General features: G+C 70.6%; 56 protein-coding genes (1 of these 56 only partly in view). 25 read left to right on the forward strand and 31 right to left on the reverse strand.

Annotation, left to right across the window (positions count from 1 at the left end):
* Positions 1-154: 154 nt before the first annotated feature.
* A complete protein-coding gene (locus C466_RS13600; RefSeq protein WP_004599286.1) occupies positions 155-1573 on the forward strand; it encodes a phosphoglucomutase/phosphomannomutase family protein in 1419 nt (472 codons plus the stop codon).
* An 11-nt stretch (positions 1574-1584) separates the two neighbouring features.
* Here the strand turns inward: C466_RS13600 and C466_RS13605 are convergent, their stop codons facing one another.
* On the reverse strand, positions 1585-2859 hold the full coding sequence (locus C466_RS13605; RefSeq protein ID WP_004599285.1) for an RNA-guided endonuclease InsQ/TnpB family protein: 1275 nt from the start codon (positions 2857-2859) through the stop codon (positions 1585-1587).
* 302 nt (positions 2860-3161) lie between these two features.
* On the opposite strand from C466_RS13605, the gene C466_RS13610 reads away from it, so the two are divergent.
* A complete protein-coding gene (locus C466_RS13610; protein WP_004599284.1) occupies positions 3162-3539 on the forward strand; it encodes a hypothetical protein in 378 nt (125 codons plus the stop codon).
* A 61-nt stretch (positions 3540-3600) separates the two neighbouring features.
* A complete protein-coding gene (locus C466_RS13615; RefSeq protein WP_004599283.1) occupies positions 3601-4344 on the forward strand; it encodes a DNA polymerase sliding clamp in 744 nt (247 codons plus the stop codon).
* A gap of 52 nt (positions 4345-4396) precedes the next feature.
* Here C466_RS13615 and C466_RS13620 read toward each other — a convergent pair whose 3' ends face one another.
* The 3 genes from C466_RS13620 to C466_RS13630 all read right to left on the reverse strand — a co-directional run bounded on the left by C466_RS13620 (position 4397) and on the right by C466_RS13630 (position 8276).
* Complete coding sequence (locus C466_RS13620; RefSeq protein WP_004599282.1) at positions 4397-6199, reverse strand: sensor histidine kinase; 1803 nt, start codon at positions 6197-6199, stop codon at positions 4397-4399.
* 62 nt (positions 6200-6261) lie between these two features.
* Complete coding sequence (locus tag C466_RS13625; RefSeq protein WP_004599849.1) at positions 6262-7647, reverse strand: MFS transporter; 1386 nt, start codon at positions 7645-7647, stop codon at positions 6262-6264.
* Positions 7648-7682: 35 nt separating this feature from the next.
* Positions 7683-8276 (reverse strand): DUF7474 family protein, encoded by a 594-nt coding sequence (locus C466_RS13630; RefSeq protein ID WP_004599280.1) that lies wholly within the window; start codon positions 8274-8276, stop codon positions 7683-7685.
* 133 nt (positions 8277-8409) lie between these two features.
* Between C466_RS13630 and mdh the strand changes: the two genes are divergently transcribed.
* The 3 genes from mdh to C466_RS13645 all read left to right on the forward strand — a co-directional run bounded on the left by mdh (position 8410) and on the right by C466_RS13645 (position 10147).
* Positions 8410-9324: a malate dehydrogenase gene (gene mdh, locus C466_RS13635; protein WP_004599279.1), complete on the forward strand. Its 915-nt coding sequence runs from the start codon at positions 8410-8412 to the stop codon at positions 9322-9324.
* A 66-nt stretch (positions 9325-9390) separates the two neighbouring features.
* Positions 9391-9579 (forward strand): DUF7554 family protein, encoded by a 189-nt coding sequence (locus C466_RS13640; RefSeq protein WP_004599278.1) that lies wholly within the window; start codon positions 9391-9393, stop codon positions 9577-9579.
* A 13-nt stretch (positions 9580-9592) separates the two neighbouring features.
* Entirely contained in the window at positions 9593-10147 is a 555-nt protein-coding gene (locus C466_RS13645; RefSeq protein WP_004599277.1) for a 2'-5' RNA ligase family protein, read from the forward strand.
* A gap of 382 nt (positions 10148-10529) precedes the next feature.
* On the opposite strand, the gene C466_RS13650 is transcribed toward C466_RS13645, so the two are convergent.
* From C466_RS13650 to C466_RS13660, 3 genes are all read right to left on the reverse strand, one after another.
* Entirely contained in the window at positions 10530-10715 is a 186-nt protein-coding gene (locus C466_RS13650; protein ID WP_004599276.1) for a hypothetical protein, read from the reverse strand.
* A 3-nt stretch (positions 10716-10718) separates the two neighbouring features.
* Positions 10719-12113, reverse strand: coding sequence for a cytochrome P450 (locus C466_RS13655; protein ID WP_004599275.1), 1395 nt, complete (start codon positions 12111-12113; stop codon positions 10719-10721).
* A 126-nt stretch (positions 12114-12239) separates the two neighbouring features.
* Positions 12240-13862 carry a methyl-accepting chemotaxis protein gene (locus C466_RS13660; RefSeq protein ID WP_004599274.1) on the reverse strand — a complete coding sequence of 541 codons (1623 nt, stop codon included), beginning with the start codon at positions 13860-13862 and terminating at the stop codon, positions 12240-12242.
* Between the two features lie 182 nt (positions 13863-14044).
* On the opposite strand from C466_RS13660, the gene C466_RS13665 reads away from it, so the two are divergent.
* The 3 genes from C466_RS13665 to C466_RS13675 all read left to right on the forward strand — a co-directional run bounded on the left by C466_RS13665 (position 14045) and on the right by C466_RS13675 (position 18350).
* A complete protein-coding gene (locus C466_RS13665) occupies positions 14045-15811 on the forward strand; it encodes an excinuclease ABC subunit C (RefSeq protein WP_004599273.1) in 1767 nt (588 codons plus the stop codon).
* Positions 15812-16188: 377 nt separating this feature from the next.
* Positions 16189-16800 (forward strand): RNA 2',3'-cyclic phosphodiesterase, encoded by a 612-nt coding sequence (gene thpR, locus C466_RS13670; RefSeq protein WP_004599272.1) that lies wholly within the window; start codon positions 16189-16191, stop codon positions 16798-16800.
* A gap of 89 nt (positions 16801-16889) precedes the next feature.
* Positions 16890-18350 carry a HEAT repeat domain-containing protein gene (locus tag C466_RS13675; RefSeq protein WP_004599271.1) on the forward strand — a complete coding sequence of 487 codons (1461 nt, stop codon included), beginning with the start codon at positions 16890-16892 and terminating at the stop codon, positions 18348-18350.
* Positions 18351-18443: 93 nt separating this feature from the next.
* On the opposite strand, the gene C466_RS13680 is transcribed toward C466_RS13675, so the two are convergent.
* Both C466_RS13680 and C466_RS13685 read right to left on the reverse strand, forming a co-directional pair.
* Positions 18444-19274: a DUF7504 family protein gene (locus tag C466_RS13680; protein WP_004599270.1), complete on the reverse strand. Its 831-nt coding sequence runs from the start codon at positions 19272-19274 to the stop codon at positions 18444-18446.
* A 112-nt stretch (positions 19275-19386) separates the two neighbouring features.
* Positions 19387-20688: a hemolysin family protein gene (locus C466_RS13685; protein ID WP_004599269.1), complete on the reverse strand. Its 1302-nt coding sequence runs from the start codon at positions 20686-20688 to the stop codon at positions 19387-19389.
* A 170-nt stretch (positions 20689-20858) separates the two neighbouring features.
* Here C466_RS13685 and serA point away from each other — a divergent pair, with 170 nt between their 5' ends.
* Positions 20859-22463 (forward strand): phosphoglycerate dehydrogenase, encoded by a 1605-nt coding sequence (gene serA, locus C466_RS13690; protein ID WP_004599268.1) that lies wholly within the window; start codon positions 20859-20861, stop codon positions 22461-22463.
* A 13-nt stretch (positions 22464-22476) separates the two neighbouring features.
* Here the strand turns inward: serA and C466_RS13695 are convergent, their stop codons facing one another.
* On the reverse strand, positions 22477-24243 hold the full coding sequence (locus C466_RS13695; RefSeq protein ID WP_004599267.1) for a histidine kinase N-terminal 7TM domain-containing protein: 1767 nt from the start codon (positions 24241-24243) through the stop codon (positions 22477-22479).
* A 174-nt stretch (positions 24244-24417) separates the two neighbouring features.
* Here C466_RS13695 and C466_RS13700 point away from each other — a divergent pair, with 174 nt between their 5' ends.
* Both C466_RS13700 and C466_RS13705 read left to right on the forward strand, forming a co-directional pair.
* Entirely contained in the window at positions 24418-25224 is an 807-nt protein-coding gene (locus C466_RS13700) for an N-acyl homoserine lactonase family protein (RefSeq protein WP_004599266.1), read from the forward strand.
* Complete coding sequence (locus C466_RS13705) at positions 25221-26534, forward strand: hydroxyacid-oxoacid transhydrogenase (RefSeq protein ID WP_004599265.1); 1314 nt, start codon at positions 25221-25223, stop codon at positions 26532-26534. Before C466_RS13700 ends, C466_RS13705 begins: the two co-directional genes overlap by 4 nt.
* Before the next feature lie 18 nt (positions 26535-26552).
* On the opposite strand, the gene thrC is transcribed toward C466_RS13705, so the two are convergent.
* From thrC to C466_RS13725, 4 genes are all read right to left on the reverse strand, one after another.
* On the reverse strand, positions 26553-27836 hold the full coding sequence (thrC, locus tag C466_RS13710; RefSeq protein WP_004599264.1) for a threonine synthase: 1284 nt from the start codon (positions 27834-27836) through the stop codon (positions 26553-26555).
* A gap of 108 nt (positions 27837-27944) precedes the next feature.
* Positions 27945-28160 carry a DUF7569 family protein gene (locus C466_RS13715; RefSeq protein ID WP_004599263.1) on the reverse strand — a complete coding sequence of 72 codons (216 nt, stop codon included), beginning with the start codon at positions 28158-28160 and terminating at the stop codon, positions 27945-27947.
* 74 nt (positions 28161-28234) lie between these two features.
* A complete protein-coding gene (upp, locus tag C466_RS13720) occupies positions 28235-28912 on the reverse strand; it encodes a uracil phosphoribosyltransferase (protein ID WP_004599262.1) in 678 nt (225 codons plus the stop codon).
* Positions 28913-29026: 114 nt separating this feature from the next.
* Positions 29027-29263, reverse strand: a complete 237-nt coding sequence (locus C466_RS13725) for a hypothetical protein (protein ID WP_004599261.1) — start codon at positions 29261-29263, stop codon at positions 29027-29029.
* 92 nt (positions 29264-29355) lie between these two features.
* Here C466_RS13725 and C466_RS13730 point away from each other — a divergent pair, with 92 nt between their 5' ends.
* On the forward strand, positions 29356-29670 hold the full coding sequence (locus tag C466_RS13730) for a hypothetical protein (protein ID WP_004599260.1): 315 nt from the start codon (positions 29356-29358) through the stop codon (positions 29668-29670).
* 72 nt (positions 29671-29742) lie between these two features.
* Positions 29743-30009: a hypothetical protein gene (locus C466_RS13735; protein WP_004599259.1), complete on the forward strand. Its 267-nt coding sequence runs from the start codon at positions 29743-29745 to the stop codon at positions 30007-30009.
* Between the two features lie 109 nt (positions 30010-30118).
* Here the strand turns inward: C466_RS13735 and C466_RS13740 are convergent, their stop codons facing one another.
* Positions 30119-31432, reverse strand: coding sequence for a CobW family GTP-binding protein (locus tag C466_RS13740; protein ID WP_004599258.1), 1314 nt, complete (start codon positions 31430-31432; stop codon positions 30119-30121).
* 125 nt (positions 31433-31557) lie between these two features.
* Between C466_RS13740 and C466_RS13745 the strand changes: the two genes are divergently transcribed.
* The 3 genes from C466_RS13745 to C466_RS13755 all read left to right on the forward strand — a co-directional run bounded on the left by C466_RS13745 (position 31558) and on the right by C466_RS13755 (position 33154).
* The gene (locus C466_RS13745) at positions 31558-31764 is read left to right on the forward strand and encodes a hypothetical protein (RefSeq protein WP_004599257.1); all 207 of its coding nucleotides are present in this window, start codon (positions 31558-31560) and stop codon (positions 31762-31764) included.
* Between the two features lie 96 nt (positions 31765-31860).
* Positions 31861-32157, forward strand: a complete 297-nt coding sequence (locus tag C466_RS13750) for a hypothetical protein (protein ID WP_004599256.1) — start codon at positions 31861-31863, stop codon at positions 32155-32157.
* Between the two features lie 28 nt (positions 32158-32185).
* Complete coding sequence (locus C466_RS13755) at positions 32186-33154, forward strand: ArsA family ATPase (protein ID WP_004599255.1); 969 nt, start codon at positions 32186-32188, stop codon at positions 33152-33154.
* On the opposite strand, the gene C466_RS13760 is transcribed toward C466_RS13755, so the two are convergent.
* Positions 33137-34438 (reverse strand): RNA-guided endonuclease InsQ/TnpB family protein, encoded by a 1302-nt coding sequence (locus C466_RS13760; protein WP_004599254.1) that lies wholly within the window; start codon positions 34436-34438, stop codon positions 33137-33139. The two genes, C466_RS13755 and C466_RS13760, sit on opposite strands and share 18 nt — an antisense overlap.
* Positions 34439-34838: 400 nt before the next feature.
* On the opposite strand from C466_RS13760, the gene C466_RS13765 reads away from it, so the two are divergent.
* Positions 34839-36695, forward strand: a complete 1857-nt coding sequence (locus C466_RS13765; RefSeq protein WP_004599253.1) for a carbon starvation CstA family protein — start codon at positions 34839-34841, stop codon at positions 36693-36695.
* A gap of 60 nt (positions 36696-36755) precedes the next feature.
* On the opposite strand, the gene C466_RS13770 is transcribed toward C466_RS13765, so the two are convergent.
* Positions 36756-37430, reverse strand: a complete 675-nt coding sequence (locus tag C466_RS13770; protein ID WP_004599252.1) for a hypothetical protein — start codon at positions 37428-37430, stop codon at positions 36756-36758.
* The gene (locus C466_RS13775) at positions 37423-37803 is read right to left on the reverse strand and encodes a cupin domain-containing protein (RefSeq protein ID WP_004599251.1); all 381 of its coding nucleotides are present in this window, start codon (positions 37801-37803) and stop codon (positions 37423-37425) included. Before C466_RS13775 ends, C466_RS13770 begins: the two co-directional genes overlap by 8 nt.
* Positions 37804-37976: 173 nt before the next feature.
* Between C466_RS13775 and C466_RS13780 the strand changes: the two genes are divergently transcribed.
* The 4 genes from C466_RS13780 (at position 37977) to C466_RS13795 (ending at position 39827) form a co-directional block, all read left to right on the forward strand.
* The gene (locus tag C466_RS13780; protein WP_004599250.1) at positions 37977-38237 is read left to right on the forward strand and encodes a hypothetical protein; all 261 of its coding nucleotides are present in this window, start codon (positions 37977-37979) and stop codon (positions 38235-38237) included.
* A 104-nt stretch (positions 38238-38341) separates the two neighbouring features.
* Positions 38342-39028, forward strand: a complete 687-nt coding sequence (locus C466_RS13785) for a DUF5828 family protein (protein WP_004599249.1) — start codon at positions 38342-38344, stop codon at positions 39026-39028.
* Positions 39029-39143: 115 nt separating this feature from the next.
* A complete protein-coding gene (locus tag C466_RS13790) occupies positions 39144-39383 on the forward strand; it encodes a hypothetical protein (RefSeq protein ID WP_004599248.1) in 240 nt (79 codons plus the stop codon).
* A gap of 69 nt (positions 39384-39452) precedes the next feature.
* Positions 39453-39827 (forward strand): helix-turn-helix domain-containing protein, encoded by a 375-nt coding sequence (locus tag C466_RS13795; RefSeq protein ID WP_004599247.1) that lies wholly within the window; start codon positions 39453-39455, stop codon positions 39825-39827.
* A 22-nt stretch (positions 39828-39849) separates the two neighbouring features.
* On the opposite strand, the gene C466_RS13800 is transcribed toward C466_RS13795, so the two are convergent.
* The 5 genes from C466_RS13800 to C466_RS13825 all read right to left on the reverse strand — a co-directional run bounded on the left by C466_RS13800 (position 39850) and on the right by C466_RS13825 (position 47270).
* Positions 39850-41958 carry a S9 family peptidase gene (locus C466_RS13800; RefSeq protein WP_004599246.1) on the reverse strand — a complete coding sequence of 703 codons (2109 nt, stop codon included), beginning with the start codon at positions 41956-41958 and terminating at the stop codon, positions 39850-39852.
* A 90-nt stretch (positions 41959-42048) separates the two neighbouring features.
* Positions 42049-42642 (reverse strand): IMP cyclohydrolase, encoded by a 594-nt coding sequence (locus C466_RS13805; protein WP_004599245.1) that lies wholly within the window; start codon positions 42640-42642, stop codon positions 42049-42051.
* A 356-nt stretch (positions 42643-42998) separates the two neighbouring features.
* Positions 42999-43616 (reverse strand): KEOPS complex subunit Cgi121, encoded by a 618-nt coding sequence (cgi121, locus tag C466_RS13815; protein ID WP_004599244.1) that lies wholly within the window; start codon positions 43614-43616, stop codon positions 42999-43001.
* On the reverse strand, positions 43613-46069 hold the full coding sequence (locus C466_RS13820; RefSeq protein ID WP_004599243.1) for an ATP-dependent DNA helicase: 2457 nt from the start codon (positions 46067-46069) through the stop codon (positions 43613-43615). Before C466_RS13820 ends, cgi121 begins: the two co-directional genes overlap by 4 nt.
* A gap of 523 nt (positions 46070-46592) precedes the next feature.
* Positions 46593-47270, reverse strand: a complete 678-nt coding sequence (locus C466_RS13825; protein ID WP_004599242.1) for a class I SAM-dependent methyltransferase — start codon at positions 47268-47270, stop codon at positions 46593-46595.
* Between the two features lie 66 nt (positions 47271-47336).
* Between C466_RS13825 and C466_RS13830 the strand changes: the two genes are divergently transcribed.
* Positions 47337-47780, forward strand: a complete 444-nt coding sequence (locus C466_RS13830) for a DUF2391 family protein (protein WP_004599241.1) — start codon at positions 47337-47339, stop codon at positions 47778-47780.
* A 21-nt stretch (positions 47781-47801) separates the two neighbouring features.
* Here C466_RS13830 and C466_RS13835 read toward each other — a convergent pair whose 3' ends face one another.
* Positions 47802-48377 (reverse strand): magnesium transporter, encoded by a 576-nt coding sequence (locus C466_RS13835; RefSeq protein ID WP_004599240.1) that lies wholly within the window; start codon positions 48375-48377, stop codon positions 47802-47804.
* Positions 48374-48946, reverse strand: a complete 573-nt coding sequence (locus tag C466_RS13840; RefSeq protein WP_004599239.1) for a magnesium transporter — start codon at positions 48944-48946, stop codon at positions 48374-48376. Before C466_RS13840 ends, C466_RS13835 begins: the two co-directional genes overlap by 4 nt.
* A gap of 252 nt (positions 48947-49198) precedes the next feature.
* Between C466_RS13840 and C466_RS13845 the strand changes: the two genes are divergently transcribed.
* On the forward strand, positions 49199-49777 hold the full coding sequence (locus C466_RS13845; protein ID WP_004599238.1) for a DUF7090 family protein: 579 nt from the start codon (positions 49199-49201) through the stop codon (positions 49775-49777).
* Positions 49778-49808: 31 nt separating this feature from the next.
* Here the strand turns inward: C466_RS13845 and C466_RS13850 are convergent, their stop codons facing one another.
* The gene (locus tag C466_RS13850) at positions 49809-50723 is read right to left on the reverse strand and encodes a DUF7089 family protein (protein WP_004599237.1); all 915 of its coding nucleotides are present in this window, start codon (positions 50721-50723) and stop codon (positions 49809-49811) included.
* On the reverse strand, positions 50723-50812 hold the full coding sequence (locus C466_RS17675) for a hypothetical protein (protein ID WP_421644314.1): 90 nt from the start codon (positions 50810-50812) through the stop codon (positions 50723-50725). The genes C466_RS13850 and C466_RS17675 overlap by 1 nt, the downstream gene beginning before the upstream one ends.
* 89 nt (positions 50813-50901) lie before the next feature.
* On the opposite strand from C466_RS17675, the gene C466_RS13855 reads away from it, so the two are divergent.
* Positions 50902-51369: a hypothetical protein gene (locus C466_RS13855; protein WP_004599236.1), complete on the forward strand. Its 468-nt coding sequence runs from the start codon at positions 50902-50904 to the stop codon at positions 51367-51369.
* Between the two features lie 121 nt (positions 51370-51490).
* Here C466_RS13855 and C466_RS13860 read toward each other — a convergent pair whose 3' ends face one another.
* The 4 genes from C466_RS13860 to C466_RS13875 form a co-directional block, all read right to left on the reverse strand.
* Complete coding sequence (locus C466_RS13860) at positions 51491-51871, reverse strand: truncated hemoglobin (RefSeq protein ID WP_004599235.1); 381 nt, start codon at positions 51869-51871, stop codon at positions 51491-51493.
* Between the two features lie 172 nt (positions 51872-52043).
* Entirely contained in the window at positions 52044-53225 is a 1182-nt protein-coding gene (locus C466_RS13865) for an aspartate kinase (protein WP_004599234.1), read from the reverse strand.
* A 349-nt stretch (positions 53226-53574) separates the two neighbouring features.
* Entirely contained in the window at positions 53575-54231 is a 657-nt protein-coding gene (locus tag C466_RS13870) for an OapC/ArvC family zinc-ribbon domain-containing protein (protein WP_004599233.1), read from the reverse strand.
* Positions 54232-54408: the final stretch of a DUF2073 domain-containing protein gene (locus tag C466_RS13875; RefSeq protein WP_004599232.1), read on the reverse strand. Its footprint extends 237 nt past the window's final position; only the last 177 of its 414 coding nucleotides appear in the window; its start codon lies off the right edge, out of view; the stop codon is at positions 54232-54234.

Raw genomic sequence — 54408 nt, forward strand, 5'->3', positions numbered from 1 at the left:
CTCCCTCGCGCGGTGCTGTCTCGCGGCCGCCGATGGCGGCCGCTCGCAGGCACGCGCCGCCGCGGTTCATTTATAAATAGCAGGTGGCGGCTTGCCTGCGCAAGCCTCGCGACCGACACCGGGCATTATTGTCCCCGCCGCCGACGTGGCCGACATGGATCAGATCTCCTTCGGCACGGACGGCTGGCGGGCGACGCTCGACACTTTCACCGACGAGCGCGTGCGGATCGTGGGGCAGGCGGTCGCGGACCACCTCGACGCGGCGGGCCGCGACGAGCCGGTCGCCGTGGGGTACGACGCCCGCGAGACCTCGGAGGGGTTCGCCGAGAGCCTCGCCGAGGTGCTCGCCGGCAACGGCTTCGACGTGCTGCTCCCCGAGCGCGACGCGCCGACGCCCGTCATCGCGTACGCCATCGTCAACCGCGGGCTCGCCGGCGCGTGTATGGTCACGGCCTCCCACAACCCGCCCGAGTACAACGGCGTGAAGTTCATTCCCCACGACGGCGCGCCCGCGCTTCCCGACGTGACCGAGGACGTCGTCGACCGCCTCGCGGAGCCGGACCTCCTGCCCGAGGCGGAGCGCGGCGAGGTCGAACGCGTCGACCTCGTGAGCGACCACGCCGACGCGGCCCGCGAGGTCGTCGGGCGCGTCGCCGGGAGCGGGACCGGGGGCGACGGCGGTGCGGTCGACCTCTCCGGGCTCACGGTCGCGTACGACGCGATGCACGGGAGCGGACGCGGCGTCACCGACGCGCTCCTCGAATCCGCCGGCGCCGAGGTCGTCCGCCTGCGCTGCGAGCGCGATGTGACATTCGGCGGCGACTCCCCGGAGCCCTCGGCGGAACACCTCGAAGGACTGGCCGAGCGCGTCACCGACCCCGAAAGCGACGTGGACCTAGGAATCGCCAACGACGGCGACGCCGACCGGATCGCGGTCGTCACGCCCGAGCGCGGCGTCCTCGACGCGAACCTCTTCTACGCGGCCTGCTACGACCGCCTCTTGGAGACCGACTCCGGCCCCGCGGTCCGGACGGTCTCGACGACGTTCCTCGTCGACCGCATCGCCGAGGCGCACGGCGAAGCGGTGTACGAGACCCCGGTCGGCTTCAAGTGGGTCGCCGAGGCGATGGGCGAGCACGACGCGCTGTTCGGCGGCGAGGAGTCGGGCGGGTTCACCCTCCGCGGCCACGTCCGCGAGAAGGACGGCGTCCTGATGGCGCTGCTCGCGGCCGCGACGCACGGCGCCGAACCGTTCGACGCGCGCGTCGACCGCCTGCTGGACGAACACGGACACATCGCGGCCGGGAAGGTGTCGCTCGACTGCCCCGACGACCGGAAGGCGGGGGTCCTCGACGAGCTCGAGGACCACATTCCGGAGTCCGTCCGCGGCTCTCCCGTCGCGAAAGTCGTCACCCTCGACGGGTTTAAACTGCTCTTGGAGAACGGCTCGTGGCTGCTCGTCCGGCCCTCGGGCACCGAGCCGAAGCTGCGGGTGTACGCGGAGGCCGACAGCGACGAGGCGGTCACCGAACTACTCGCCGAGGGACGCGACCTCGTCGAACCGCTGATGTAAACTACCCCGCCCTACTCGCTCACGGCTTCACCGTTCGCTTCGTTGAGGGCGGGACTTTCGCGTGGACTCCCGTTCTGGCCATCGCTGGCAGGCTCGTAATCACCGTTCACGTTCAACGTCCCGCGATTCAAGCGCACGTTTACGGGTGCGCCTCCGCCCGACGACGTTTGCGCCGAGCGGAGATGCTTCACACCGATATTCTTCGCCGCGTTGTAGTCGGCATTCACTTCGTAACCGCATTTCTGGCAACAGAACCGTGCTTGCGTCTCGCGGTTCTCTCGGAGTGTCGTCCCGCACTTGGAACATCGCTGGGAGGTGTAGGCAGGACTCACCTGTTCAACCGAGACGCCGACTATCTCGGCTTTGTACTCGACGTACTCGAACAGGCGTCGGAACGCCCACGCGTGGAACTTCTTGGCGTTCGGCATCCGCTCACGAATTCCCGTCAGGTTCTCGAACGCGATCACGTCGCAGTCGTGTTCGACTGCTTCTGCGACGAGTTCCTTCGAGACGGTGTGTAAAAAGTGGTCGTAGCGTCCCGTCTCCGTGCGTCCGACCGACTGGATGGTTTCGTGAGCGGCTCGCGTCCCGCGCTGGTGGAGCGATCCGCGTCGCTTCTCGAACTCGCGGCGCCAATGGTTCAACTCCGACCCGTTCCAGAACGTACCCGTTGAAGTGACGGCGACGTTTTCGATGCCGAGGTCAACGCCGAGGACTGTGCTGTGCTCGTCGTTGCCGTCGTCGGCAGTCTCGAACTCCACGTCCGCCTTTGTGCGGACGTGAAGGTAGAACTCGCCGTCACGGTAGTGGAGCTCTGCGCCCGTTACGTCGTAGTCGTCGTTGAACAGATACTTCGAGTGGGGCGTCTCGCGGCTCTCGTCGGGAAGGACGTACTCGGCCGTGATGCGACCTTCAACGGTTGAAAGCGTCACGTGGTCGTCGTTGAACGTCGCACAGCGCTTATCATAGACGAGTGTGGGGGCGGAAAAGGACGGTTTCCCTGCGTAGTCGCCTTGTTTCCAGCGGGCGACGACGCTTTGGACGGCGTCGGCGGCCTTGTTGCGAGCGTTCTGAACGAGATTCGCTTGTAAACGTGTCTCTGCCCGCACGTCGTCGTAGGTTTCACGTTGGAGTTGGGCTTTGCTCGTCGTTTTATATTCACCTTGCCAAGCGTGGTCGACGACGTAGTTGGCAGCCCACAGGAACTCGGAGATAGTTTCATGGAGGAGATCGGCGTCACTGTCGGCCACATTGAGCTTGACAGGGACAGTGCGGCGGACCTCCATCCGTGCTTCAGATGTATTCTCTTGTTTTTATATTAGTAACGGTTCTGTGAGGAGTCGACCGACGATCGAACGTAGCTGGTGTAGTGCTTGGTCGGTTTCCTCTCCGACCTACTCGCTCGCTTCGCTCGCTTCTTGAGGTCGGAGGCTCCACCTTGTAATATGCTGAGCCGGGAGCGACCGCGCGGCGAACGCGACCCCTCCTCGCGGCGTCGACGAGTTTCAGTTTCGCCTTGCGTTCGGCTCGTTTATTTATAAATTAACCCCGTATCGTCGCGTACGGCCACCCCCGGCCGAGAGCCAACATGATCGACGAGCCACTGCCGGCCCCCGACGGCACCGACGCGGAACCGAAGCCGACCGAGCGCGGCGAAACCGCTCGGGGCGAGCCGCCGAGCCGCGATCACTCCGACCGCGACCCCTCCGACCGCGACCCCTCCGACCCGTCCCGCGAGCCGGCGGCGCCCGGCCGGGACCCGCGGGAAGAACCGGACCGCGCCACCCGCCCGCCGCCCGACCGGTCCGACGGCGACGCGGCCTGCGAACGCGACCGCGAACCGGACGGCGAGAGCGACGAGTCGGACGAATCCGAGGCCCGCGAATACCGGCTCGAACGGCTCCGACTGTGGCGGACCGTCGTCACGCTCGCGGTCGTCGTCGCCCGCCTCGTCCGGTCGCTGTGAGCGGTCGGTCGCCGCTCCGATCGGGTGCCTTTTTAGGTGATACCGCCCAAGCTGAACGTATATGTTCAAGGCCATCGTGGGCGCGTCGACGTTTCAGGACGCGCTCGATTCGGTGAGCGTGTTGGTCGACGAGTGTAAGATCCGCCTGAACGAGGAGGAGCTCTCCATCCGCGCCGTCGACCCCGCCAACGTCGGCATGGTCGACCTCACGCTGGAGGCGGCCGCGTTCGAGTCCTACGACGCCGACGGCGGCGTCATCGGCGTCAACCTCGCCCGGCTGGAGGACATCGCCGGCATGGCCAACTCCGGCGACCTGATCCACCTCGAACTCGACGAGGAGACCCGCAAGCTCCACATCGAGATCGACGGCCTCTCGTATACCCTCGCGCTCATCGACCCCGACTCGATCCGCCAGGAGCCGGACATCCCGGACCTCGATCTCGCCTCCGAGATCGTCGTCGAGGGCGCGCAGCTCGACCGCGGGATCAAGGCCGCCGACATGGTCTCCGACCACATCCGCCTCCGCGTCGACGAGACCGACGAGGCGTTCTTCATCGAGGCCGAGGGCGACACCGACGACGTGAACCTCAAGCTCGACCGCGAGGACCTCATCGCGCTCACCGCCGGCCCCGCCGACTCGCTGTTCAGCCTCGACTACCTGAAGGACATGAACAAGGCGATCCCCTCCGACGCCGAGGTCACCGTCGAGCTCGGCGAGGAGTTCCCGGTCAAGCTCCACTACGGCTTCGCAGAGGGACTTGGAAATGTGACATTCATGTTAGCCCCGCGGATTCAGAGCGACTGAAGAACGCAGATTCGGCATTTTTGAAATTGTAAGTAATCTAACTTCTCTCAGTTTACTCCGCCGCGACCACCGGAACCGACACCGTCACCCGCGTCCCTCGCGGTTCCCGGTCCGCGTACTCCACGTCGGCGCCGACGGCGGCGGCGCCCCACGCGACGACCCAGAGCCCCAGCCCCGAGCCGTGTTCGAGGGCGGTCTCGCGTCCGGACTCGACGGCGTCGACCTCGTGGTCCGGGATGCCGGGGCCGTCGTCCTCGACGGTGAGGACGAAGCGGGCGTCGCCGTCAGCCTCCCGCTCAGCGTTGCCGCCCTCCCTGCGGAGCGCGACCCGTACCCACGCCCCGCCGTCCTCGCGCTCGACGCCCTCGCCGTCGTGGTGGTCGACGGCGTTCTCCACGGTGTTCTCGACGACCGCGCGGAGCGCGTCGGGCCTGACGCGCGTGGTCCAGTCGGAGTCACCGTCCGCACCCCCCTCGACGACGAGTTCGACCGTCGTCGCGCCGTCTCGGGCGTCCGCGACGACCGATTTCAGGAGGTCGCGGACGTCCGTCTCCGCTGGATCGCTCTCGGCGAGCAGCCGCTCGACGGTGCCGGCCTTCTCGCCGAGCGCGGCCAGCGCGCCCGCCCGGCGCTCGACGGCGTCGGCCATCCGGACCAGCTCCGGGTCCTCGAGGCGGTCGCGAAGGATCTCGCCGTAGCCGTGGACGACGCCGGCGTCGTTGCGGAGGTTGTGGCGCAGGATTCGGTTGAGCACCTCCAGCTGCTGGCGGCGGCGCTCGCGCTCGGTGACGTCGGAGAGGACGACCGTGTACCCCACGTGCGTTTCGTTGGGGTCGGTCAGCCGGGAGACGGACACCGCGTACGTGCGGCGGCCGGCGGCGTCGGCCGCGTCGATCCGGACCGTCTCGCGGGAGGCGCCGTCGTCGGGGTCGGCGTCGCCGTCCGACGCCCCCGTCTCCGCCTCGTCGACTCCGACCGGCAGGTCGAGGAAGTCGGCGAGCGGCCGGTCGCGAGCGGTCTCTGCGCCGACGCCCAACACCGCCTCGGCCGCGGGGTTGAGCCGGACGACGCGGTGGTCCAGCCCGAGCGCGACGATGGGGTCCCGCAGGTCGTCGATGGCGGTGCGCTCGGCGGCGCGGCTGGTCGTCGGGTTCCGTTCGAACATCTCCGCGCGGTCGAACGCGTACGCGTCGAGCAGGACGTGCGGGACGAACATGATCGGCGCGAGCTGGAGCTGCGGGACCGGACCGAGCGACAGCGCCCACGCGACCAGGGCGAACCCCGGCGGAATGGGGCTCAGCGCGACCGCGGCGCTCTCCCGGCGGTAGAGGGGCCCGTAGCTCAGGAGGGTGTCGACGAGGAGGAACACCGCGCTGGCCACGAGGACGGTCTCCGCGGCGACGGTGAGGTACGCCCACGGCCCGAGCGCGTAAGAGACGGTCTCGACGCCGAAGGCCGGGTCGGGTCCGAAGTCGGTCCAGAAGGCGCCGTGGAGGGAGTTCGTGACCAGCAGAGTCGTCGAGAGGAGGCCGAACCCGACGATCGTCGCGAACAGGCGACTCCGAACGACGTCGCTCCGGCCGGTGTACTCCAAGGCGAAGCCGAGGAAGGTCACGCCGGTCCAGATGATGCCGAGCCACGTCGCCGTTTCGAGCAGGGCACGGAGGGCCGGGTCGGCCACGAGCAGCCCGGTCCCGTAGGCGAAACACCACGTCGCCTGCGCGGCGAACACCGCGAGGAACCAGTCGACCCCGGGGCGACCGCGGCGTTCGCGGATCGCCCACGCGAGCAGGACCGCGCCCGCGCCGCCCGCGAACGAACCGGCGACCGGCCACGCGGGGACGGCGTCGAACATGTGTCGGTCCCGAGGGCGAGCCGCGAGGTAAAACTGTCGCGGGCGGCGGCGTCCGCCCGCGCTCAGTCGGCGGACCGGGCGAACGCGATCGCCACGGGCGCGAGCAGCAGCGCGCCGATCAGGAACGGCGACGCGACGGCGACCGTGTACAGCACCGCCATCAGCGGCGGCCCGACGGTCCGGCCGAGGCTGGACGCGCCCTGGGTCACGCCGAACGCGGCCCCCTGGTCGGCGTCGTCGGCCGAGGCGGAGACGAGCGTCGCCAGCGAGACGTTGACGAGGGCGTTGCCGAGCGAGAGCGCCGCGAGCGCGGCGAGCAGCGCGACCAGCGGGAGCGTGAGCCACCCCGGGCCGCCGAGGGCGACGCCGCCCGCGACCCGGTCGACGAGGCCGGTCGCGGGGATCGCCGCGAGCGCGACGCCGAGGACGACCGATCCGACGGCGACGAGCGTCCGCGAGGGGACGACCCGCGAGAGCCGCCCGACGAGGACGCCCTGATTGATCGCGCCGAGGACGCCGACGTAGGTGAGGAGGAACGCCGCGGCCGTCGCGTCGTAGCCGAACGCGTCCGCGACGTACGGGATGAACATCACCTGAACGCCCGCGAACGCGACGGCGACGACGAAGTACGCGACCGTCAGCGGCCGGAGCGACGCGGAGGCGAGGGCGTCGCGGAACTGGCCGATCGCGGTCGTCCGGCGGCCGCGGGACCCCTCCGCGTCGCCCGCCGGACGCGTCCGGGTCGGCTCTTCGAGGAAGGCGAACCCGACGAGGACCGCGAGGAGGCTCATCCCCGCCGCCGCGAAGCTCGGGATGGAGTAGGCGGTGGCCGGGACGAACGCCGGGAGGAGGGCGTCGGCGCGGGCGACGACGGCGTCGGCGGCGAGGAGGCCGCCGATCGCCGGGCCGAAGACGAACCCGAGCGCGAACGAGGCGCCGACGAGGCCGAGCGCGCCCGCCCGCCGGTCGCGGGGCGTGATGTCGGCGACGTACGCCTGCGCGGCGGCGATGTTGCCGCCCATCGCGCCCGCGAGCGTCCGGGAGGCGAAAAGCACCGCGAGCGCGGCGACGGGGCCGAAGCGCGCCCCCGCGGCCCCGGCGTAGCCGAACGTCACCCACGCGACCCCCGCGGTCGCGAGCGACGCGAGGAGGACCGGCCGGCGCCCGATCCGGTCGGAGAGCCGGCCGAGCGTGGGCGCCGCGAGGAACTGCGCGAGCGAGTACGAGGCCGCGAGCAGCCCGATGAACGCGTCGCTGACGCCGAAGGACCTGACGTAGAAGGGGAGGATCGGGATCACGATCCCGAAGCCGACCAGGTCGATGAACACGACGCCGATCACGACCGCGAGCGCGCGGCGCGGGTTGGCGACGGCCGGGGATCGGTCGGGGCCTCCATCGGCCTCGGGATCGTCCCCGGTCGACACGGCCCCGGACTCCGGATGCGTCACGGTGGCGAGACGTCGCGCGGAGACTTAAACGGGCGCTACAGGTGCCGCTCGATGACGCGTTTCGCGGCCTGTCCCTTCTCCTTCCAGCCGTATCCCTCCTCGTACACGTGGCGCTTGGCGTCGACGAGCTCTTCGGGGGTCGACTCCTCGAAGCCGCCGCGGTCCCACGCGCCGGATTCGCGGAGCCACTCGATCACGTTCTCCCGGGTCTCGGGCCACGAGAGCCCGACCATCTCGTACCACGCCACCATCGCGAAGACGGCGTTGTCGTGGCAGCCGGGGACGGAGCCGTGCTCGTAGACGGTGCGCATCGGCTCGCGGGTCGGCTCGGAGACGCGCTCCTTGAACTCCGCGGCGGTGAGCAGGCGGAGGCGGTCGCCGTCCTCGACGACGCGCTGGTCGCGTCGGAGCGTCCCGAGCGCGGCCTTGTGGAGCCCGCCCCAGTCCGCCGGAATCGCGTCCCGCAGCGCCGCCTCCGAGAGCCCGTCGGGCTCCGCGGACAGCACCGACAGGAGGTCCGTGTACGCCTTCTCGACGGTCGGCCAGCTCACGCCCTCGAACTCGCAGTCGGCGTCGTGAAGGCTGTTCGTCGTCCGACAGCCGGGACACGGGTAGCGGAACGTCGGCACTGGATGGGTGTGTGCGGCCGCCGGAGTTAGGGTTTTCGCGACGGTTCGCCGGGAGCGACGCGCCGGGATCGGCACGGACGTTCGTGGGGGTTCCGAAACGTTTACTCGCCGCCCGACCGCGACTTCACACGGTATGACAAAAGTGAGTGTCATCGGTGCGGCGGGGACCGTCGGAGCCGCGGCCGGCTACAACCTCGCGTTACGCGACGTGGTCGACGAGCTCGTCTTCGTCGACATCCCGGACCAGCGCGAGACGACGATCGGCCAGGCCGCCGACGCGAACCACGGCGTCGCCTACGACTCGAACACGACCGTCCGGCAGGGCGAGTACGCGGACACCGCCGGCTCGGACGTCGTCGTCATCACGGCCGGCATCCCGCGCAAGGAGGGCCAGACCCGCATCGATCTGGCCGGCGACAACGCGCCGATCATGGAGGACATCGGCGCCTCTATCGCCGAGCACAACGACGACTTCGTCACGGTCACCACGTCGAACCCGGTGGACCTGCTCAACCGCCACCTGTACGAGGCGGGCGACCGCGACCGCCACAAGGTGATCGGCTTCGGCGGCCGGCTCGACTCCGCGCGCTTCCGCTACGTCCTCTCCGAGCGCTTCGACGCGCCCGTCAAGAACGTCGAGGCGACGATCCTCGGCGAGCACGGCGACGCGCAGGCGCCCGTCTTCTCGAAGGTCCGCGTCGACGGCCGCGACCCGTCGTTCGACGCCGACGAGAAGGAGGAGATCCTCGCGGACCTCCAGGAGTCCGCGATGGACGTGATCAGCCGGAAGGGCGCCACGCAGTGGGGGCCCGCGACCGGCGTCGCGCACACCGTCGAGGCGATCCTCAACGACACCGGCGAGGTGCTCCCCTGCTCCGTCGTGCTCGACGGCGAGTACGGGTACGAGGACACCGCGCTCGGCGTGCCCGCGAAGCTGGGCTCGAACGGCGTCGAGGAGGTCGTCGAGTGGGACCTCGACGAGTACGAGTCGGAGCTGCTCGACGAGGCCGCAGAGAAGCTCTCCGAGCAGTACGAGAAGATCGCGTAGGGCGCCTCTCGGAATCGATCGCCGCCAGCCACCGGATTTTTACCGCTGCCGCGCGCTCCTCGGAGCATGAACCGCGCCGAGATCGACACCGACGACCTCCTGAAGGTCGTGCTGCTGCTCGTCGTCGTGTGGCTTCTCCTGGAGATCGTCGGGGCCGTCCTCGATATCGCCTTCTGGCTGCTCGACGCCATCCCGACGCTGATCGGGGTCGCGCTCGTCGTCCTGATCGCCTTGCACCTCACCGATCGGATCTGAGGCGGGCGGCGACGTGTTCAGCCTCAACGTCCCGCTGCCGCCCGCGGTGGACCGGCTCGCGACCGATCTCCACCCGAAACGAACGGGGTTCGACAGGGTGCGCGAGCGGCGCACGCTCGTCTGTAAGCGGTTCGGGGTCGGAGACGTGCGAGACGGAGACGAAGAGACCGGCGAGCGAGGCCCTCCCCCCCGACAGGAGGCCGTCGACCGCCTGCGCGAGCGACTTCGCCGCCCCCTCGCCGCGGTCGAGCCCTTCGAGGTCGCCGTGACCGGCGTCGACGTCTTCGACGCGCCGCGGTCGGGGTCGCGGCCGGTGGTGTACTTGGCCGTCGAGAGCGACGAGCTGGTTCGGGTTCACCGGCGGCTCTGTGACGCGTTCGGCGCGGTCGAGGGCATCGAGGGCGACGAGTACATGCCGCATATCACACTGGCGAGAGGTGGGAATCCTGAGCCGGGGGTCGTCGCCGACCTCGTCGACGCCGAGTTCGAGCCGGTCCGGTGGCGGGTCCACGCGCTCGACGTGTGGGACCCGGAGTTCCGGGAGGTCGCGGCGAGCGTCGATTTATAAGTGATCGATTTCGGGGTGTCGGCGACTACCTCCAAAGCCCCAGCCGATCGGTTATAAATAACTGATAGCGGATCAGCCGCGACCATCTTCAAAGCCCCAGCCGCGAGAACTCGCGCACCTCGCTGCGCGCTTCAGTCGCTCGCTTTGCTCGCTCCTTCCAGTGCTTACGTCGGTGTGCTTCGTCCTCGCGGCTGCCCCTTTGAGTCCCACTCCACCCCACACCGCAACCGCGCCTCACACCTCCCCAGCCTCGTCAGCCGGCCTCCGCTTCGCTCCGGCCGGCTGACTCCCTCGCGCGTGCTCCTCGCGTCCTTCGGACGCTCGGAGGCACGCGCCGACCGGACAAGGGTACTGTATATAAATGAGCGACGGCCGCGACCGACTACGCGTCGTCGACCCCGTTAGGCTCCTCGACCGCGTGATGCGGCCCCACCGGCCCGTGGGTCGGGCAGACGCCCGCGATGGGGGTCGCGTTGAGACAGCAGGCGCGCTGTTCGCTCGCGACGAGGCCCCGCGAGAGGGGCTCGCCGCAGCGGGCGCAGTACGACTCCGCCTCGGCGCCGGTCATCCCTCAGCGCTCGCGGATCCGCATCGGCACCGGGTGGTTCGGGTGCATCGTCAGCGAGCCGCGCAGGGCGAGGCTCGGCCCCTCGTAGTCGAGTTCGAACCGCGAGCAGACGGTCGCGAGGATGATCTTCGCCTCGAGCAGCGAGAACGCCTTCCCGATACAGTGGCGCGGGCCGCCGCCGAACGGGAAGTAGGCGAACCGGGGCCGTTGGATCCGGCGCTCGGGCGTCCAGCGGTCGGGGTCGAACGCCTCGGGGTCGTCGTACCAGCGCTCGGACCGGTGGATCACCCACTGGGAGACCATCAACGCCGACCCCTCGGGGATCCGGTAGCCCCCCAGTTTCACGTCGAGCTTCGGCTCGCGGAACAGGGTGTAGACGGGCGGGTAGAGCCGCATCGACTCGTTGAGGACGCGCTCGGTGTAGTCCATGTCGCGGACGGCGCCCGCGGTCAGGGACCCGCCGCTCACGGCTTCCTCGGCCTCGCCCTCGACCCGCTCGCGGGCCTCGGGATGGTTCGAGAGGAGGTAGAAGGCGTAGGTGAGCGCGAGCGCGGTGGTGTCGTGGCCGGCGAGCAGCATCGTCACCAGCTCGTCGCGGAGGTTCTCGTCGGTCTGCTCGCCGCGGTCGCGGGCGCGGAGCAGGACGGAGAGCAGGTCCATCGGGAGGTCGGCGTCGGGGTCGCCGGGCGGGCCGCGGACGCCGGTCCCGTCCGGGCCGGCGGGGTCGACGCTCGGGTCGCGCTCCGTGCCGCGGCGGCGCTCGACGATGCCGTCGATCACCGATTCGAGCGTGTCGATGGCGGCGTCGAACTCGCGGTTCTCGCGGGTCGGCAGCCAGTCCGGGATCAGGTACCGGCGGGGGTCGGGCTCGAACCGGGCGCCGAGCGGTTCGAGGTTCTCCTGGACCGTCTTCACCTCCTCGTCGTCGATGTCGGCGCCGAACATCGCCGTGACGATGATCTTCACGGTGAGCCGCGCCAGCTCCAGCTGGAGATCGACGACGTCGCCGTCCTCCCAGTCGGCGACGTGCGACTCGGCGTGGTCGGCCATCACGCCGGCGAGCGCGCCGATGCGGCGGTTGTGGAACGCGGGGTTCGCCAGCTTCCGCTGGCGCTGCCACGTCTCGCCCTCGCTCATGAGGAGGCCGTCGCCGAGCAGCGTGTCCATCGCGTCGTCGCCGAACTGGGGCTTCCGGTAGCGCTCGGCGTCGGCGACGAGCACGCGCTCGACGTCGGCGGGGTTCGTGAGCAGGTACGTCTCTCTCGGGCCGAGGTCGAGCCGCACCACGTCGCCGTAGCTGTCGGCGCAGGCGCGCAGGAAGCCGAACGGGTCGTCAGCGAACTGGCGACCGTTGCCGAACAGGGGGTCGCCCAGCGGTCCGGGCGGGGTAACGGACATACGATTTCTGGGGGTTGAGCGGGGTTAAACGTTCGGCAGGGGGAGAACGAAGCGCGAGAAAGGAAGGCGAGGAAAACCGACGGGATCGGGGGCGTCGGAGCGCGGCAAGCGCGGAGCGTCGGAGCGTTACCGCGCGTCGAGCTGCTCGACCCGGGCGATCAGTTCGTCGACGGCCGCCTCCTGGTCGTCGGTGGCGTCGACGATGCGCTCGGTCGCGTCCTCGGTGCGGTCGGAGCGCTCGCGCACCGCCTCCAGCGACGAGGTGAGCTCCTCGACGGTCGCGGCCTGGTCGTCGGTGGTGCGCGCGACCTCGGCGACGCCCGCGGCCGCCTCGTCGACGGCGTCGGCGATCTCCTCCAGCGAGTCGAGGACCGTCTCGATCTCGGTGCCCGCGTCCTCGATGCGGTCGTGGGAGCGCTCGACGGCGGTCGTGGTCTCCGCGGACTGTGCCTGCAGCTTGTCGAGGCTCTCAGTGATCTCCTCGGTGTAGCCGCGGGTCTCGTCGGCGAGCTTCTTTACCTCCTCGGCGACGACCGCGAAGCCGTCGCCGCCCTCGCCGGCGCGGGCGGCCTCGATGTTGGCGTTGAGGGCGAGCAGGTTCGTCTGCTCGGCCACGTCGGAGATGACCTCGATGACCTCCTCGATGTCGTCCATGCGCTCGGAGAGCGCGCCGACGCTCTCGACGAGCTCGTCGCCGATCTCGACGACGTCCTCGGTCGCCTCGCGGGCGTCCTCGCTCGCGTCGAGCCCCTCGTCGGCGGCGTCGGCCGCCGCGACCGCGGCGGAGTCGACCTCGTCGGCCGTCGCGGCGACCTCCTCCATCCCCGCGGAGAAGGACTGCATCTCGGAGACGCTCTCTTCGAGGAGCTCGTTCTGCTCGTCGACGTTCTCGGCGATGTCGGCGGCCGCGGCGCTCGCCTCCTCGACGGTCTCGTCGAGGTCGCGCGCCTTCTCGTGGACCCCCGAGGAGAGCTGGTCGAGGTTCTCGGCCATCTGATTGACGACGTCGATGACGCGGACCAGGTCGGCGCTGAGGTGCTCGAAGGAGTCGCGGCGGCTCGCGCGGGCGTCGAGGTTCCCCTCGCCGATCGCCTCCGCGGTCTCCCGGACCTCGGCGACCAGCTCGCCCGTGGCGTCACGCTGGTTCACGTTCTCCGTCCGGTCGACGACGACCTCGGTCACGCCGACGAGCTCTCCGGTCTCCTCGTCGTACATCGCTGTCGCGGTGAACTCGATGTGCCGCTCGTCGCCGTGGCGGTCGACCATCGTGCTGGTGTCGCGGTAGCGGTTGCGGCCGGCCTCGCGACGCTCGACGCCGTGGACCTCGTCGGCGGTGTCCGGCACGTCGAGCACCTTGTCGGCGAGCGTGTCGGCTCGGCGGCCGTCGGGGTAAAAGAGCTCCGAGACGTGGTCGTGACCGACCGCCTCCTCGCGCTCGACGCCGGTGAGCGACGCGATCGCCTCGTTCCACTCCGCGACGTTCCCCTCGCAGTCGAGGATGAACGTCGGGACGCTGGTGGCGTTGAACACCTGCTGGAAGCCGGCGCCCGCGAGCGTCGCCGCGCGGTTCACGCCGTCGGCGTCGGTGAACGTGTGGTCGCCGGTCTGGTCGGCGGCGTCAGTCGGTGTCCCGCCGGCCGATCCGGCGGAGTCGGGTCCGTTCTCGACGACGACGCCCCCGTCGGGGACAGACCGAGAGTCGGTCCCCCGTCCGAGTAGCCGCCGCAGACGCTCGCGAAGTCCCGTCATGTCTACGTCACCGTCTCCCAACCGTCATCATAAACCGCACGTCCCGGTATTCGAGTTTGATAATCAGAGGGGCCGGGCGGCGGCGGGGACGGCCCGCAGCGGGGACGGCCCGCGGCGGCGAGTCGAGAGCGCCGGGCCCGCAGCGTTCAATGGCGTCGGGCGGCTACGGCGATCCGAGACCGATGGACGCCGACGCGGTGCGCGAGCGGGCCCGAGACCTCCCGACGGAGCCGGGGGTCTACCAGTTCCGGGCGGGCGAGACGACGCTGTACGTCGGGAAGGCGCTCGACCTCCGCGACCGGGTGCGGTCGTACGCGGACCCACGCTCGGGGCGCATCCGCGGGATGGTCGAGCGCGCCGACCGGATCGAGTTCGCGGTCACCGACACGGAGACGCAGGCGCTGCTGCTGGAGGCGAACCTCATCAAGCGGTTGCGGCCGCGGTACAACGTCCGGCTGAAAGACGACAAGTCGTACCCCCTGGTCGCCTTCTCGGACCACGAGGTACCCAGAATCGAAGTGACCCGCGACCCCGAGGCGGGCGCGGTCGCGTACGGCCCGTTCACCGACGTTGGCCGCGTCGAGACCGTGGTGAAGGCGGTGCGGGATGTGTACGGCCTCCGCGGCTGCTCGGACCACAAGTACGAGGGGCGCGACCGCCCCTGCCTCGACTACGAGATGGGGATCTGCTCGGCGCCGTGCACCGGCGAGATCTCCCCCGAAGAATACGCCGAAGACGTCGCCGCCGCACGGCGCTTCTTCGAGGGAGAGACCGGCGTCCTCGCGGACCCCCTGCGCCGCCGGATGGAGGCCGCGGCGGAGGCGAACGAGTTCGAGCGCGCTGCGAACCTCCGCGACCGCCTCGAGGCCGTCGAGGCGTTCCACGGCGAGGGCGGCGAGGCTGTCAGCGACCGGACCGACGACCGCACCGTCGACGTGCTGGCGGCCGCGGTCGAGGGCGACACGGCCCGCGTGGCCCGGCTCCACAGCGAGCGCGGCCAGCTCGTCGACCGGAGCCGGCACCGACTCGACGCCGCGGCGGTGGAGGACGTGGACGGCGGCTCCTCGTCCGCCGACGCCAACACCCCCGCGGCCGTCCTCGCGGCGTTCCTCGCGCAGTACTACGCCGAGCGAGAGTTCCCGGACGCGGTCCTCCTCGCGGAGCGCCCCGCGGACTCGGACGTGGTCGACTGGCTGGAGGGCGAGGGGGTCGCGGTCCGGGTCCCGGGCGCCGGCCGCGAGGCGAAGCTCGTCGAGCTGGCGCTGAAGAACGCCCGGAAGCGCGGCGGGCGCGACGACCCCGTGGGCGCGCTCGGCGAGCGCCTCGGGATCGACCGCCCCGAGCGGATCGAGGGGTTCGACGTGAGCCACGCGCAGGGGACCGCCGTCGTCGGCTCCGACGTGTGCTTCGTCGACGGGTCGGCCGAGACGGCCGACTACCGCCGGAAGAAGCTCACCGAGCGCAACGACGACTACGCGAACATGCGCGAGCTGATCCGGTGGCGCGCCGAGCGCGCGGTCGAGGGGCGGGACGACCGCCCCGACCCCGGCCTCCTCCTGATCGACGGCGGCGACGGACAGCTGGGCGCCGCCCGCGACGCGCTCGCGGAGACGGGCTGGGACGTGCCCGTCGTCGCCCTCGCGAAGGCCGAGGAGCTGGTCGTCACCCCGACCGGCACCCGGCGGTGGGACGACGACGCCCCCGAGCTCCACCTGCTCCAGCGCGTGCGTGACGAGGCGCACCGCTTCGCCGTCTCCTACCACCAGACCGTCCGCGACGAGGTGAAGACGGTCCTCGACGACGTGCCCGGCGTCGGTCCCGAGACCCGACGACGACTGCTCCGGCGGTTCGGCTCGGTCGAGAACGTCCGGGACGCCTCCCGCGACGACCTCACCGACGTCGACGGCGTCGGGGACGCGACCGCCGACACGCTCCGCGAGCGTTTATAAATAGGTCCGCGGTGGCGCGTGCCGGCGAGCGGCCGGAGCGAAGCGGAGGCCGCGAGTCGCACGCGCGAGGGAGTCGCGAGCGAAGCGAGCGACGAGGCTGGGGAGGTGTGAGGCGCGGTCGCTGTGCCGGGCGGGACTCAAAGGGGCAGCCGGGAGGCGGGCGCAGGCGACGTAAGGACCGCAGGAAGGGAGCGAACGAAGTGAGCGACCGACCGAGGACCGCAGCGAGCGTGCGCCCGCCTCCCGGCTGGGGCTTTGGCGGTGTTCGCGATCGATCCACAGTCAGCTATTTATAAGTGAGCGGCTGGGCCGGAGGCATTCACCCTCGATCCGCCATCGATTATTTATAAATCACCACTCCCAATCTTATCCTCGTCATGCGCGCGTTTTTCGCCGTCGACCTCCCGGACTCCCTCGCGCCGGCCGTCGCGGACGCGCAGGCCCCCTTCGCGGACGCGCCCGGCGTCAACCCGGTCGACCCCGAACAGGCGCACGTGACGCTGAAGTTCCTCGGCGATGTCGGCGGACGCGACGACGGAACCGAACCGACGGTCGACGACGTGATCGCGGCCGGCGAGCGCGCCGTCGACCGCGCCGGCGTCGCCCCATTTAAATGCGCCGTCGACCGCGCCGGCGTCGCCCCATTTAAATGCGCCGTCGCCGGCCTCGGCGTCTTCCCGAACCGCGAGTACGTCTCGGTCGTCTGGACCGGCGTCGACAGCGGGGCCGAGGCGCTCACCGCGCTCCACGAGGCCCTCGAAGCGGAGACGACCGCGCTCGGCGTCGACCCCGCCGACCACGAGTTCACGCCGCACGTCACGCTGGCCAGAGTGGAGACCGCGGCCGGGGCCGAGGCGGTCCGCGACGCGCTCGACGCCGAACGGCCCCAGGCCGGGTCGTTCTCGGTCGGCGAGATCCGACTGGTGAAATCGACGCTGACCGAGTCGGGACCCGAGTACGACGTCGTCCGGGAGTTCGACCTCGGGTGAGGCGATCCGACACGCGCCTCCGGTGAGATTCTCACCGCTGATAGCCGCGGCCGTACGTTTAACGTACCGGATCGGTGAGGGGTTCACAGATGGACGACGGGCCGCGAACGGTGGGAAGCGCGGGGTCGACGGAGAGCGGCCGTGCCGGGCGCGACGGCAGTGCCGGGCGCGACGGCGACGGCCCTCCCGACCGCGGGCGCACGGACGGGGGTCGCTCCCCGGCGGTGGCGCGGCTCGGCCGCCGGTTCGACGCGTCGACGCGACGCGAGGCGGCCGAAGCGCTCGGCAACCCCTCCAGTTCGATGAGCGCCGACGCGAGCCGGATCGTCGAGGCGCTGTTCTCGACCGCGCTCGACGACCCCGACGAGGCCGTCCGCGCGGCGGCGATCGAGTCGCTGTACTTCCACGGCGACGACCACGTCGATCGGCTGGCGCGCCGGATCACAGAGCGGCGGGGCGGCGGCGCAGGCGGGGCGAACGGCGCGGGCAGCGGGTCTCGGGCGGCGGGACCCGGCGTCGCCGAGACGTTCTCGCGCTGGCTGGAACACGACCGGGCCGCGTATCGGATGCTCGGCGCGACCGGGCTGTCGGCCGTCGGCGGCGAGGGGGCCGCGCCCCGGCTCCGCGAGGCGTTCGACGACGACGACGCTCGGGTCCGCGCTCGGGCCGTCAGGGGGTACGCGCGAGTCGGCGGCGAGGCGGTCGAGGCGATCCGACCGCTGGTGAACGCACCGAACGACCTCGTGCGCGGCGCCGCGGTCGACGCGCTCGTCGCGATGGACAGCGACGACGCGGTCGAACTGCTCGCGCTCGCGGCGCGTCGCGGCAGCGAGCGGCTCCGGCTCGCCGTCGTCGACCGACTTGATGCGCTCGACCGGCGGGACGCGACCGGGGTGTTGATCGGGTCGCTGCGCGACCCCTCGGAGACCGTCAGCCGGGCGGCCGCGAGGTCCGTCGCCGCGGTGACCGCCGAGGCGGAGGCGGTCCCCGCTGGCGACGTTCGCGACCGCCTCCTCGCCGAGCGACCGTTCGAGACCGACGGCCTGCTCGCGGTGTTCCGGGCGGTCGCCGCGGAGCGGACCGCGTCCTGCCGGACCGGGAAGAGCGGAGGAGCGCCCGACCGGCCGCGAGAGGCCGTCGATGCCGAGACGAGGCGGTACGCGGCGTGGCTGTACTGCGAGCTCCTCGAAGCGGCCGACCCGGACGCGGCCGACCGGTCGGCGGCCGTCGAGTGGCTGATCGACACGCTCGACCACCGCGACCGGCTGGTGGCGGACCTCGCCGCGGCCTACCTGCCGCGGATCGTCTCGGCGGCCGCGACCGAGGAGGCCCCCTCAGAGGGCGCGACCGAGTCCCCGCTCGGCGTCGACGTCGAGCGGCGGCTGCGCGCGCTCGCGAGCGACGAGACCGCCTCGGAGAGCGCCCGCGAGCGCGCCAGGGCGGTGTTGCGGCGGTTCAAGCGGGCCGTCGTCGAGGCGGCCGCTGACCGCCACGTGGAGTACGTCTACGTCCGCTGGCCCGCGGACTACACCGAGAGCTACGGCGAGTGACCGAACGACGAGACGGCGGGGGACCGGGCGTCCGCAGACGCGGACGCGCCGGCGGAGCCCGCACCGGCCGCCGCGGCGGCGCGAAGCCGGGAGTTACGGCCGGCGGACGAATCGACCGTCGTCGACCGCGACCCGCAGGTCGATCGTCTCGTCGAGGAAGTTCAGGACGGTGGCGACGTTGGGGTCCGCGTCGGCGTCGACGTACAGCTGTAACGCGCCGCCCGCGTCGTCGAGGCGCGCGGCGAGCATGCGGACGAACGCCACCGCCCGTTCGACGTCGAAGGAGGCGACGATCTGGTGGAAGACGCTCACTTCCAGCGAGATGCGCTCGCCGGGCTCGTGGTTGGCGTCGAGGATCCGCGAGACCGTCTCGCCGACCTCGTCCGGGGAGAGGCGCGGGTCGAGCTCGACGATCTCGGCGTTGCGTCCCTCGAAGTCGACGTCGGGCGTCGCCTCGAAGTCGTACTCGCCGGTCGAGACGATAACCGTCCGCCGGGGCCACGCGTCGAGGGCCCCGTCGAGCGCGCGCACCAGCCGCTCCGGGGTGGGAGTCACGGCCACCGCCAGCCCCGCGGCGCCGTGGAAATGCGCCCGGAGCGGGTCGGCCTCGTCGCCGGCGGCCGGCCCGTCGACGCGGACGACGCCGTCCCAGCCCACCAGGTCCGCCACGTGAGCCCCGCCGGCGATCCGGTCGGCCACGTGCTCGTGGAGGTGCGTCTTGAACTCGGCGACGGCCCCGTCAGTGTCGTAGGCGGTCTTGGCCGTGGCGCAGTACGGACAGTCCCAACTCACGCGGAAGTCCGACTTCGAGAGGGCGTCGGAGTGGTGCGCGAGCAGGTGCGAGCCCGTCACCTCGGCCATCTCCGACCGGTCCCGCGTCCACGCGACGAACCCGCACCGGTCACACGCCCAGCGGCTCACCATGGTCGAGAACGTACCTCACGAGACCCGTCGGAAGTACATGTATGTTGTGTTACGTGTGGCCGGCCGCCGCGCGCGGCGGGCTCGGCGGGCGCGACGGGCGCGACGACGGCGGTCACGCGGAATCGACCGACCCGTCGCCGTCGACCGCCCCCGACGCGAACCCGTTCTCGTCGGCGTGTTCCACGCGGACCCGAGTGACCCGCGTCGCGGTCGCACCGGTGACGGCGAGCGTGACGTCGCCGACCGCGACGCGGTCGCCCTCGGACGGCAGCCGGCCGAGCTGTCGGGTTATCAGGCCCGCGACGGTCTCGGCGCCCGCGTCCGCGGGCAGCGCGAGCCCGAGCGTCTCGTTGAGGTGGGCCACCGTCGTCCACCCGCGGACCACGGCGGCGTCGGGCGCGACCACGTCGACGGCGTCCGTCTCCCACCGCCCGACCAGCTCGCCGACCACCTCCTCGAAGAGGTCCTCCAGCGTCGCGATCCCGACGACCGCGCCGTGTTCGTCGACGACGATCACCATCCGCGCCTCGCTCGCGCGCATCTCCGCGAACAGCTCGTCGAGCGGCTTCGTCTCGGGGACGAACGTCGGCTCGCTGAGGACGCTCGCGAGGTCGGCGCCCGTCTCCTCGGCGCGGATCGCGTCGCGGACGTCGAGGACGCCGATCACGTCGTCGCGGTTCTCGCCGTACACCGGCATCCGGGTGACGCCCTCGCTCGCGGCCCGCGAGAGCGCGTCCGCCGGCGTCGCCGTCCGCGGGAGCGCGACCACGTCGGTCCGGGGGACCATCACCGCGTCGACGGTCGTGGTCTCCAGATCGAGGACGCCGCGGATCATCGCGCCCTCGTCGGGGTCGAGCGCGCCCGCGGCCTCGCCCGACCGAACGAGCGTCGCGATCTCCTCGCGGGTGAGGTACGACTCGATCGCGGACTCGCCCCCCGTGAAGCGGTTGACGACCCCGGAGAGTGCCTCGAACACGTACAGGACGGGGCGGAGGACGCGCTGGATCGCGACGACGATCCGCGAGACGCGGAGCGCGTGCTTCTCGGCGTTGGCGACCGCGTACGACTTCGGCGCGATCTCGCCGAAGACGATGACGAAGAGCGAGGTGACGAGCGTCGACCCCGTGGCCGCCTCGCCGCCGGAGAAGCCGAACCGGACGAACACCGCGGTCGCGACCGACGCCGCGGCGATGTTGGCGACGTTGTTGCTCACGAGGGCCGTGACGAGGAAGCGGTGCGAGTCGTCGCGCAGCGCCGACAGCGCCCGGGCGCCGGGGACGTCGGTCGCGACGAGCGAGTCGATCCGGTGGGTCGGCACGGAGAACACCGCGAGTTCCGAACTGGAGAAGAAGGCGCTCACCGCGGTCAGCGCGAGGATGGCGCCGACGCCGACGAACGCGATCGTGAGGTCCATACCGCCACATGCGGCCGGGTATAAAAGGGAGTACCGACGCCGCAGATACCCACGAACGCGCATTCTCCACCGGAAACGGAGGGGTCGATACACACGAGCGCGGATCCGTTCGGGCGGCAAAACGGCGCGATTCGGAAAGCGTTAACCCCGCGCCGCGGGTGCGTTTCGACATGAAGGTACTCGTGACCGACCCCATCGCGGACGCGGGGTTGGACCGACTCAGAGACGCCGGCCACGAGGTCGTCACCGACTACGAGAGCGAGGGGGAGGCGTTGCTCGACGCCGTCGCCGACGCGAACGCGCTGATCGTGCGGTCCGGGACCGACGTGAACGAGGCCGTCTTCGAGGCCGCGACCGAGCTGGTCATCGTCGGCCGCGCCGGCATCGGCGTCGACAACATCGACATCGAGGCCGCCACCGACCACGGCGTCATCGTCGCGAACGCGCCCGAGGGGAACGTCCGCGCCGCCGCCGAGCACACCGTCGCGATGACGTTCGCCGTCGCGCGCTCGATCCCGCAGGCCCACGGCCGCCTCGTCGGCGGCGAGTGGGCGAAAGGCGAGTTCCTCGGCACCGAGGTGAACAACAAGACGCTCACCATCGTCGGGCTCGGCCGCGTCGGCCAGGAGGTCGCCAAGCGCCTCGACTCGCTCGGGATGGACCTCGTCGTCTACGACCCGTACATCTCCGAGGAGCGCGCCGACCGGATGGGCGCCGAGCTCGTCGAGGACCTCCACGACGCGCTCGCGGCCGGCGACTTCGCGACGATCCACACCCCGCTCCTCCCCGAGACGGAGGGGATGATCGGCGAGGCCGAGCTGGCACAGCTGGAGGGCGGCTACCTCATCAACTGCGCCCGCGGCGGCATCGTCGACGAGGGCGCGCTCGCCGAGGCGGTCGACGACGGCGTCCTCGCGGGCGCCGCGCTCGACTCCTTCGCGGAGGAGCCGCTCCCGCAGGACTCGCCGCTGCTCGACGTCGAGGAGATCGTCGTGACCCCCCACCTCGGCGCCTCGACGGAGGCGGCCCAGGAGAACGTCGCGGTCGACACCGCGGAGGCCGTCCTCGCGGCGTTCGACGACGAGCCCGTCCTGACCGCGCTCAACGCGCCCTCCGTCGACGAGAGCGCGTTCCCGCGGATCGAGCCGTACATCGACGTGGCCGAGACCGCCGGAAAGGTGGCCGCACAGCTGCTCGACGGCCGTATCACCGAGGTGGAGGCCACCTACGAGGGCGACATCGCCGCGGAGGAGGTCGACCTCGTCACCGCGAGCGCGCTGAAGGGCGTCTTCGAGCCGCTGGAGTGGCAGGTGAACGCGGTGAACGCGCCGCGGCTCGCGGAGGAGCGCGGCATCGAGGTGACGGAGTCGAAGACGCGACAGACAGACGACTTCCAGAGCCTCGTCCGCGTCACCGTCCGCAACGGCGACGACGAGATCGCGGTCGAGGGGACGCTGTTCGCGGGCGAGGACGCCCGCATCGTCCGGATCGACGGGTTCCGTGTCGACGCGGTCCCGTACGGCCACATGCTCGTCGCGCGCAACACCGACGAGCCCGGCGTCATCGGCCTCATCGGCACCGTCCTCGGCGACCACGACGTGAACATCGCCGGGATGTTCAACGGCCGCGAGACGCAGGGCGGGGAGGCGCTCACCGTCTACAACCTCGACTCGGCCGTCCCGGACGCGGCGGTCGAGGAGCTGCTCGCGGACGACCGGGTCGTCGAGATCACCGAGATCACGCTGGACGGCGCAGACGGGCGCGCCGACGAGTAGCGCGCCCGGTCGGCTATTTTTCCGTCGCGAGCGGCTCCGAGGGCGTTGCGAGCGCGTCCGGGTCGGCGACGACGGGCGCCGCGACCTCAGCGACCGGTCGGTCGCCGAAGCCGACGACGAACGCCGCGCCGTCGCCGACGGCCATCGCCCCCGCGTCGGGGACCGCGTCCGTCTCCCCGCGACCCCGCCCGGCGGCGACAGTCCACCCGTGCGACGCGGCGAGCGTCGCGACGGACGCGAGGCCGATCCCCGTGCCGTCGTCGGCGGTCGTGTAGCCGCGGTCGAAGGCCCGGTCGCGCTCCGCCGGCGGGATCCCGGGGCCGTCGTCGACGACCGCGAAGCCCCCGTCGAGCGCGACGGCGGTCACGGCCGGGTCGGGACCGGCGTGAACTGCCGCGTTCCGGAAGAGGTTCTCAAGGACGCTGCGCACCGCCGCCCTGTCCGCGACGTACGACTCGTCGCCCGCGACCGTCAGCGTCGCGGCCGCCGTCTCCGCGGTCCGCCACGCGTCCTCGGCCAGCGTCGCGAACCGGAACGACTCGGCGTCGGTGTCGGGGTCCGGGTGGTCGACGGCCGCGAGCGTCTCGTCGACGATCTCGAATATCCGGTCGTGAGCCCCCTCGACGCGCTCGATCGCCGCCTCGTCGCCCCCGGTCGCGAGGTCCGTGAACCCGTCCGCGACCGCCAGCGGGTTCTTGATGTCGTGCGCCAGCGCGTGCGTCAGCGTCTGGAGCCGGTCGTTCGCCACCTCCAGATCCCGCCGGTTGCGCTCCGAGTCGGTCACGTCCCGCAGCAGCAGCACCGTGCCCTGCGAGCGGCTACCGAGCGTCGGGAGCGGGACGGCCGAAAGCGAGACGAAGCGGGTCTCCCCGTCGACCTCGACGCGCAGCGGCTCGTCTGGGGCCTCCCCGCGCCGGTACGCGGCGCGGACCTCTGGGGCGCTCGACAGCGCGTCGGCGACCGTCGCGCCGACCGCGACGTCGTCGCCGAGCCACGCGCGCGCCGCCGGGTTCGTGTCCGCGATCCGACCGCTCCGGTCGACGACGACGATGGGGTCCGGGATCGCCTTCAGGGTCACCTGCCGGGCGACGGGCGTCACGCCGAGCGTCGGCCCGCGCCGGAGCGCGGCCGTGAAGGCGACGCCCGTGAGCACGAACAGGAGTTCGGGCCGGAACGCGGGCCCGCCCCCGAGGACGACGAACTGCGCGGCCCACGGCGCCCCGGAGCCGACGAGCAGCAGCCCCGCGGAGGTGCGGAACGCGGGCGCCGAGTCGTATACGCCGTACGCGAGCGTCGCGAACGTCGCGACGAGCAGGAGCTGCGAGTAGAGCCAGCCGGCCCACCACGCCGGGCCGAGCTCCCGGACCAGCACCGTTCCGGAGCCGAACGCGACGACGTCGGTGCCGGCCCGGACCAGCCCGTGGTAGTCGTTCGTCCAGCTCAGCAGCGTCAGCGCGGCGAGCGGGGCAGCCAGGACGAGCAGCCGACGCCGCGAGATCCACGCGTCGTAGCCGAGGTACGACGCGACGAACGCGACCGCCGCGACCGGGACGACGGCGGTCGCGGGGTACTGGACGTTGAGCCAGAACACCTTGCCGGCCTCGGTCGCCGCGACCGCCTCGCCGAACAGCCCGGCGGACCACCAGAAGATCGCGCCCATGAACGCGGCCGCGGCGAGCCCGCCCGGCTCGTCGCGGTACTCGAACGCGGCCGCGGTGGCGCCGGCGGCCACGGTCGCGGCGAGCGCGGCGAGCGGCGCCGTCAGCGAGACCTCTATCAACTTGTTTGTTGTTCAATACGCTACTATATAATACAAACCGTCGGCGTATCGCGCCTGAATATCGGCGGCGCGGCCCGCGCGCGACGCGTCGACCCCGGGCGAGCGGCGGGGCCAGAGGTCGGCGACCCGTCAAAGAGGTATGTTTATGAACTATCATTAAGAACGCTGAACTGTATGGTGGAAGCTGAGGTCCACGTCATCGACCGCGGCGGGTTGTACTGCGATATGAACTACATGATGGAGGCGAACACTATCGGGAGCCACGACGAACCCAACCCCGACACCGAGTACGGGGAGATCCCAGTGTGGAACCTCGTCATCGATCACCCGGAGGCGACGATCCTCTGGGACACCGGATCGCACCACGACGCCGCCGACGGCCACTGGCCGGAGGGGCTCGTTCAGGCGTTCTATCCGCACGACGCGAGCGAGCACCGCCTCGACGACGACTTGGAGGACGCGGGCTACTCGCTCGACGACATCGACGCGGTGTTCCAGAGCCACCTCCACCTCGACCACGCCGGTGGCCTGGAGTTCTTCGCGGGCACCGACACGCCAGTGTACGTCCACGAGGAGGAGCTGAAGTTCGCCTACTACAGCGCGAAGACCGACGAGGGGAGCAGCGCGTACGTCCTCGACGACTTCGACCACGACCTGAACTGGCGGGTCCTCCACCGCGACCGCGAGGAGCGCTTCGCCGACCTGGAGTTCGTCCGCTTCCCCGGCCACACGCCCGGGCTCACCGGCTCGGTGATCCACCTCGACGACGAGGGGACGCTGGTGTTCACCGGCGATCAGGTGTACATGGACGAGAACTACGAGGCGGGCACGCCGCTCGGCGGGCCCCTCGTCTGGGGGAAGACGGAGTGGGCAGAGAGCCTGAACCGGATCCGCGAGCTGGAGCGGCGTCACGACGCCGAGATCGTGTTCGGCCACGACCCCGAGCAGTTCGAGGCGATCCAGCCGGGGTGGGGAGTGTGAGCTACGAGCGCTCCGTCTCCGCCGACCCGCACGAGCTCTCGCCGGAGACGGTCTGGGAGGTCCAGATGCCGGCGGTCCGCGTGGGGGCTGGCGCGGCCGACGAGCTCGGCTACCAGCTCGGTCAGCTCGGGCTCGACGGCGACGAGCGCGGGCTGATCGTCACCGACTCGGACCTCGTCTCGCTGGGCCACGTCGACCGCGTCGCGGACGAGCTGGCGGCCGACGGCCTCGACGTCGACGTGTACGACGGGGTCGAGCGCGAGCCCAGCATCGAGGCGGTCGGGGAGTGTATCGCGTTCGTCCGCGAAGAGATGGGCGAGGACGGGTACGACTTCTACCTCGGGTTGGGCGGCGGGAGCTGTATGGACACCGCGAAGGCGACCCGGGCCGTCATCGCGAACGGCGGCGACGTGCTCGACTACGTGGCCGCGCCGACGGGCGCGGGCGAGGACCTCACCGAGTCGGGCCCGCCGCTGATCCTGTTGCCGACGACGGCGGGGACGGGCTCCGAGATCTCCCCCGTCGCGATCCTCTCGGTGCCCGAGAAGGACATCAAGGAGGGGATCTCCAGCCCGCACGTCCGCGCCGACGCCGCGGTGCTCGACCCGACGCTCACCACGACGCTGCCGCCGGACCTCACGGCGAAGACCGCGATGGACGCGCTCGGCCACGCGATCGAGGGGTACACCACCCACCGCTACGACGACCTGCTCCGGCCGGAGGACCCGGCCGACCGCCCCGTGTACGCCGGCCGCACCGGCTTCACGGAGATGTTCAGCGAGAAGGCGATCGACCTGCTCTCCTCGAACGTGCGCCGCGTCGTCAACAACGGCGACGACGTCGAGGCGCGCGGCGCGATGCTGAAGGGCGCGCTGTTCGGCGCGATCGCCGGGCTCACCGCCGGCGCGAGCCTCGCGCACGCGATGGCGTACCCCGTCGGCAACAACTACCACACCTATCACGGGGAGACCATCGCGGCGCTCACGCCCGCGAGCACCCTCGGCTACAACGTCGCCAGCGACCCGCCGCGGTTCGCGAAGGTGGCGGAGATGCTCGGCGCCGACACCTCGGGGATGAGCACCCGGGAGGCCGCCGACGAGGCCCGAGAGGAGTTCGTGCGGCTCCAGCGCGACCTCAACGTGCTCCCGAGCGGACTCAACGAACTGGCCGGAATCACCGACGACGACATCGGCGTACTCGCCGAGAGCACCGTGGAGAGCCAGCAGCGGCTGCTCCGGTGTAACCCGCGGCCCGTGACGGCGGAGGACGTCGAAGAGGTGTTCCGGGACGCGCTGTACAACTGGGAGTAGCGCGCGCGGCCGACCCGATCAGTCGTGTAAGAGGTCGAGGATCGAGTCGACGTCGTTCGGGACCGGCTCCGGGTCGCCGCCGGCCTCGTAGGCCGCGTCGGGATCTTTTAAGAGATGGCCGGTCGTCAGGCAGACGACCCGCTCGTCGTCGTCGACGACGCCCGAACGCCGGAGCTTCTTGAGGCCCGCGAGGCTCGCCGCGGAGGCGGGCTCGACGCCGACGCCCTCGCTGGCGAGGTGGCGCTGCGCGGCGGTGATCTCCGCGTCGCTCACGGCGACCGCGGTGCCGCCGGTGTTGCGGATCCCGGGGATCGCTTTCGGCGCGTTGACCGGGTTGCCGATGCGGATCGCGGTCGCGCGCGTCTCGACCTCCTCCCAGCGACGGACCTCGTCGTTCCCTTCCTCGATCGCCTCGACCATCGGCGCCGCGCCCTCGGCCTGAACGCCGGTGAGCTTGGGGACCTCGTCGACGTCGAGCGCGCCCGACTGGACGAGCTCGCGGAAGCCCTTGTACAGCGCGGAGGTGTTCCCCGCGTTGCCGACGGGGAGGACGATGCGGTCGGGGAAGACGCCGTAGTCGGCGTAGAACTCCTCGAGGATCTCGAAGCCGATCGTCTTCTGGCCCTCCAGCCGGAACGGGTTCAGCGAGTTGAGCAGGTACGCCTCGCCGCGGGCGGCCAGCTCCTGGACGATGTCGAGGCAGGCGTCGAAGTTGCCGTCGACCTCCAGGATTCGCGCGCCGTGGAGGCTGGCCTGCGCGATCTTCCCCGCGGCGACCTTCCCCGCCGGCAGGAGGACGAGCGTCTGCATCCCGCCGCGGCCGCCGTACGCCGCGAGCGCGGCCGAGGTGTTGCCCGTCGAGGCGCACGCGAGCGCGCCGACGCCCAGCTCCTTCGCCACGCGGACGCCGACGGTCATCCCGCGGTCCTTGAACGAGCCGGTGGGGTTCATCCCCTCGTGTTTGATCCGGAGCGCGTCGACGCCCACCGACTCCTCGATGCGCGGGACGCGGTGGAGCGGCGTGTCGCCCTCGGGGAGCGTGACGCCGAGGTCGAAGGGGAGCGCCTCGCGGTAGCGCCAGACGCCGCGCTCGGGCCCGTCGGAGGGCGCGCCCGCGCCGAACTCGTCGAACGTCGGCGGGTCGTCGTACCGGACTTCGAGCAGGCCGTCGCACTCGTCGCAGGTGTACCGGACGGCCTCGAAGGGGGCGAACGTCTCGTCGCACTCGATACACGCGAGCCACGTCCCGTCGGCGGCGCAGTCGGGCGCCGCCGGGGCCGGGGCGTCGATGGCGAGATCCATTACGACGAGGTCCGTTCCGCCGCGGCTTAAGACGGGCGGTCGGAACGGACGTTGCCGGCCGGAACGAAGGTGTTCGGTCGTCGCTGGCCGGAACGAAGCTGTCCGGTCTCAGTCGACGATGATCTCGGAGGTGTCGTCGCCCTCGTCCCCGCCGGAGCCGAGGCGGTCCTGGTAGCGCTGGATCCAGTCGGCGAAGCAGTCGGGGCAGAGCCGCTGGGTGTCGATGTTCGCCCGGTCGACGCTCAGCCGGACGGTGCGCGAGAGCGCGTCCGTCGTGGGCTCGCCGCAGGCGTCGCAGGGCTCGGTCGTCGGCGCGTCGCTCATGTCGTATCGGTCGCGGCGCCGGCTCTTAAAAGTACGTCGACGGAACCGAGGCGTCTCGGCGGCGACACGACCGCTCAGACGGTCCGGAACGCGCGGTCGCCGGCGTCGCCGAGGCCGGGGACGATGAACCCGTCGTCGTCGAGGTGATCGTCGATGGCGACCGTCAGCAGGTCCGCCTCGGGGACCGCCTCGCTCACGCGGACGAGGCCGGCGGGCGCGGAGACCGCCGAGAGCACGAACAGGTCCTCGAAGTCGGCGGCCTCGTCGAGGACGTGGTCGAGGACGGCGACCATCGTCGACCCCGTCGCGAGCATCGGGTCGGCGACGATGACGGTGTCCTCCGGCCGGATCTCGGGGAGCTTCACGTAGTCGATGGTGATCGGGAACTCGCCGTCCGCGGTCATCCCGGCCTCCTCGTCGCGGCCGGCAGAGATGACGCCCTGTTTCGCGCGCGGGAACGCCTTCAACAGCCCTTCGACGAACGGCGTCGCGGCGCGGAGGACGTTGATTATCACCACGTCGTCGAGCCCCTTCACCCGCTCGCCGGTGGTCTCCGCGAGGGGGGTCTCGACGGGGACGTACTCCGTCTCCATCGCGCCGTCGATGATCTCGTAGCCGCAGATGCGGCCGAGCTTCACGAGCCCCTTCCGGAACGCCACCTGCTCCGTCTCGACGTCGCGCAGCCGCGAGAGGGTGTCCGTCGCCAGCGCGTGCGTGATGAGGTAGGCGTCGTCGCGGTCTTCGATCGTCATTGTCGGGAGACGGGCCGCGTTCGGCTTAAAAGATGGCGAAAATCGCCGGTTCGAGGGAGCGCGTCCGAACGCGGAGGCGGGCGACGCGTGAGGGCGGAGGGAACGCCGCCGCGGTCACCGCAGCACGACGACGTACGTCAGCGCGAAGATGACGAGCGCGAGGGAGGCGACGTTCGTCGCGGTGACCTCGGCGACGTCGAGCAGCTGGAGCCCCCAGAACGCGGTCCACGCGAACAGCCCAGAGAGGACGGCGTTCAGGAGCAACACCACCCGCGGGTCACCCTCCGACCCCTCGACGCCCTCGCGAATTCCCTCGGGTCCCTCTCCCGCTCCCCGCTGATCGTCGCTCATACGCCTACGCCGGGCGGAGCGTCACTTAGCTCTTCGCCACGACACCCGCGACGTTTTGTCCGCGCGGACCGTAGCGGCTCTCGCCGATCGAGATGCGCGTTCACAACAAGCACGGAGACCGGATCGACCCCGTCCCCTTCCTCGTCACCGTCGGGCTCGCGTTCATGGTCGCGTTTTCCTTCGGTCCGATATACGGGCTCGCGTACGGGTTCGCGCTGCGGGCCGCGCTGGCGCTGTCGGGGGCGGCGTTCGCCGGTGCGACGGCGCTCGCGTACCGGCAGTTGGTCCGGAGCGCGCCCGCTATCGACGCCGGTCCCCTCCCGCCGGGACCGCGCGTCGAGCGGCTGTTCTACGCGGCGGTCGGGCTGGGCGTCGGGCTGGTCGCGCTCACGCTCCCGCTGCTCTGACGCCGAGCGTTCGGTCCCGCCACGCCGCCGATCCACGGTAATGTGTCACAATCGCACAGCGGCGGGAGCGTAATGGAGCGGGACGACGTACGCGGGCGTATGAGCGTTTTCGACAGGCTGTCGCGCGCGTTGCGGGGACCGACCCGGAGCGCGCCGGAGACCGCCGGCGACGACGGCTCCGAGGGGTCGTACTGGTGCGACGACTGCGGCGTGCGGGTCCGCGACGTCGCCGTCGACGAGGCGGGGCTCGACCGCGACGACGAGGGGGTGCCGGCGTGTCCGGACTGCGGCGACGCGATGCGCTTCGAGCGCGCGAGCGGCCACGGCTGCGCCTGCTGAGCGCGAACGTCTCGGTTTATAAACGGGTCAGGGCTCGCGGAGCACCGTCGCCTCGCCCTCCCGATCGATCAGGGCTCGCGGAGCACCGTCGCCTCGCCCTCCCGATCGATCAGGGCTCGCGGAGCACCGTCGCCTCGCCCTGATCGGTCGGGAACGGCGCGGGATCGGCGTCGGCGGGGTCGTCGCCGACGCCCGGGTCGCCGAGCGCCGCGAGCTCCTCGTCCGTCAGGAGCGCGTCGTCGAGCCGGTCGACGAGCGCGGCCTCGTCGACCCCGGTGCCGATGACGACGAACTCGGTCCGGCGGTCGCCGTGGTCGTCATCCCACTCCAAGTCCGGGCGGTTCGAGCGCAGCATGTCGCGCTCGACCGACGGGAGGCTCGCGATCCACGGGCCGAGCGCCTCGACGCGGACCGACCGCCCGGCCTGCCCGACCTGCTGGCGCTGGTCGGTGCCGGCCACCCACAACGTCCCCTTCGAGCGGACCACGTCGGCCGGGAGGTCCCGCAGGAGCGCGGCGATCCGCTCCGGGTGAAAGGGTCGCCGGCGGCGGTAGGTGAAGGAGGTGACGCCGTACACCTCGTCGGGGTGGCGGTGGACGTGACTCCCCTCCGAATCGCCGCTGTGGTCGTGGTCGTCCGCGAGCGCGCGCTTCCAGCCGGGGAGGTCACCGACCTCGCCCTCGTCGAACAGCCCGACGTCGAGGATCCGGTCCGGGTCGACCGCCGAGAACTCCGTGACGACCGTCTCCGCGTCGGGCTGGAGCGCCCCCACGAGGCCGACCGCCTCGTCGACCTCCGCGTCGGTACAGAGGTCCGCCTTGTTACACACCACGAGGTTCGACACCTCGACCTGCTCGACGAGGAGGTCCGAGAGCGGGCGGTCGGCGTCGCCGTCGCCCGCGCCGCCGTTCCCGCGGCCGTCGCCCGCGCCGCCGTTCCCGCGGCCGTCATCGGTCGCTGCGCCCGCGTCCGGATCGACGCGCCGCTCCGGCGTCTCGTCGCCCGCGAACGCGTCGAGGAACTGCCGCGTGTCGATCACGGTCACCAGCGCGTCGACGCGGTAGCGGGCCGCCGCGCGAGACTCGGTCGTGAACAGCCGCGCGACCGGCGCGGGTTCCGAGATACCAGAGGACTCGACGACCAGAGCGTCGAAGGAGCGCTCGTTCGCGAGCCGCACCACGGCGCTTTCGAGGTCGTCCTGCAGCTCACAGCAGATACAGCCGTTCGACAGCTCGGTGACGCCCTCGACGTCGACCTCGGACTCCTCCGCGATCAGGTCCGCGTCGACGTTCACGTCGCCCATGTCGTTGACGAGGACCGCGACGTCGCGGTCGCCGGCGTTCCGGAGCAGGTGGTTGAGGAGCGTCGTCTTGCCCGCGCCGAGTCCCCCCGAGAGCACGGTCACCGGGATGCGGTCGTCCATACGGTCGGATCGGCCACGACGCTCTTGAACCCCCGGGCGGCGCGGGGGAGCGACCGGGCGCCGGGGGCCGCCACGGGGCGATCCGAGCCGATACGTTGATAGGCGGGGGTCGTCGAACTCGCGGTATGGTTCTGTCCGCCTCCGCCGTGTCGCTCGTCAGCGTCGCGGTGACCGTGCTGATGGTCGCCGCGATGCTGTATCTCGTCTGGGGAGCGCTCGGCGACGACATCCACACGCCGAGCCCTGGCAACGAGGACCGACCGGATTTGGACGACGACGACGCCGAATCCGACGAGGCGTCGAGCGAGCTCACGGACGGGAACACCGCCTGACGACCCGCGCTCCGCGGGCGACTCCGTTCCGCGGGCCGTGACTGCGCCGCCCCGGCCGCGACAGGTTTTAACGCGGGAGGAGTGTCATGAGAAATGATGACAGTAGCCGACCGGATCGAAACGTTTCGGGCCACGCTGGAGGAGTGGCTCCGGGGCCTGTACCACGGGATGATCACGCATCCGGCCTACGAGAAGATCGAGAAGGAGGCCGAGGACACCGAAGACGAGTTCATGCTCGCGTGTTTCCCGGACGCGTTCGGGATCCCGTCGCCGGTGTCGTACTACACCGCCGAGCTGCTCCCGTACCTCGAAGACGAGTTCGAGGCGTGGGAGCGGCGGCTGTGGGACCGCGAGACGCTGATCGAGCGGAAGGGTCAGCAGTACCACTTCTGATGACGGACCGGCGCACACTCCGCGACTGATGGAGCAGTTCGTCTTCTTCGGCGGCAAGGGCGGGGTCGGAAAGACCACCGTCTCGTGCGCGTACGCCCACCGCTGCGCCCGCGACGGGGTGCGAACGCTCGTCGTCTCCACCGACCCGGCCCACTCCGTGTCGGACGTGTTCGACCAGCAGTTCGGCGACGAGCCGGAGTCGGTCGCCGGCGTCGAGGGGCTGGACGCATTGGAGCTCGACCCCGAAGACGAGATGCAGCGGCATCTGGACGAGATCCGCGAGGCGCTCTCGGAGCAGGTGTCGGCCGCGATGGTCTCGGAGATCAACCGCCAGCTGGAGATGTCCCACGGGACGCCCGGCGCGTACGAGTCGGCGCTGTTCGACGCGTTCGTCGACGTGATGCGCACGGAGAGCGAGCCGTACGACCGCGTCGTCTTCGACACCGCGCCCACGGGGTCGACGCTCCGGCTGCTCGGGCTCCCGGAGTTCCTCGGGGACTGGATCGACCGGCTGCTGTACAAGCGCAAGCAGTCGATCGACCTGTTCGAGAAGGCCGCGGTCGGGGATATGGAGCCTCGGCGCCTGCTGGAGGGCGACCCCGTGATCGAGCGGCTCCAGCGGCGCAAGGAGTTCTTCGAGTACGCCGGCGAGACGATGCGGAACGAGGCCGCCTTCTTCCTCGTGTTCAACCCCGACCAGCTCTCGGTCAACGAGACGGCCCGGGCGATCGAGGGGTTCACCGAGCGCGACCTGCGGGTCCGCGGGCTGGTGGCGAACAAGCTCACGCCGTCGCCCGACGAGGACGAGGAGGGACGCGGCGCGCGCTACCTCCGCGAGAAGGTCGAGACCGAGCGCGAGCGACTCGCGCAGGTCCGCGAGGGGTTCGAGCCGCCGCTCGTCGCCGAGATCGAGTCGCGCACCACCGAGGTCCGCGGAGACGTGCTCGCCGACGTCGCCGCCTCCCTCGACGTGGAGCCGTCAGTGACCCACGACTGAAGTCGTGGGCTTGTCAGTGGACTCCCCTTCTGTCGTCGAATCGACGCTGGCGGTGAATCCGCCGTTCAGGTTCAGCGTCCCTGACGTCAGCGCACACTGACAGGGTGCGCCTCCATCCGAAGACTTCTGCCCCGAATGGAGTCGTTTCAACAGTTTCCGAGCGATGTTCTTGCTCGCGTTGTAGTCCGCGTTCAGCTCGTAGTCGCACTTCTGACACGCGAACTGGTGTTTCGACCCCCGATTTCTCTCGTGTGTGAAGCCGCACTTCGAACACCGCTGAGACGTATATGCGGGACTCACCTGCTCGACTTCAATCTCGAGCATCTCTGCTTTGTACTCGACGTACTCGTATAAGCGTCGGAACGCCCACGCGTGGAATCGCTTCGCACCAGCCATCCGGTCGCGGATGTCTGTCAGATCCTCGAACGCGATGTGCGTACACCCGTGGTTGCGAGCTTCGTCGAGAATCTGGTTCGAGGCGCGGTGGAGTTCGTCCTGTATCCAGCGGTGTTCTCGGTCGTCCATCGACTGGATCGACAGGTGCGCCGACCGCGTACCCGTCTGTTGCATCGACCCGCGGGTCTTTTCGAACTCGCGGCGTCGATGGTTCATCTCGTCGGCGTTCCCGATGAACGCGCCCGTAGAAGTCACGGCGAGCGAGCCGTCCACGTTCAGGTCGACGCCAAGGACTGTTCTGTGCTCGGCGTCAGAAGAAGCAGCCGCGGACTGCTCGTGGTCGTCTGTGGTGCGGCGCATTCGCGCGTGGAGATAGAACGCCTCAGTCGAGCGGTCGTACTGGAGCGTGGACATCCGGAACTCGTACTCCTCGTTCAGCAGGTGCTCGCCGATCGGTGTCTCCTCAGGATCGTCAGGAATCACGTACTCACACTCGACACGCCCGTTCACCGTGGAAAGGGAGACGTGGTCGCGGTGGAACGTCGCGGAACGCTTGTCGTAGACGACGCTCCACGCGTCGAACTGCGGCTGACTAGTGGTTTCGCCCTTTTTGAGTCGGGCAACACCGCTTTTTGTGGCCTCGATAGCGCGTCGAATCCCCTTCTGAACGAGGTTCGCAGTCAGCTCCGTTTCATTGCGAAGTCGGTCGTAAAGCGCGGTTTCGGCTTGTTGTTTTGAGGTGACGCAGTGCTCGTCCGGGTGTCGCCACGCCCATGCTGCGGTCGTGTTCGCACAGTGGAGGAACTGCTCTTTCGTCTGATGGAGGTCGTCGCACCGCCCCTCGGGCACGTCAAGTTTGACTTTGACGGTGCGAATCACATCCTCCATCTGTATTTCACATGTTAATCTATTTATTCATAAGTTCTGCGGCTGGTAGTGGGGAGTCAAGTTGCTATCGCTCGTGGTATGTTGCGGGGAGTCGGATTCCTCCCACGGCTGAAGCCGTGGGCTTCCTCCTCGTTCCTCTGTGACGCGCGGAACGCGGGCGGCGGGTCGGCCTCACTCTCCCGCGGCGGAGCGGTTCCACCGGACCGAACCGGGAGACCCGGGGCGCGCGCGCGAGGTCGATCGGAACGCCGATAGTGCGAATTTTACCGGAGAGTCAGAGAAAAGAACCGGGTTTCGGCGACGGCCCCGACGTGACCGGAAGATATTGACGTTATCCATCATGAACGAAAGTAACGTTTAAGTTGAACATAGTGAACCGATACCACGAGGGAGGGAACCTATGACAAGTGTAATTTGGATCGTCGTTGCCGTGCTGGGCACGTTCACCGTGGGGTACATGGGGTACTCGCGGTATCTTTCGCAGTTCGTCGAACTCGACGACGAGCGGGAGACGCCGGCACACAAGTACGAAGACGGACAGGAGTACGTACCGTCGAAGAAGCCGGTACTACTGGGGCACCACTTCTCAAGCATCGCGGGCGGCGCACCGATCGTCGGCCCGATCACGGCGGGAGCGATCTGGGGATGGGTCCCCGCGCTGCTGTGGGTCGCGATCGGGAACCCGCTGATGGGCGCGGTCCACGACTTCATCTCGCTGTCGAGCTCGATCCGCCACGAGGGGCGCTCGATCGGCTACATCGTCGGGCAGTACGTCGGGGAACGGGGCAAGAACCTGCTGCTGTGGTTCGCGTTCCTCACGATCATCCTCGTCGTCGCCGTGTTCGCGCTGGTCGTCGGGATCGTGTTGAACGCGTTCCCGTCGGCGGCGACAGCGAGCTTCGTGTACATCGGGCTCGCGGTCGTGTTCGGCGTGTACCTCTACCAGCTCGACGGACCGTTCATTCCCGGGACCGTCGTGTTCGTCGCCGGCGTGTTCGCCGGCGTCTGGGTCGGCATCCAGTACCCGTTCGCGTTCTTCGAGCTGGCGGGCGACGCCTCTCACGCCGCGGGCACGTTCGTCCTCTTCGAGGGGAGCACGGGGTCGTGGGTCCCCGGCGCGGGCGCGCTCGGCGGCAACACGGCCGCGTGGGTGCCCGTCATCCTGATATACGCGGTGATCGCCAGCGCCCTCCCGGTCTGGACGCTGCTCCAACCGCGCGACTACCTGTCGTCGTTCCTGCTGTACGCGGGCGTCGGCGGCGCGCTGGTGGCGATCATCGTCGGCACGGTGCTCGGAACGTCCTCGCAGCCGCTCGTCGTCGACAGCAGCATCCAGCCGTTCCAGGGGTTCATGGGGGTCGACAGCCGTGCGCCGTACCCGCTGTTCCCCATGCTGTTCGTGACGATCGCCTGCGGGACGATCAGCGGCTTCCACTCGCTCGTCTCCTCGGGGACGACGGCCAAGCAGCTGAACAAGGAGAGCGACGCGCGGCTCATCGGTTACGGCGGCATGCTCGGTGAGGGGTTACTCGCCGCGACGGCGCTGTCCGCGCTCGCCATCGCCGGGTTCGCGTCCGACGCCGCGGCCGGCGGCATCGGCGGCGCGCTGCCGAACTTCGCGACCGGCGGCGGGATCATCCTCACGAGCCTGAACATCCCCACCGCGTACGGCGCTCCCTTCATGGCGCTGGTGCTCGTGAGCTTCCTGCTCACCTCCACGGACACGGCCGCGCGGCTCGGCCGCTACATGATGGAGGAGATCGTCGGGACGAAAGGGACCCAGAGCGAGAGCGGCTTCGCCGGCGGCGTCGGTTCGTTCGCCCGCGGTCGGTACACGAACCCGGTCATTCAGGGGCTCATCGCGTACGCGCTGGTCATCTCCGGCGAGTGGGCGACCCTGTGGGCGCTGTTCGGGAGCGCGAATCAGCTGCTCGCCGCGCTCGCGCTGCTCACCGGAACGGTCTGGCTCGCCAACTGGGACGAGACGAAACAGCTCGTCAGCACGGGCGTGCCGATGGCGATCATGGTCGCGATCACCGTGATCGCCCTGGCGTTCCTGGCTGGGTACCAGTGGCTCTTCGTCAATCTGATCCAGGGCGGCGTCACCGGCATCGGCGGCCAGATCTCGATGGTCGTCCGCATCCTGCTCGCGGCCGTCCTCGTCTACCTCGCGCTGTCGCTCGTGCGCATCGGCTACAGCAACATCACGAGCGTCCGCGGCGGCGACCGTCCCGCGGCGGAACCGAGCGACGACTGACGCCGACGGTCGTCCCCGCCCCCGCGTTCCCTCCGATCATTCTTCAGTGCGCCCCGACCGTCACCGCCAGAACCGCTTCGCGAGCCGCGAGAAGAGCCCCTCGTCCGGCTCCGCGACCGCCTCCCACAGGCGGAACGCGCCGGCGACGTCCGCGACCTCGCTCGCGACGAGGTCCTCGTCGTCGGGCGCGACGACGATCAGGTTCACCTCGTAGTGGCCGTAGTAGCCGAACTTCAGGAGCGTCCTGTCGCGGAACCCGTCGACGAAGTCGGCGACGTCGTCGGGGATCCGGTCCGCGACGAGCGCGACGGTGACGTCCGTCCCGTAGTGTTCCTCGTCGCCCTCGACGCGGTCGTCGGCCACCGCGTGGGCGAACGCCACGAGGCGTTCGAGCTCGGCGACCGACGGGGTCGAGACGCGCCGAGCGAACAGGAACTCCATCATGTCGTGGTCCGCGTAGCTCAGCGCCGGGTGGAGGAACTGCTTCTGGTTGCGCACCCGCATCTCCGCGGTCAGATCGAAGCGCTCGCCGTCGACGACGACGTCGCGGTCGAGGTCGTAGCTGTACATCAGCCGGTCGGAGACCCGGTCGAGGTACTCGTCGTCGTAGTCGGGGACGGCCTCGCGGATCTCGGCCGGCAGCTCCTCCGGCTCGCGGCGGTCGTCGCCTCCCGCCGAGGTGGTCCCGTCGCCGCCGGTCGCGTCGCCGCCCTCCGGCGCGGCGCGCTCACTCATCGTTCGGGTCGTAGGCGACCGCGTCGCCGTCGGCCGGCGGCGCGCCGATCGCGAGCACGGTGACGGGGCCGTCGGCGTCGGCCGGGTTGTACGCGCGCTGCGGGCTCTCGGGGTCGACGACGAACAGGTCGTCCGCGGGCACCTCGTAGGTCTCCTCGGGCGTCTCCACCGAGAGCGTCCCGTCGAGCACGTAGAACGCCTCCTGTTGCGTCTCGTGGTAGTGGTACGCGAGCGGGAGCTGCTCGCCCGGCTCGGCCCTGAATCGGTTGATCGCCGCGGCGTCGAGGCCGCCCGGCTCGGAGAGCTTCCGGCACTCACACGGTCGGTCCGGCTCCGGGTCGACCGAGTCGACGTCGACGACGCGATATCCCATGCCAACGAATTCCACGGAGCGCTAAAAAGCGCGTCGGGAGCGGTGTGCCGGGGTCGGAGCGGGGCACCGGGGCAGAAGCCCGCAGCGGGCGAGACCGATCGCCCGGAACGGTCGCGATCGGGGCCGAGGCACGCTTTTAAGAAGATAGACGGCGTAGCGTGGGGTGAGAAACCATGACAGACGAGCGAGACCGGTCCGACGGGGGCGACGGCGCGGTCGAGGTGGAGGCGTGCGGACGGTGCTCGATGTCGACCGTCGTGGGCGCCGTGAGCGGAGACCAGGACTCGGAGGAGCGCGCCGAGCGCGACCCGTTCGCCGGCGAGCGAATCGAGGTCGACGAGTCGTCGTTCCGGCAGATCTCGCCGGGCGGGTTCCTCAGCGACCTCAAGGACCGGGTGGACGAGCTCGGCCGCCGGCTCTCCTACGGCGAGTAGCGCACGCAGGCTCACGGACGTCCCGGCCCCGTTCGCTCGACCGACGCTCGCTCGCGCGCAGTCGGGGAAACTTATACGCGTTCGTGTCGTAACGGGGACAAGCGATGGAAGAGAGCATCTCCGGCTTCAAGGTGCGCGGCGACTGGGGGGACGTCGTCGAACACGGCGAGCGGGTCGCCCTCGCGCTCCGGGAGGTCGGCGTCGACGGCGACGCCTACTACGAGTTCGACGAGTGGCGTCCCAAGACCCACGAGCGCATCGACGAGGACGTCTCGGAGAAGACCGCGGCGCAGGCCTCCGTCGACGAGGGGGAAGGCGAGCGCGCGGGGCAGTCGCCCGGCGACGACCTCCAGACGGCCGGCGAGAAGCTCACGGAGTCCTACGAGAAGGTCGAGGAGAACGACACCGAGAGCGCCCGCGAGAGCTGGGGGGAGTCGATCGGCCACGTCGCCCGCGCGGCCGACTCGGCCAGCCGGAAGGCGCTCCGGAAGGTGGAGGACGCCGTCTACCGCAACGTGATGACCCAGATGGCGCCGTACTACTTCGACAACGAGCTCGTCAGCGCCAACATCCAGGAGGTCGCCCGCGCCGAGGACGGCGAGACGTTCGTCTTCGAGGTGAACGTCAACGACGACGAGCTGAAAGACGAGGTGTCGGATGTCCTCGACGAGTACGAGTCCGAGATCGACCGCTGGCACGTCGAGACCGAGAAACGGACCGACGACGTCGCGGCGGCCGAGGGCATCGAACCGCCGGCCGAGGAGGGCGGGCCGGACTCGACGACGACGTGAGGACGGGAGCGGTCCCGCCGACCGCGCCGGCGCATCGCCCGCGCCGACGGCGCGGCCGCCGCGAACGCCGAGACACATCGGTCGCTTTTAACTCGCCCACCGTCGAATCAAACGCATGAGCGAGGTACTCCGAGTCGAGGCGGGCGAGCTGTCCGTTGACGAACTCATCGACGCGCTCAACGACGGCCGGCGGATCCTCGTCGACGTCGAGGTCGCCGGCGCCAGCCACGAGGTCGCCCTCCGCTACGACGGGGAGACGTACCACTGCGACACGCCGACGAATCTCCATCGACACGCGGACGAGTCGGGAATGCGAGGCTGTATCGACCAGATGGGGTACGCGGCGGAGGAGTGAGGCTAACGCCGGCCCCCGGCCGAGCGGCGGAGACCGACATTTAACCTCGCCGCGCGCGAACCGGTTCCCATGAGCGACCCCGAGATCGAGGACCTCGTCGGCGACGCCTCCCCTTCCTTCGAACACGTCCTCTCCTGCGTCTTCGGCGTGCGCGATCACGAGAGCCGGGCGTACCTCGAACTGCTCGAGTACCCGGGCAGCACCGTCTCGGAGCTCGCCGACGCGCTCGATCGCGACCGGTCGAACGTGAATCGGTCGCTGTCGACGCTCCGCGAGAAGGGGCTCGTCGAGCGCCGGCGGCGGCTCCTCGACTCCGGCGGCTACGTCTACCAGTACACCGCGATCCCGGTTCCGGAGGCCAAGCGACGACTTCACGACGCCCTCGACGAGTGGGTCACGGACGTCCACGACGCCATCGACTCGTTCGACCCCGACGAGACCTGAGCCCGGTTCGCGGGGCGAGGGCCTACTCCTCCGCCTCGTCCGACTCCTCGCCCGCGGTCAGCCCGTCGTCCTCGGGGCGGTCGAGCGCGCGCTCGGCGTCGTGGTACTCGGAGTAGCCGTCGAACCAGCGAGCGATGCGCTCGATGCGGTCGACGATATGCGCGGGCTCGCCGGACCGCGAGAGCTCGTGCCCCTCGCGGGGATACCTGACGAACCGGGTGTCGACGCCGTTCTTCCGGAGGATCCGGTGGTACAGCTCCGCCGTACAGATCGGCGTCCGCGTGTCGTCCTCGGAGTGGATCAGGAGGGTCGGCGTGTCGACCGCGTCGGCGTGGCCGGTCGGCGACTGCTCCCAGAGCCACTCGGGCTCCTCGGACGGCACCGCGTCGAAGTCGCCCTCGACGAGCTTGTAGGCGGCGTCCGTCGAGCCGTAGAAGCCGGTGAGGTCGTAGACGCCGCGCTGCGAGACGGCCGCGCGGAAGTAGTCCGTCTGGCCGACCGCCCACGCGGTCATGAAGCCGCCGAAGGAGCCGCCGGTGACGAACGCGTTCGAGTCGTCGATCTCCGGGCGGTCGGCGACCGTCTCGACGCCCGCCATCACGTCGCGGAGGGTGACCGCGCCCCAGTCGCGTTCGATGGCTTGCATGAACTCCTCGCCGTAGCCGGTCGAGCCGCGCGGGTTCGACCAGAAGACGGCGTAGCCGCGGGCCGCGAGGGTCTGGAACTCGTGCCACATCGTCCCCGCGGTCGACCACATCGCGTGCGGCCCGCCGTGGATCTCGACCGCGAGCGGGTACGGTTCGTCGGTATCGGTAGCGGATTCCGGCGGCGTCAGCAGCCACCCCTGGATCTCGACGCCGTCGTCCGACTCGAAGCGGAGCTCCTCGGGCTCGCCGACGGCCCGCTCGGCGAGGTAGTCGGCGTTCAGCTCGGTCAGGCGGGTCGTCTCGTCGGCCGCGGCGTCGTACGCGAACGCGTCGCCCGGGTGGTCCCACTCGCTGGCGGCATAGGCGACGGTGACCGACTCGGGGTCCCCGCCGGCCTCGCCGCCGACGGTCGCGGCCGAGACGGTTCCCGGTCGGAGCAGGCGCTCGGGCTCGGCGCTCCCGTCGGCGGGGACGTGCCACAGCGCCGTCTTCCCCTCGTCGGGCGTCGCGAAGTAGATCGTCTCGTCGTCCGGGCCCCACTGCGGGGTCGTCCCCCGGCCGAGGCCGCGGTCGAGGTCGCCGGTGAGGTCGGTGACGGCGCCCGATTCCGCGTCGAGGACGCGGAGGTCCGTCGGCTGCATCGACACCCGGTCCGGCTCCGCGTGCGTGAAGGCGACGCGGCCGTCGGCCGTCGCGGCGAGGTCGGCGCCCCAGCCGGTCGTGGTGTGGACGCGCTCCGCCTCGCCGGACGCGAGGTCGTGAGCGCGGATCGCGATCTCCACGGAGTCGTCGGGGTCGTCGCCGACCGCCTCGGTGTAGTACAGCGTGTCGGCGTCGCCCCACGACGGGGCGGCGAAGTCGGCGTCGCGGTCGGTGACCCGCGTGACCGCCCCGGACTCGGCCGGGTCGGGGTCCGTGACGCCCCCGACCGTCGCGTCCGCGTCGACGACGTACACGCCGGGACGGCGGCCGTCGAAGTAGCGCTCGGCGGCCCGGTAGACGGTCCGGTCGATGACGCGCGGGTCGGGGTGCTCCTCGGGCTCGTACTCGTCCGGTACCGCGAGGTCGCGGTCGGCCTCGCGGTCGTCCGCGGTCACCGACTGGACGAACGCGATCCGCTCGCCGTCGGGCGACCACGCGATCGAGGAGACGCCGCCGACGACGTCGGTGACGCGGCGGGCCTCGCCGCCGTCGAGCGGGAGGACCCACAGCTGCTGGCGGTCGTCGTCCGCGCCGCGGGTGGAGGTGAAGGCGATCCGGTCGCCGGAGGGGCTCCAGCGCGGTTCGGCGTCCGAGCCCTCGGGGAGGGTGAGCCGGCGCGGGTCGCCGTCGCCCGCGGCGTCGACGAGGTACACCGTCGTCTCGTAGCTGTCGTCGTCGTTCGGCTGTCGGCGCACGAAGGCGACGCGGTCGCCGTCCGGCGAGATCCGGGGGTCGGCCGGGACCGCGAGGTCGTGGTAGTCGGCGGCGGTGACGCGCTCCATGCGCGTCAGTCGGACGGGGGAGGCAAAAGGCGTCGGGAGCCGGAAAGGCGGGCGGCCGCTTCCGGTGGTCCCCCGTGAGACCGCGCCCGCTCAGTCGCCGCCGTTGTCGAACGCGAGCGAGACCCCGTCGGCGTCGACGGTCGCGCCCGCGGCGCAGACCGGGTGTTCGAGGTCGGCCTCGAGGAGTTCGGTCGCGGCGCCGCCGGCGTCCGTCGCGGTCAGGTCGTACGGCTCGGGGGAGTCCGTCTCGTAGGTCGCGACGACTGTCGGCTCGTCGACGGCCTCGACGAGCAGCGCGTCGCGTCGGACGGTGCCGATCACCGCCGCGTCCGCGCCGACGACCCCGGCGACGCGGGGCGTGTCGTAGTCGTCCTTCTCGAAGTCGAGCGCGAGCAGCGTCGACGCGAGCGCGTCGCGGGCCGGGTAGCCGCGCTCCAGTTTCTCTGCGATCGGGTCGACGTGCGATCCGTTGCCGAGGGCCGCGAGGGGCTCGCCGGTCGGGCTCTCGACCCCCCGCGCGCAGTTGTACGAGACGTACGGGTTGTCGGTCTCGGGCGCGTCCGGGGTCGGACCGACGGTGAGGGTCCCGTCTCGGCGGCTGACGCGACGGTTCGGGAACGAGCGCGAGGAGACTCGGTAGCCGCCGATCCCGGGCGCGACGACGACGAATCGTCCGACGTACATACAGCTTCGTGCGGATTAGGTCGTGTAAAACGCGTCGATATGTCCACGAACGCGATCCGGCAGCGGAGCGAGGCGACCGGCGACCCCGCGACGGGGAGACCGTCGGACGCGGGAGCGTCAACCGATGGCACGGCGGCCGCAACGCGCAACGCTTACAAAGACGTGCGGGCTATCGGAGAGTGCGCAGTCCATTGGGGTAGTGGCCAATCCTGTTGCCTTCTGGGGGCAACGACCCTGGTTCGAATCCAGGATGGACTACTTCTCTCGCGTCTCGCTTCGACTGGAACGGAGAGACGTCCCCGTCTCGGGGTTTCCACTTGAAACGAAGGGGTCCCGGTCAGCGGTCCTACCCCCGCTTACTTCTCGACGTCCAGCAGCGCGACGCGCTCGCGGACGACGTCGGCGAGGTCGCCGTTCGTGGCGGCGAGCTCGCGGTCGGTGACGGCGTAGAACTCTCGGACGCGGCCCTCGTCGAACGCGGCGTCGAGCGCGTCGCCGTCTGGGGTCTCGGTCGAGCTGACGGCGAGTTCCCGGACTGCCTCGACCGCTCCGTCGAGGTCCGCCGTGGGTCGGTCGGCGCCGGAGACGCCGCCGAAGTCCGCGACGAGGACGACGGCGCGCCGCTCACCCTCGGAGACGCCGAGTTCGAGGGCGCGGTCGATCTGCCTGCGACCGGCCGCGTACAGCAGGACCTCGACGCCGGGGTCGCGCGCGACCGCCTCGCCGCGGGCGATCGACCGCGCGGCGAGCCGCGCCGCCTCGCGGAGCTGGGTCGCGGAGACGACGAGGTCGGCGTCGAACGCCTGGACGACCGCGCCGGTTTCTTCGGCGACCCCGTCGAGGTCGGCGAGGAACGCGTCGAGGTCGTCGATCGCGAAGGTGCCGCGGACGAGGCGGACCGCGGGCTCGGGCGCCGGCTCATCGTCGACGTCTGGCGCCGGTTCACCGTCGGCGTCGACAGCGGGATCAGTCACCCGAAATCACCCAGGCTCGCCTGTCCGTCGCCGTCGCCGTCGGCGTCCGCGCCCGCGGTGGCCGCCGCGCTCGCCGATCGGTCCGGGTCGACGCCGTCGAGCGAGGGGTCCTCGCGGCCGGCGTTCTCCAGAACCCGCTCCGCGGTGCGCTCGCGGCCGCGGAGCGCGCCCAGCACGACCGCCTTGTCCGCTTCACGGAGGTCGGCACGGCTCTCGATGCCGGCCTCGTAGAGGCGGCGGGCGCGCTTGCGCCCGACGTTCCGGACGCCGGCGAGGTCGAGCAGCTCCTCGCGGACGCCGTACTCCAGCCGCTTGCGGGCCTCCCGCACCTGGACGACCACGTCGCCGTCGATCCCCTCCACGTCGCGCGCGAGGGTCTCGGCCGCCCGGAGGAGCCACTCCGCGGTGTCGACCTTCCCGCGGATGTCGCCCGGGCCGACGCCATACCGCTCCGCGATCCGGTCTTCGTCCACCTCGTTCGCCCAGTCTTCCAGCAGGCGCGCCGTCTTCAGTGCGGCGAGCCAGTCCTCGAAGCGCACGTCCTCGTACTCGGAGGGCACGTCGCCGAGGAACTCCGCCTCGCGCTCGTAGCAGACCTCGGTGTACTCCTCGCGGTCGCCGGACTTGAGGTACAGCTCGTAGGTGTCCGGGGTCCGGCTGACGAGGTGATAGAGACCGAGCGGGGTGACCGCGGGGGAATCGCCTTCCGACTCCGCCGCCTCGACGCCGGAGTCGCTCCCCTCGTCGCCCTCCCTGGTGTACGTCGTGAATCCCGGCTCGTCCGCGTCGGGGTCGGCGCCCGCGTCGGCGCCGTCCGCCGGAACGAACTCGCCGCTCTCGGCGCCCTCGTCGTCCGCGCCGCCCGCCACGGTCCGGAGGCCGTCGAGTATCTCGGCCGCGCTCATCGGGTCGAGGTAGAGCCGAGAGACGGTGTGGCCGATGCCGGTCGCGGCGAGGCCCTCGCTCCCGCCGTCGCGGTCGCGGTCGACGAAGCCGTTGACTTCGAGGTAGTCGAGGACGGTGTCGGTCACCGCGGCGAGGCGCCCCTCGTCGTCGGTCTGGGTCGCGTAGAGGGTGTTATCGAGGAAGGAGAGCAGCCCGTCTCGGGTGGCGGCGAAGCCGGACGCGACCGTCGCGAGGACGTGTGTCCGGAGGGCGGGCTCGGCCGCCAGCTTCGAGCGGACCGGCTCGGCCTCGGCCCAGACGTACCGGTCGAACAGCTCCTCGCGGGTGTCGGCGCTGTTCGCGAGCAGCACCGCCTCGCCGTAGGGATCGAGGCCGGGCCGACCCGCGCGGCCGCACATCTGGTGGATCTCGAGGACGTCGAGGGGTTGCATCCCGCCGAACTCCCCGTCGTAGCGGCGCCAGTCGCGGACGATCACCCGACGGGCGGGGGTGTTGACGCCGGCCGCGAGCGTCGGCGTCGCGGAGACGCACTTGATCAGCCGGTCGCGGAACGCGTCCTCGATCAGGCTTCGGTGCTCGCTCGCGAGGCCGGCGTGGTGGAACGCCGACCCCTGCTCGACCGCGTCCGCGAGGTCCTCGGAGGTGTCGGTGTCGGAGACGCCGCGGATCTCCTCGGCGAGCTCGCGGAGGCGGTCGCGCTCGTCGCCGGTGAGCCGGGGCGCCGTGACCTCGCCCAGCTTCCGGGCCGACGACTCGGCGTTGCGCCGGGAGTTGACGAAGACGAGCGAGGAGCCGCCCTGGCCGTCCTCCTCCGTGTCTAAGGCGTCCGCGACGAGCTTCGCGGTCTGGTCCTCGCCGCGCTCGACGGGGACCTCGCGCTGGCTCCCGTCGTCGAAGTTGATCGCGTTGCCGAAGTGGACGCCCGTCCGCAGCTCGATGGGGCGCCAGTCGGACTCGACGAGCTCGGCGTCGAGCCAGTCGGCGATGACGTCCGCGTTGCCGACGGTCGCGGAGAGCGCGACCGTCTGGAGGCCGGGGTTCACCTTGCGGAGCTTCGCGAGGGTCACTTCGAGGGTTGGCCCGCGGTGGGAGTCGTCGACGAGGTGGACCTCGTCGCTGACGACGCAGGTGAGGTCGTCGATCCACGGCGCGCCGTTGCGGATGAGCGAGTCGACTTTCTCCGAGGTGGCGACGATGATGTCCCGGCTCGCGAGCCACTCGCCGTCGGAGTCGTAGTTGCCCGTGGAGACGCCGACCGTGACGCCGAACTCCTCCCAGCGCTCGAACTCGGCCTTCTTCTCGCTGGCGAGCGCGCGCAGCGGGACGATATATAACGCCTTCCCGCCGCGCTCGATCGAGGAGAGCATCGCCAGCTCGGCGATAAGGGTCTTGCCGGACGCGGTCGGCACGGCCGCGACGAGGCTCTCGCCGTCGACGACGCCCGCCTCGACGGCCGCCTGCTGGGGCGGGTACAGCTCCGCGACGCCCTCCGCTTCGAGCGCCTCGCCGACGCCCGCGGGGAGCCCGGAGAGCGAACTCGGTTCCATTACCGGAGTCTGGGCCCCGACCCGATTTAAACCGTCGGAACAGGGCGGTGCGAGAGTGAGCGAGCGCGGACGCGACCGCCGCCGACGACGCTTATTTATAAATCGATCCGCGGTGGCGCGTGCCTGCGAGCGGCCGGAGCGAAGCGGAGGCCGCGAGGAGCACGCGCGAGGGAGTCAGTCGCCGGAGCGAAGCGGAGGCGACTGACGAGGCTGGGGAGGCGTGAGGCGCTGTGCGGTGCTGTGCGGGGCGGGACTCAAAGGGGCAGTCGCGAGGGCAGCGCAGGCGAAGCAAGGACCACAGGGAGCGAGCAGCGCGAGCGACCGAGGACCGCAGCGAGCGTGCGCCGCCCTCGCGGCTGGGGCTTTGGAGGTCGCCTCTGCCGACCCGCGATCAGCGATTTATAAGTAATCGGCTGGGGCTTTGGAGGTGATCGCCGCCGATCTGCGATCAGCCATTTATAAACGGATTACGCAGTCTCTGGAAGCATTCACCGCGCCGCCGACGTCTATTTATAAGCCCAGATCAGGGAGCGACGCCGACCGTCAGCAGCGTCCCCCACGTCCGGTAGCGGTCGACCATCGCCTCGCGCGTCTCGTAGCCGTCGACGGGGAACTCGGAGGCGTCGGGAATCTCGGTCTCGCGGTCGGGAATCGCGTCCTGCTCGGCGACGTACAGGCCGGCCTCGCGGAACGCCGCGCGGTACTCCTCGCGCGACCACAGCGTCATCTCGACCGAGATGTTCTCCTGCCACGCGTGGGTCGTCTCGCTCTCCGCGAAGTAGTTCACCGCGCAGTAGAAGGTGCCGCCCGGCTTCAGCACGCGGCGGACCTCTTCGAGCGTGTGGACGGGGTCGGCCGCGTAGTAGAACGCCTCCATCGAGAAGACGTGGTCGAGCGAGTCGTCGGCGAAGGGGAGTTCGTCGAAGTCGCCGACCAAGAACCCGACCGCGTCGTCGTCGGTGTACCCGCGGGCGTTGGTCGCCATCTCCGGGGCGCCGTCGAGCCCGTACCCGCGCCCGATCCCCCGCTCGCGGAGCGCGCGGAGCGCGTAGCCGGAGCCGGTGCCGAGATCGAGGACGGCGTCGCCCGCCTCGACCGGCATCCGCGCCAGGACGTGTTTCGCGGTGTGCCAGTGGCGGTCCTCCATCCCGCGGTCCTTCCCGCTCGCCGCCCACTCGTCGAACTCCTCGCGGACGCTCATACCGGCCGAAGGAGGAGAGCGGTGAAAAACGGCGGTGTTTTACCGGCTCCGCTCCCGCTCGTGGGTATGAAGCGACCGCGAGCGCTCCGCCGCCCGCACTTCCGGGTGGCCGACATCGCCCAGCAGTCGGTCGGGGGGTTCCTGCTCGCGGGCCCGTTCGTCGTCACCGAGGAGGTGTGGGTGCTCGCCGCGGGGATGAACTGGATTCAGGCCGGCGTGACGGCCGCGCTCGTCGGGCTGATCGGGTACGCCGCCCTGTACCGGGCGGACACCGGCCGCGACGTCGACGAGGAGCCGGAGCTGGTCGGGATCCCGACCCGCTTCGTCTCGCTGATGACGGTCGCGTTCGGCTCCGTCCTCCTGCTGGCGTTGCTTTTCGACGCCCCGCACACGTTCCTCGTCGAGGGGGGCATCGGCGACGGCGCGGTGGTGGCGACGTCCGCGAAGGCCGTCTCGCTCGGCGCGGTGTTCAGCGTCGTCGGCGCCGCGACCGCCGACAGCGTGTTCTGATCCGGGCCCGCGCGGTCCGAGTCAGAGGACGACCGAGACGACCGCGAAGAGGATCAGCACGCCGGCGATGTCACAGAGGTTCGTCACCACGGGGATCGTCGTGTCGTCGGGGTTGAGCCCGATCCGGTAGGACGCCTCGACGGCGGCGACGCTGGCGACGACGACGAGGACGGCGAGACACAGCCCGGAGACCAGCGAGATCAGCAGCACCCGGCCGAGCGCGAGCGACCCGCCGAGCGCGAGTCCGATCGCCCACGCCGCGACGCCGACGGCGCCGAAGACGGTCGCCGCGAGCGCGAACACCGCGCCCGCGTTCGCCCGGAGCGCGGGGTTCGAGGGACTGAGCTCGTAGGTCCCAAGATACAGCTGGGTCGTGAGCCGCGAGCAGGTGATCGACGCGAGGTTGCCGGCCGTCCCGATCTGGACCGGCACCAGGACGAGCAGCGCCGGGTACCGCAGGAGCACCGCCTCGTAGGTCTCCAAGACGGTCCCGGAGACGAGCTGAAGCACCGACAGCGCGGCGAGCAGCGGGATCATCGTCCGAACGATCCGCCGGACCGACCACTCGTCGACCGCCGTCGACCGGGGCTCGGTCACGAGACGGCCCCCACGGCGGCGACCCCGACGAGGAGGAAGAACACGCCGAACACGTCGCCGAGGGTCGTGACGACCGGCCCGATGACGTTGTCGGGGTCGAGCCCGCGGCGGTAGCCGACGAAGATGACCGAGATGAGCACGGTGATCATCAGCACCGCCGAGAGGAACCCGGCGACGACCATCACGCCGACCAGCTGGAAGAGGCTCCCGCCGTCGCCGAACAGGACGAGCGTGAGATAGGTGACGACCGCGATGAACACGGAGACGGTCATCCCGTTGAGGAAGGAGGCGACGACCGCGTTCGTGAGCCGGCGGTCCAGCCGGAACCGCGGCTCGATGAGCCCCTGATGGAGCCCGGTCGAGAGCCGGGCGCCGAGCGAGCCGTACACCCCGCCCCGGGTGGCGAGGAACGCCGGCAGGAGGAGGAGGAGTCCGGGAACCTCCGCGATGTTCGCGCGCATGGTGTCGGAGGCGAGTATCGTCCCCGCGAACAGCCCGGCGATCAGGCTGACGGAGATAACCGGGAGCGCCTGCCGATAGATGTCGCGCGCGGAGTCGTGCCCGGGCATCGAACGCACCGACGGCGGGCGGGGCAAAAAAACCGACCGCCGCGAGCGGCGACCGCCGTCGGTCCGCGAGCGCCCGTGAGCGGTTCGGGGAGCGATCGCCGAATAAGTGTCTGTACCTCCAAACGAAACGGTGGGGTCGGTGGCGCACGGACACGACGCCGACCGAGCGCGACGGGAGCGACCCGGCCGCGTCCGACGGTCTCGGACGGCTCCGGCCCGCACCGTTAAGTCCGTCGGGCGAGTTCCGATCCCATGGACTACTCCCTCGCCGTCGAGAACGGGCCGGAGACGATACCGGGCGGGACCGGACTCCTCCTCGTCCACCCGAGCATCGGCGAGACGGACCGGATCGACACGGACTTCTTAAAGACCGACACCGACGCGTTCCTCGTCGTCTCGACGCGGACCACCGCCCGCGAGGTCGAACAGAAGCTGGAGTACTACGACGTCGATGAGACGAAGGCGACCATCCTCGACACGCTCTCCGTCGAGCGCGGGTACTCGCGGCGCACCGCCGACGACGTCTACTACGTCTCCGCGCCGGACGACCTCGACGGCGTCGTCGACCGCGTGGAGCGGTTCCTCACCGAGAACGAGGGGAAGCGGCGCGTCTCGGTCGACTCGCTCACCGAGATGGCCTACTACGCCGACGACGACGCGGTGTACGAGGCCGCCGCCGAGATCCTCGAACTCCTCGACGAGCACGACGCGGTCGGCATCTTCCACCTCTCGGAGGAGGTCCACGAGGTCGCGACGCTCGACCGGTTCCGCGAGCTGTTCGACGGCGTCATCGACCTCGACGGCGAGGGCAACGTCGTCGTCGACGTCTGAGCGGCCGCTTCGCCGCGGGACGCGCGACTCCTCACTCCTCGTCGACGAGCGCCGCGAACGTCTTCTCCGCCCACGCCACCGCGTAGTCGGCCCCGCGCTCTCGGTACGCGGTCGTGTCGAGCGCGCCGTACGGCGCCGGGAGGTCGAGGTCGTGTTTCACCGCCGAGCAGGCGTACTCCGTCGCGCTCGGGAACTCGGTCTCGCCGCGGGCGACCTCGCCGGAGAGGCCGCCGAGCCGGCCGGAGAGCCGCTCGCCGGCGTCGACCCACGCGTCGAACAGCCGGGGGTGTTCGCCCTCCCACGAGGCGAACTCGTCGCGGGCGTGGAGGCCGACCCACGCGTCGAACAGCGCGTTCGCGACCTGGAAGACGTCGGTCGGGCCGAACCCGGTCGTGGATTCGCCCGTCTCGGGGTCGGGACGGCGGATCGCGGCGTCGAGGTCGCGATAGCGCTCGCCGAAGAACGGGAGGAACGACTCGGGAAGACCGGACGAATCGCCGCCGTTCGCGGCGTCACCGTTCGACGAGGCGTCGCCGTTCGACGAGGCGTCGCCGCCGACTGCGCCCGGCGCCGGCTCGCACCCGATCTGGACCAGCCGCTCGGCGATGAGGAACGCGAGGAAGTCCTCCGGGGTCCCCTCAGCGCGCCGCTTGACGAGGACGGTCGGCGGGTCGGTCTGCGCCGTCCGGACGACCGTCCCGTCCCCGGGGAGCCCGACGGTGAACGCCGGGCCGGCGTGCTTCCGGAGCAGGTCGGGTACCGCTTCGGGAAGCCAGTCGGCGGGGTACGACGCGGGGCCGAGCCCGTCGACGAAGAGGCCGAGGTCCTCCGCGGCGGCCGGCGGGAGCGTCTCGAAGTCGGAGTCGACGTCGAGGACGGGCGACCCCGGCGCGTACCGGTCGCGGACCGCCGCGAGGTCGTCGTCGAGCGACCGGGGCGAGAACATCAGGCGAAGACGTACGAGAGGATGATTAGCACCGAGAGGACGGCCGAGACGCCGACCGTACCAACCACGATCTGAGTCGATTTCTTCATGCGCGTTCGTGCGTCCGCCGGTCGTTAAAATCATCCGGTCCGCGGCAAGCGTGCGGCGATTTTATGTCGCCAGACGAGAGTACGGAGGTATGCGAGTTCGTGACGCGGTCGAGGCCGACGCCGCGGCCCTGGGGTCGATGACGGGCCGGCCCGAAGGCGTCGTCCGAAACATGATCCACGACCGGTCGGTACGCGTCGGGGTGACGGACGAGGCGACCGGGCGCGACGCCGCGAGCGACGGGGCGGACCCGGCGGGTCGGAGCGCCGACGACGACACCCCGGTCGACGCGGTCGCGGCGTTCGTCGCGTTCGACGTGCGCGACGGCGTCGTCCACGTGACGAACGTCGAGGGCGACCCCGAGGCAGTCCGGCGGCTGTTCGAGGAGCCGGTGCGGTTCGCGACCCGGGAGGGAATGACGGTCGAGGCCGTCCTCCCGACCGACGGAACCGCGGTCGACGCGGCCGAGGCCGTCGGGTTCGCGGCGGTCGGCTCGGGACCGCGGATCGACGGCGCGTCGACGGCGCGGTACCGGTTCGATCCGGAGGAGGGCGGGTGAAGGTCGGAGACGGTGACCGCCGAATCCGAGGCCCGGTCGAAACCCGCCGGTGCCGACGCGCGGGGGCGGTGCCTCGGGACACGGCGCCCGTGTCGGCCGATCGGGCCGGATCCGTCACCCGTCAGCGATCGGTGCTGTCCGGGCGTGCCAGCAGCTCCTGTTCGTATTCGGCGACCGCCTGTACGACTGCCTCCGCGTCCCGTTCGGGGACGTCGAACTCCGCGAGGCTCTCGTCTAACAGCTCGAGCGCTCTCTGGATGTGATCGGGCGTGAAGGGGACGTGAAGGTGCGCTTCGCGGACTGGCGCGGCGTCGTAAGTCTCCGGGCCACCCGCTTTTTCGCAGAGGAAGTCGGTTTGCGTCCGTCGGAGCGTCTCCATGTCCGCGTCGGCGAAGAACGGTCCCAGCACGTCGTCGTCGAGAAGCCTGTCGTAGAAGTCGTCCACCACGCTCCGAATCCCCTCGTGGCCACCGAGACGTTCGTACAGGGTCTCCTCGGTCATACTCGGCGTATCACGCTAAAATGCGAAATAGCTCACGGAGTCGCGTTACGCGTCGGCCGAGCGGTCGATCGCGTGTCAACCCCCGTGGTGTCTCCCGTGGCGTGTTGAACGCGGTCGCTGTGGTCAGGGGCGACGTTTCGCCGGACCGAACCGTCTCCCGCGGGCGGGTCGCTCAGTCGAAGCGGTCTTGGACGATTTCGAGCGCCTCCTCGCGGTCGTCCCAGTCGACGAACACCGCGACGGAGGTCGCGCTCGTGATCAGGTCGATGATGTTGATGCCGGCCTCGGCGATGGGCGCGATGATCTCCTGGATGACGCCGGACTGGTTGGGAAGCTCGCCGCCCGTGACGCGGATCACGGCGATGGGGTCGGCGACGGTGACCGAGGAGAGCGCCTCGTCGGTGACGACCGCCTCGTGGAGCAGCGCCTCGGCGGTCTCGGCGACGTCGACGTCGACGTAGAAGGTGACAGAGTCCATCCCCGAGGCGACCGCGTCGATGTTGATCTCCTCGGCGCGGAGCGCGTTCGCCAGCTCCGAGAGGATCCCCGGTCGGTTGCGGATCGCCCGGCCCGCGATGGTGAGGCACGCGAGCGGCTCCTCGCGCATGTCGATCAGGCTCTCGAACTCGCCCTCGATCCGGGTGCCGCCCCGGAGCAGGTCGCCGTGCTGGTAGTGGACGACCCGAACGTCGAGCCCCTCGTCCTTGTACGAGAGCGCGGAGGGCGCGACCACCTCGGCGCCGCGGAAAGAGAGGTTGCGAAGCTCGTCGACGGTGATCTGGCCGACGTTGCGCGCGCCCTCGACGACCCGCGGGTCGCCCGTCATCACGCCCTCGACGTCGGTGACGATGACGACCTCGTCGGCGTCCATGTAGTTGCCGAGCATGACCGCGGTCGTGTCCGACCCGCCGCGGCCGAGCGTGGTGACGTTGCCGTCGTGGTCCTCGGCGAGGAACCCAGTGATGATCGGGACGACGCCGTCCATGTCGGCGGCGATCTCCTCGGCCCGACGCTTGGTCTCCGCGACGTCGACCTCGCCGCGCTCGTCCGTGATCACCGGCCAGTCCGGGTGTCCGGGTTCGAGGAAGACGGCGTCGACGTCGCGGACGGAGAGCGCGGCCTTCAGCATGCGGACGCTGGTGCGCTCGCCCATCGAGACGATCTCCGCGCGGTCGGCGTCGTCCGTCTCGAAGGTGATGTCGTCGAGGAGGTCGTCCGTGGTCGACCCCATCGCGCTCGCGACGACCGCGATCTCGTGGCCGGCCGCGACGGCGCTCGCCACCGAGTCGGCGGCGCGTTCGATCCGGTCGCCGCTCCCGAGGCTCGTGCCGCCGAACTTGGCGATTACGCGCATGCGGCTACTCCGTTCCGCGTCCGTGCGGGTCGGTCTCCGAGAGACGGTCGAGGCGGTTCGAGGGCGACGGCGCGGTCCGGACCGAGGCCGGAGTCCCGGCCCGGTCGGCGGAAGCGATCGGTAAACATGCGACTCCGTAGCGGAGGAAGCCGGATAACAGTATCTTCTTCGACAAGGGTCGCCCGAATCGCAGAACCGCACGAATCGGCGGCCGCGAGCGGGTGAAAACGAAACGAACGATCAGCGCATTTCGGAATCGGAGGTCGGGGTGTGTGAGGGACGCGCGCAGAGGACGGAGGGACGCGCGCAGGGGACGGAGGGACGCGCGCAGGGAAGACGGATAGAGGCGCTACTCGTCCTGAATGCCCCACGCGTCGGGCATCTCGATGACGTAGCGGCCGTCCTCCTGGAGAGAGATGATGTACTCCTGTCTGTCGTACAGCTCCATCAGGTTGAGCTCGTACTGCCCGGGGCTGACGATGCGGATGCTCTCGAACTGGTCGTTGAGCTCGTCGCGGAGCGCGTCGATGCCGGGCTGCGGCTCCTCTTCGGCCGGCGGCGCGTCGGCGGGCTCGACGTCGCGGCTCGCGCGGTCGAGCTCGTCCGGCGACACCACCTCGGAGCGCGCGCTCGCCTGCGCGGTGTCCTCGTCGCTCCGGTCCGCGATCTGTTCCGTGCCGTCGGCTTCGCTCGCGGAGTCGGCGCTCGCAGCGGCTTCGTTCGGCGTCTCGTCCGCGGACTCGCTCGGACGACGGTCGGCCGCGCTCTCGTCGGGCGCCGGCTCGTCGGCTGGGGCCGGCGGCGTCCTGTCGGACGGGTCGACGGCGGAGCCGGACGGTCCGGCGGGGGAGCCGGACGCCTGATCGGCCTCGTCGGCACTCGGGTCCTCCGTCGCGCCGGCGGGCTTGAACTGGAACTTGTTCCCGCCGCAGTCGGGACAGCCCGACAGCATCTCCTTGGAGCCGTCGGGGAACGTCCGCCCGCAGGTGGTACACTGATGGGGCATCTACTTGCGGGAGACGAGCGTGCTGATGAGGTTCTCGTCTTTGTGGAGGGTCTCGATGCGGTTCGCCGGGCCGATCACCGTGAGCTTCTGGGTGGACTCGCGGCCCATCAGCTTGTCGAGGAAGCTCTGGTCGCCCGCCTCGGCCTTGGGGTACGTCTCGATCTCGATGCCGGTGAA

Source organism: Halorubrum distributum JCM 10118 (assembly GCF_000337335.1).
GTDB lineage: Archaea > Halobacteriota > Halobacteria > Halobacteriales > Haloferacaceae > Halorubrum > Halorubrum distributum.

What these genes read in the sequence shown, in the direction of transcription:
- C466_RS13840 (WP_004599239.1), bottom strand. Translation starts at nt 48,946, where the DNA reads ATGCCCGGGCACGACTCCGCGCGCGACATCTATCGGCAGGCGCTCCCG.
- C466_RS13745 (WP_004599257.1), top strand. Translation starts at nt 31,558, where the DNA reads ATGGTTCTGTCCGCCTCCGCCGTGTCGCTCGTCAGCGTCGCGGTGACC.
- thpR (WP_004599272.1), top strand. Translation starts at nt 16,189, where the DNA reads ATGCGCGCGTTTTTCGCCGTCGACCTCCCGGACTCCCTCGCGCCGGCC.
- C466_RS13735 (WP_004599259.1), top strand. Translation starts at nt 29,743, where the DNA reads ATGGAGCGGGACGACGTACGCGGGCGTATGAGCGTTTTCGACAGGCTG.
- C466_RS13825 (WP_004599242.1), bottom strand. Translation starts at nt 47,270, where the DNA reads ATGAGCGTCCGCGAGGAGTTCGACGAGTGGGCGGCGAGCGGGAAGGAC.
- C466_RS13610 (WP_004599284.1), top strand. Translation starts at nt 3,162, where the DNA reads ATGATCGACGAGCCACTGCCGGCCCCCGACGGCACCGACGCGGAACCG.
- C466_RS13740 (WP_004599258.1), bottom strand. Translation starts at nt 31,432, where the DNA reads ATGGACGACCGCATCCCGGTGACCGTGCTCTCGGGGGGACTCGGCGCG.
- C466_RS13855 (WP_004599236.1), top strand. Translation starts at nt 50,902, where the DNA reads ATGCGAGTTCGTGACGCGGTCGAGGCCGACGCCGCGGCCCTGGGGTCG.
- C466_RS13785 (WP_004599249.1), top strand. Translation starts at nt 38,342, where the DNA reads ATGGAAGAGAGCATCTCCGGCTTCAAGGTGCGCGGCGACTGGGGGGAC.
- C466_RS13650 (WP_004599276.1), bottom strand. Translation starts at nt 10,715, where the DNA reads ATGACCGGCGCCGAGGCGGAGTCGTACTGCGCCCGCTGCGGCGAGCCC.
- C466_RS13765 (WP_004599253.1), top strand. Translation starts at nt 34,839, where the DNA reads ATGACAAGTGTAATTTGGATCGTCGTTGCCGTGCTGGGCACGTTCACC.
- C466_RS13620 (WP_004599282.1), bottom strand. Translation starts at nt 6,199, where the DNA reads ATGTTCGACGCCGTCCCCGCGTGGCCGGTCGCCGGTTCGTTCGCGGGC.
- C466_RS13680 (WP_004599270.1), bottom strand. Translation starts at nt 19,274, where the DNA reads ATGGTGAGCCGCTGGGCGTGTGACCGGTGCGGGTTCGTCGCGTGGACG.
- C466_RS13790 (WP_004599248.1), top strand. Translation starts at nt 39,144, where the DNA reads ATGAGCGAGGTACTCCGAGTCGAGGCGGGCGAGCTGTCCGTTGACGAA.
- C466_RS13820 (WP_004599243.1), bottom strand. Translation starts at nt 46,069, where the DNA reads ATGGAACCGAGTTCGCTCTCCGGGCTCCCCGCGGGCGTCGGCGAGGCG.
- C466_RS13655 (WP_004599275.1), bottom strand. Translation starts at nt 12,113, where the DNA reads ATGTCCGTTACCCCGCCCGGACCGCTGGGCGACCCCCTGTTCGGCAAC.
- C466_RS13800 (WP_004599246.1), bottom strand. Translation starts at nt 41,958, where the DNA reads ATGGAGCGCGTCACCGCCGCCGACTACCACGACCTCGCGGTCCCGGCC.
- C466_RS13605 (WP_004599285.1), bottom strand. Translation starts at nt 2,859, where the DNA reads ATGGAGGTCCGCCGCACTGTCCCTGTCAAGCTCAATGTGGCCGACAGT.
- C466_RS13760 (WP_004599254.1), bottom strand. Translation starts at nt 34,438, where the DNA reads ATGGAGGATGTGATTCGCACCGTCAAAGTCAAACTTGACGTGCCCGAG.
- C466_RS13870 (WP_004599233.1), bottom strand. Translation starts at nt 54,231, where the DNA reads ATGCCCCATCAGTGTACCACCTGCGGGCGGACGTTCCCCGACGGCTCC.
- C466_RS13780 (WP_004599250.1), top strand. Translation starts at nt 37,977, where the DNA reads ATGACAGACGAGCGAGACCGGTCCGACGGGGGCGACGGCGCGGTCGAG.
- C466_RS13750 (WP_004599256.1), top strand. Translation starts at nt 31,861, where the DNA reads ATGACAGTAGCCGACCGGATCGAAACGTTTCGGGCCACGCTGGAGGAG.
- C466_RS13715 (WP_004599263.1), bottom strand. Translation starts at nt 28,160, where the DNA reads ATGAGCGACGCGCCGACGACCGAGCCCTGCGACGCCTGCGGCGAGCCC.
- C466_RS13850 (WP_004599237.1), bottom strand. Translation starts at nt 50,723, where the DNA reads ATGTTCTCGCCCCGGTCGCTCGACGACGACCTCGCGGCGGTCCGCGAC.
- C466_RS13770 (WP_004599252.1), bottom strand. Translation starts at nt 37,430, where the DNA reads ATGAGTGAGCGCGCCGCGCCGGAGGGCGGCGACGCGACCGGCGGCGAC.
- C466_RS13730 (WP_004599260.1), top strand. Translation starts at nt 29,356, where the DNA reads ATGCGCGTTCACAACAAGCACGGAGACCGGATCGACCCCGTCCCCTTC.
- C466_RS13775 (WP_004599251.1), bottom strand. Translation starts at nt 37,803, where the DNA reads ATGGGATATCGCGTCGTCGACGTCGACTCGGTCGACCCGGAGCCGGAC.
- C466_RS13795 (WP_004599247.1), top strand. Translation starts at nt 39,453, where the DNA reads ATGAGCGACCCCGAGATCGAGGACCTCGTCGGCGACGCCTCCCCTTCC.
- C466_RS13665 (WP_004599273.1), top strand. Translation starts at nt 14,045, where the DNA reads ATGGACGCCGACGCGGTGCGCGAGCGGGCCCGAGACCTCCCGACGGAG.
- upp (WP_004599262.1), bottom strand. Translation starts at nt 28,912, where the DNA reads ATGACGATCGAAGACCGCGACGACGCCTACCTCATCACGCACGCGCTG.
- C466_RS13660 (WP_004599274.1), bottom strand. Translation starts at nt 13,862, where the DNA reads ATGACGGGACTTCGCGAGCGTCTGCGGCGGCTACTCGGACGGGGGACC.
- C466_RS13725 (WP_004599261.1), bottom strand. Translation starts at nt 29,263, where the DNA reads ATGAGCGACGATCAGCGGGGAGCGGGAGAGGGACCCGAGGGAATTCGC.
- C466_RS13755 (WP_004599255.1), top strand. Translation starts at nt 32,186, where the DNA reads ATGGAGCAGTTCGTCTTCTTCGGCGGCAAGGGCGGGGTCGGAAAGACC.
- C466_RS13700 (WP_004599266.1), top strand. Translation starts at nt 24,418, where the DNA reads ATGGTGGAAGCTGAGGTCCACGTCATCGACCGCGGCGGGTTGTACTGC.
- C466_RS13685 (WP_004599269.1), bottom strand. Translation starts at nt 20,688, where the DNA reads ATGGACCTCACGATCGCGTTCGTCGGCGTCGGCGCCATCCTCGCGCTG.
- C466_RS13845 (WP_004599238.1), top strand. Translation starts at nt 49,199, where the DNA reads ATGGACTACTCCCTCGCCGTCGAGAACGGGCCGGAGACGATACCGGGC.
- C466_RS13830 (WP_004599241.1), top strand. Translation starts at nt 47,337, where the DNA reads ATGAAGCGACCGCGAGCGCTCCGCCGCCCGCACTTCCGGGTGGCCGAC.
- C466_RS13640 (WP_004599278.1), top strand. Translation starts at nt 9,391, where the DNA reads ATGAACCGCGCCGAGATCGACACCGACGACCTCCTGAAGGTCGTGCTG.
- C466_RS13600 (WP_004599286.1), top strand. Translation starts at nt 155, where the DNA reads ATGGATCAGATCTCCTTCGGCACGGACGGCTGGCGGGCGACGCTCGAC.
- mdh (WP_004599279.1), top strand. Translation starts at nt 8,410, where the DNA reads ATGACAAAAGTGAGTGTCATCGGTGCGGCGGGGACCGTCGGAGCCGCG.
- C466_RS13675 (WP_004599271.1), top strand. Translation starts at nt 16,890, where the DNA reads ATGGACGACGGGCCGCGAACGGTGGGAAGCGCGGGGTCGACGGAGAGC.
- C466_RS13805 (WP_004599245.1), bottom strand. Translation starts at nt 42,642, where the DNA reads ATGTACGTCGGACGATTCGTCGTCGTCGCGCCCGGGATCGGCGGCTAC.
- C466_RS17675 (WP_421644314.1), bottom strand. Translation starts at nt 50,812, where the DNA reads ATGAAGAAATCGACTCAGATCGTGGTTGGTACGGTCGGCGTCTCGGCC.
- C466_RS13860 (WP_004599235.1), bottom strand. Translation starts at nt 51,871, where the DNA reads ATGACCGAGGAGACCCTGTACGAACGTCTCGGTGGCCACGAGGGGATT.
- C466_RS13615 (WP_004599283.1), top strand. Translation starts at nt 3,601, where the DNA reads ATGTTCAAGGCCATCGTGGGCGCGTCGACGTTTCAGGACGCGCTCGAT.
- serA (WP_004599268.1), top strand. Translation starts at nt 20,859, where the DNA reads ATGAAGGTACTCGTGACCGACCCCATCGCGGACGCGGGGTTGGACCGA.
- thrC (WP_004599264.1), bottom strand. Translation starts at nt 27,836, where the DNA reads ATGGATCTCGCCATCGACGCCCCGGCCCCGGCGGCGCCCGACTGCGCC.
- C466_RS13865 (WP_004599234.1), bottom strand. Translation starts at nt 53,225, where the DNA reads ATGCGCGTAATCGCCAAGTTCGGCGGCACGAGCCTCGGGAGCGGCGAC.